Annotated in this window: 60 protein-coding genes and 1 riboswitch (1 of these 61 running past the window's edge); of the genes, 26 read left to right on the forward strand and 34 right to left on the reverse strand. The window is 54.1% G+C overall.

Annotated features, from left to right (window positions below):
• Positions 1-132 precede the first annotated feature (132 nt).
• Positions 133-495: an RNA polymerase-binding protein DksA gene (dksA, locus tag JRI89_04205; GenBank protein MBW2070437.1), complete on the forward strand. Its 363-nt coding sequence runs from the start codon at positions 133-135 to the stop codon at positions 493-495.
• A complete protein-coding gene (locus tag JRI89_04210) occupies positions 485-709 on the forward strand; it encodes a hypothetical protein (GenBank protein ID MBW2070438.1) in 225 nt (74 codons plus the stop codon). Before dksA ends, JRI89_04210 begins: the two co-directional genes overlap by 11 nt.
• A gap of 223 nt (positions 710-932) precedes the next feature.
• On the opposite strand, the gene JRI89_04215 is transcribed toward JRI89_04210, so the two are convergent.
• Positions 933-1,358 carry a DUF3842 family protein gene (locus JRI89_04215; GenBank protein MBW2070439.1) on the reverse strand — a complete coding sequence of 142 codons (426 nt, stop codon included), beginning with the start codon at positions 1,356-1,358 and terminating at the stop codon, positions 933-935.
• Positions 1,359-1,915: 557 nt separating this feature from the next.
• Between JRI89_04215 and JRI89_04220 the strand changes: the two genes are divergently transcribed.
• Entirely contained in the window at positions 1,916-2,347 is a 432-nt protein-coding gene (locus JRI89_04220; GenBank protein MBW2070440.1) for a hypothetical protein, read from the forward strand.
• 146 nt (positions 2,348-2,493) lie between these two features.
• Here JRI89_04220 and JRI89_04225 read toward each other — a convergent pair whose 3' ends face one another.
• Positions 2,494-2,778, reverse strand: a complete 285-nt coding sequence (locus JRI89_04225) for a hypothetical protein (protein ID MBW2070441.1) — start codon at positions 2,776-2,778, stop codon at positions 2,494-2,496.
• Positions 2,779-2,795: 17 nt separating this feature from the next.
• Positions 2,796-3,221 carry a hypothetical protein gene (locus JRI89_04230; protein ID MBW2070442.1) on the reverse strand — a complete coding sequence of 142 codons (426 nt, stop codon included), beginning with the start codon at positions 3,219-3,221 and terminating at the stop codon, positions 2,796-2,798.
• A gap of 437 nt (positions 3,222-3,658) precedes the next feature.
• Between JRI89_04230 and JRI89_04235 the strand changes: the two genes are divergently transcribed.
• The 3 genes from JRI89_04235 (at position 3,659) to plsY (ending at position 6,287) form a co-directional block, all read left to right on the forward strand.
• Positions 3,659-4,774, forward strand: coding sequence for an NADH:flavin oxidoreductase (locus JRI89_04235; GenBank protein MBW2070443.1), 1,116 nt, complete (start codon positions 3,659-3,661; stop codon positions 4,772-4,774).
• A gap of 115 nt (positions 4,775-4,889) precedes the next feature.
• Positions 4,890-5,480 carry a class I SAM-dependent methyltransferase gene (locus tag JRI89_04240; GenBank protein MBW2070444.1) on the forward strand — a complete coding sequence of 197 codons (591 nt, stop codon included), beginning with the start codon at positions 4,890-4,892 and terminating at the stop codon, positions 5,478-5,480.
• A gap of 207 nt (positions 5,481-5,687) precedes the next feature.
• On the forward strand, positions 5,688-6,287 hold the full coding sequence (gene plsY, locus JRI89_04245; GenBank protein MBW2070445.1) for a glycerol-3-phosphate 1-O-acyltransferase PlsY: 600 nt from the start codon (positions 5,688-5,690) through the stop codon (positions 6,285-6,287).
• Positions 6,288-6,530: 243 nt separating this feature from the next.
• On the opposite strand, the gene JRI89_04250 is transcribed toward plsY, so the two are convergent.
• From JRI89_04250 to JRI89_04295, 10 genes are all read right to left on the reverse strand, one after another.
• On the reverse strand, positions 6,531-6,980 hold the full coding sequence (locus JRI89_04250; GenBank protein ID MBW2070446.1) for a universal stress protein: 450 nt from the start codon (positions 6,978-6,980) through the stop codon (positions 6,531-6,533).
• 247 nt (positions 6,981-7,227) lie between these two features.
• The gene (locus tag JRI89_04255; GenBank protein MBW2070447.1) at positions 7,228-7,752 is read right to left on the reverse strand and encodes an NYN domain-containing protein; all 525 of its coding nucleotides are present in this window, start codon (positions 7,750-7,752) and stop codon (positions 7,228-7,230) included.
• Positions 7,753-7,954: 202 nt separating this feature from the next.
• A complete protein-coding gene (locus tag JRI89_04260) occupies positions 7,955-8,698 on the reverse strand; it encodes a VacJ family lipoprotein (GenBank protein MBW2070448.1) in 744 nt (247 codons plus the stop codon).
• Positions 8,699-8,730: 32 nt separating this feature from the next.
• Entirely contained in the window at positions 8,731-10,017 is a 1,287-nt protein-coding gene (locus tag JRI89_04265; protein ID MBW2070449.1) for an alpha/beta fold hydrolase, read from the reverse strand.
• Positions 10,018-10,190: 173 nt separating this feature from the next.
• Positions 10,191-10,820 (reverse strand): membrane integrity-associated transporter subunit PqiC, encoded by a 630-nt coding sequence (locus JRI89_04270; GenBank protein ID MBW2070450.1) that lies wholly within the window; start codon positions 10,818-10,820, stop codon positions 10,191-10,193.
• Complete coding sequence (locus JRI89_04275) at positions 10,817-12,481, reverse strand: MCE family protein (GenBank protein MBW2070451.1); 1,665 nt, start codon at positions 12,479-12,481, stop codon at positions 10,817-10,819. Before JRI89_04275 ends, JRI89_04270 begins: the two co-directional genes overlap by 4 nt.
• Positions 12,474-13,109 (reverse strand): paraquat-inducible protein A, encoded by a 636-nt coding sequence (locus JRI89_04280; protein ID MBW2070452.1) that lies wholly within the window; start codon positions 13,107-13,109, stop codon positions 12,474-12,476. Before JRI89_04280 ends, JRI89_04275 begins: the two co-directional genes overlap by 8 nt.
• Positions 13,106-13,714, reverse strand: a complete 609-nt coding sequence (locus JRI89_04285; GenBank protein MBW2070453.1) for a paraquat-inducible protein A — start codon at positions 13,712-13,714, stop codon at positions 13,106-13,108. The genes JRI89_04280 and JRI89_04285 overlap by 4 nt, the downstream gene beginning before the upstream one ends.
• A gap of 56 nt (positions 13,715-13,770) precedes the next feature.
• Positions 13,771-14,646 carry a ParB/RepB/Spo0J family partition protein gene (locus JRI89_04290; protein MBW2070454.1) on the reverse strand — a complete coding sequence of 292 codons (876 nt, stop codon included), beginning with the start codon at positions 14,644-14,646 and terminating at the stop codon, positions 13,771-13,773.
• A gap of 602 nt (positions 14,647-15,248) precedes the next feature.
• Positions 15,249-16,073, reverse strand: a complete 825-nt coding sequence (locus JRI89_04295; GenBank protein MBW2070455.1) for a ParA family protein — start codon at positions 16,071-16,073, stop codon at positions 15,249-15,251.
• Between the two features lie 864 nt (positions 16,074-16,937).
• Here JRI89_04295 and JRI89_04300 point away from each other — a divergent pair.
• Complete coding sequence (locus JRI89_04300) at positions 16,938-17,765, forward strand: MipA/OmpV family protein (GenBank protein MBW2070456.1); 828 nt, start codon at positions 16,938-16,940, stop codon at positions 17,763-17,765.
• Positions 17,766-17,773: 8 nt separating this feature from the next.
• Positions 17,774-19,009, forward strand: coding sequence for an LL-diaminopimelate aminotransferase (locus JRI89_04305; GenBank protein MBW2070457.1), 1,236 nt, complete (start codon positions 17,774-17,776; stop codon positions 19,007-19,009).
• Between the two features lie 56 nt (positions 19,010-19,065).
• On the opposite strand, the gene JRI89_04310 is transcribed toward JRI89_04305, so the two are convergent.
• Entirely contained in the window at positions 19,066-19,323 is a 258-nt protein-coding gene (locus tag JRI89_04310) for a hypothetical protein (GenBank protein MBW2070458.1), read from the reverse strand.
• Between the two features lie 16 nt (positions 19,324-19,339).
• Entirely contained in the window at positions 19,340-20,041 is a 702-nt protein-coding gene (locus tag JRI89_04315) for an arginine N-succinyltransferase (protein MBW2070459.1), read from the reverse strand.
• 253 nt (positions 20,042-20,294) lie between these two features.
• On the opposite strand from JRI89_04315, the gene JRI89_04320 reads away from it, so the two are divergent.
• A complete protein-coding gene (locus tag JRI89_04320) occupies positions 20,295-21,113 on the forward strand; it encodes a DUF2279 domain-containing protein (protein MBW2070460.1) in 819 nt (272 codons plus the stop codon).
• Between the two features lie 51 nt (positions 21,114-21,164).
• Here the strand turns inward: JRI89_04320 and JRI89_04325 are convergent, their stop codons facing one another.
• Positions 21,165-22,946, reverse strand: a complete 1,782-nt coding sequence (locus JRI89_04325) for a DUF89 family protein (protein MBW2070461.1) — start codon at positions 22,944-22,946, stop codon at positions 21,165-21,167.
• 504 nt (positions 22,947-23,450) lie between these two features.
• Between JRI89_04325 and JRI89_04330 the strand changes: the two genes are divergently transcribed.
• The 8 genes from JRI89_04330 to JRI89_04365 all read left to right on the forward strand — a co-directional run bounded on the left by JRI89_04330 (position 23,451) and on the right by JRI89_04365 (position 30,204).
• Complete coding sequence (locus tag JRI89_04330) at positions 23,451-23,972, forward strand: cysteine hydrolase (protein MBW2070462.1); 522 nt, start codon at positions 23,451-23,453, stop codon at positions 23,970-23,972.
• A gap of 90 nt (positions 23,973-24,062) precedes the next feature.
• Entirely contained in the window at positions 24,063-25,421 is a 1,359-nt protein-coding gene (locus JRI89_04335) for a nicotinate phosphoribosyltransferase (protein MBW2070463.1), read from the forward strand.
• 54 nt (positions 25,422-25,475) lie between these two features.
• Positions 25,476-26,762: an AMP-binding protein gene (locus tag JRI89_04340; GenBank protein ID MBW2070464.1), complete on the forward strand. Its 1,287-nt coding sequence runs from the start codon at positions 25,476-25,478 to the stop codon at positions 26,760-26,762.
• Positions 26,763-26,784: 22 nt separating this feature from the next.
• Positions 26,785-27,078 carry a GYD domain-containing protein gene (locus JRI89_04345; protein ID MBW2070465.1) on the forward strand — a complete coding sequence of 98 codons (294 nt, stop codon included), beginning with the start codon at positions 26,785-26,787 and terminating at the stop codon, positions 27,076-27,078.
• A gap of 202 nt (positions 27,079-27,280) precedes the next feature.
• Positions 27,281-28,474, forward strand: coding sequence for an MFS transporter (locus JRI89_04350; protein ID MBW2070466.1), 1,194 nt, complete (start codon positions 27,281-27,283; stop codon positions 28,472-28,474).
• 130 nt (positions 28,475-28,604) lie between these two features.
• Complete coding sequence (locus JRI89_04355) at positions 28,605-29,111, forward strand: GNAT family N-acetyltransferase (protein MBW2070467.1); 507 nt, start codon at positions 28,605-28,607, stop codon at positions 29,109-29,111.
• Positions 29,112-29,244: 133 nt separating this feature from the next.
• Entirely contained in the window at positions 29,245-29,751 is a 507-nt protein-coding gene (locus JRI89_04360; protein ID MBW2070468.1) for a hypothetical protein, read from the forward strand.
• Between the two features lie 18 nt (positions 29,752-29,769).
• Positions 29,770-30,204 (forward strand): hypothetical protein, encoded by a 435-nt coding sequence (locus JRI89_04365; GenBank protein ID MBW2070469.1) that lies wholly within the window; start codon positions 29,770-29,772, stop codon positions 30,202-30,204.
• A gap of 202 nt (positions 30,205-30,406) precedes the next feature.
• On the opposite strand, the gene thiE is transcribed toward JRI89_04365, so the two are convergent.
• Genes thiE through thiW form a run of 3 tightly spaced genes read right to left on the reverse strand, consistent with a single transcriptional unit; the run spans position 30,407 to position 33,785 of the window.
• Positions 30,407-31,063 carry a thiamine phosphate synthase gene (gene thiE / locus JRI89_04370; protein MBW2070470.1) on the reverse strand — a complete coding sequence of 219 codons (657 nt, stop codon included), beginning with the start codon at positions 31,061-31,063 and terminating at the stop codon, positions 30,407-30,409.
• 26 nt (positions 31,064-31,089) lie between these two features.
• Positions 31,090-33,306 carry an ATP-binding cassette domain-containing protein gene (locus JRI89_04375; protein MBW2070471.1) on the reverse strand — a complete coding sequence of 739 codons (2,217 nt, stop codon included), beginning with the start codon at positions 33,304-33,306 and terminating at the stop codon, positions 31,090-31,092.
• A complete protein-coding gene (gene thiW, locus JRI89_04380) occupies positions 33,303-33,785 on the reverse strand; it encodes an energy coupling factor transporter S component ThiW (GenBank protein MBW2070472.1) in 483 nt (160 codons plus the stop codon). Before thiW ends, JRI89_04375 begins: the two co-directional genes overlap by 4 nt.
• Before the next feature lie 159 nt (positions 33,786-33,944).
• Here thiW and JRI89_04385 point away from each other — a divergent pair, with 159 nt between their 5' ends.
• A complete protein-coding gene (locus JRI89_04385; GenBank protein MBW2070473.1) occupies positions 33,945-34,862 on the forward strand; it encodes a deoxyribonuclease IV in 918 nt (305 codons plus the stop codon).
• Positions 34,852-34,943: riboswitch (TPP riboswitch) on the reverse strand. Its footprint overlaps the gene before it by 11 nt.
• 221 nt (positions 34,944-35,164) lie before the next feature.
• Positions 35,165-36,265 carry a hypothetical protein gene (locus tag JRI89_04390; GenBank protein ID MBW2070474.1) on the forward strand — a complete coding sequence of 367 codons (1,101 nt, stop codon included), beginning with the start codon at positions 35,165-35,167 and terminating at the stop codon, positions 36,263-36,265.
• A gap of 44 nt (positions 36,266-36,309) precedes the next feature.
• Here JRI89_04390 and JRI89_04395 read toward each other — a convergent pair whose 3' ends face one another.
• Entirely contained in the window at positions 36,310-36,669 is a 360-nt protein-coding gene (locus JRI89_04395; GenBank protein ID MBW2070475.1) for a hypothetical protein, read from the reverse strand.
• Between the two features lie 301 nt (positions 36,670-36,970).
• Here JRI89_04395 and JRI89_04400 point away from each other — a divergent pair, with 301 nt between their 5' ends.
• From JRI89_04400 to JRI89_04425, 6 genes are all read left to right on the forward strand, one after another.
• Positions 36,971-37,543, forward strand: coding sequence for a thioredoxin family protein (locus JRI89_04400; protein MBW2070476.1), 573 nt, complete (start codon positions 36,971-36,973; stop codon positions 37,541-37,543).
• A 147-nt stretch (positions 37,544-37,690) separates the two neighbouring features.
• Entirely contained in the window at positions 37,691-38,635 is a 945-nt protein-coding gene (locus JRI89_04405; GenBank protein ID MBW2070477.1) for a patatin-like phospholipase family protein, read from the forward strand.
• 140 nt (positions 38,636-38,775) lie between these two features.
• Complete coding sequence (locus JRI89_04410) at positions 38,776-39,933, forward strand: Re/Si-specific NAD(P)(+) transhydrogenase subunit alpha (GenBank protein MBW2070478.1); 1,158 nt, start codon at positions 38,776-38,778, stop codon at positions 39,931-39,933.
• A gap of 4 nt (positions 39,934-39,937) precedes the next feature.
• Positions 39,938-40,222: an NAD(P) transhydrogenase subunit alpha gene (locus JRI89_04415; protein ID MBW2070479.1), complete on the forward strand. Its 285-nt coding sequence runs from the start codon at positions 39,938-39,940 to the stop codon at positions 40,220-40,222.
• 2 nt (positions 40,223-40,224) lie between these two features.
• Positions 40,225-41,613: an NAD(P)(+) transhydrogenase (Re/Si-specific) subunit beta gene (locus JRI89_04420; protein ID MBW2070480.1), complete on the forward strand. Its 1,389-nt coding sequence runs from the start codon at positions 40,225-40,227 to the stop codon at positions 41,611-41,613.
• Positions 41,614-41,851: 238 nt separating this feature from the next.
• On the forward strand, positions 41,852-43,030 hold the full coding sequence (locus JRI89_04425; GenBank protein ID MBW2070481.1) for an acyl-CoA dehydrogenase family protein: 1,179 nt from the start codon (positions 41,852-41,854) through the stop codon (positions 43,028-43,030).
• A gap of 11 nt (positions 43,031-43,041) precedes the next feature.
• Here JRI89_04425 and JRI89_04430 read toward each other — a convergent pair whose 3' ends face one another.
• The 12 genes from JRI89_04430 to JRI89_04485 form a co-directional block, all read right to left on the reverse strand.
• On the reverse strand, positions 43,042-43,692 hold the full coding sequence (locus JRI89_04430; protein ID MBW2070482.1) for an OmpA family protein: 651 nt from the start codon (positions 43,690-43,692) through the stop codon (positions 43,042-43,044).
• Between the two features lie 132 nt (positions 43,693-43,824).
• The gene (locus JRI89_04435; protein ID MBW2070483.1) at positions 43,825-44,373 is read right to left on the reverse strand and encodes a DUF3106 domain-containing protein; all 549 of its coding nucleotides are present in this window, start codon (positions 44,371-44,373) and stop codon (positions 43,825-43,827) included.
• A 71-nt stretch (positions 44,374-44,444) separates the two neighbouring features.
• Positions 44,445-44,960 (reverse strand): hypothetical protein, encoded by a 516-nt coding sequence (locus tag JRI89_04440; protein ID MBW2070484.1) that lies wholly within the window; start codon positions 44,958-44,960, stop codon positions 44,445-44,447.
• 4 nt (positions 44,961-44,964) lie between these two features.
• The gene (locus JRI89_04445; GenBank protein ID MBW2070485.1) at positions 44,965-45,636 is read right to left on the reverse strand and encodes a sigma-70 family RNA polymerase sigma factor; all 672 of its coding nucleotides are present in this window, start codon (positions 45,634-45,636) and stop codon (positions 44,965-44,967) included.
• Between the two features lie 216 nt (positions 45,637-45,852).
• Positions 45,853-46,368, reverse strand: coding sequence for a hypothetical protein (locus JRI89_04450; GenBank protein MBW2070486.1), 516 nt, complete (start codon positions 46,366-46,368; stop codon positions 45,853-45,855).
• A gap of 121 nt (positions 46,369-46,489) precedes the next feature.
• Positions 46,490-47,791 carry a 2-oxoacid:acceptor oxidoreductase family protein gene (locus tag JRI89_04455; protein ID MBW2070487.1) on the reverse strand — a complete coding sequence of 434 codons (1,302 nt, stop codon included), beginning with the start codon at positions 47,789-47,791 and terminating at the stop codon, positions 46,490-46,492.
• Positions 47,766-48,902 carry a pyruvate flavodoxin/ferredoxin oxidoreductase gene (locus tag JRI89_04460; protein ID MBW2070488.1) on the reverse strand — a complete coding sequence of 379 codons (1,137 nt, stop codon included), beginning with the start codon at positions 48,900-48,902 and terminating at the stop codon, positions 47,766-47,768. Before JRI89_04460 ends, JRI89_04455 begins: the two co-directional genes overlap by 26 nt.
• Before the next feature lie 73 nt (positions 48,903-48,975).
• Positions 48,976-50,511, reverse strand: a complete 1,536-nt coding sequence (locus JRI89_04465; GenBank protein ID MBW2070489.1) for an aldehyde dehydrogenase family protein — start codon at positions 50,509-50,511, stop codon at positions 48,976-48,978.
• Positions 50,512-50,597: 86 nt separating this feature from the next.
• Positions 50,598-51,923: an acetyl ornithine aminotransferase family protein gene (locus JRI89_04470; GenBank protein ID MBW2070490.1), complete on the reverse strand. Its 1,326-nt coding sequence runs from the start codon at positions 51,921-51,923 to the stop codon at positions 50,598-50,600.
• A 302-nt stretch (positions 51,924-52,225) separates the two neighbouring features.
• Positions 52,226-52,561, reverse strand: coding sequence for a ferredoxin:thioredoxin reductase (locus JRI89_04475; protein MBW2070491.1), 336 nt, complete (start codon positions 52,559-52,561; stop codon positions 52,226-52,228).
• Entirely contained in the window at positions 52,558-52,824 is a 267-nt protein-coding gene (locus tag JRI89_04480; GenBank protein ID MBW2070492.1) for a glutaredoxin family protein, read from the reverse strand. Before JRI89_04480 ends, JRI89_04475 begins: the two co-directional genes overlap by 4 nt.
• Before the next feature lie 187 nt (positions 52,825-53,011).
• Positions 53,012-53,731, reverse strand: a complete 720-nt coding sequence (locus JRI89_04485) for a HEAT repeat domain-containing protein (GenBank protein ID MBW2070493.1) — start codon at positions 53,729-53,731, stop codon at positions 53,012-53,014.
• 249 nt (positions 53,732-53,980) lie between these two features.
• Here JRI89_04485 and JRI89_04490 point away from each other — a divergent pair, with 249 nt between their 5' ends.
• The gene (locus JRI89_04490) at positions 53,981-54,493 is read left to right on the forward strand and encodes a hypothetical protein (protein MBW2070494.1); all 513 of its coding nucleotides are present in this window, start codon (positions 53,981-53,983) and stop codon (positions 54,491-54,493) included.
• Between the two features lie 347 nt (positions 54,494-54,840).
• On the opposite strand, the gene JRI89_04495 is transcribed toward JRI89_04490, so the two are convergent.
• Complete coding sequence (locus JRI89_04495; protein ID MBW2070495.1) at positions 54,841-56,052, reverse strand: SufD family Fe-S cluster assembly protein; 1,212 nt, start codon at positions 56,050-56,052, stop codon at positions 54,841-54,843.
• A protein-coding gene (locus JRI89_04500) for an ABC transporter ATP-binding protein (protein ID MBW2070496.1) crosses the window boundary here: on the reverse strand, positions 56,040-56,378 show its end. The gene runs 420 nt beyond the window's last position; only the last 339 of its 759 coding nucleotides appear in the window; the start codon falls outside the window, past its right edge — the gene reads right to left on this strand; the stop codon is at positions 56,040-56,042. The genes JRI89_04495 and JRI89_04500 overlap by 13 nt, the downstream gene beginning before the upstream one ends.

Here is a 56,378-nt window from a genome sequence, read left to right on the forward strand (position 1 = left end):
TGGAAAAGCGTGGTGGCAAGAGCGGCCACTACCGCAGAGATGCTACATGAATTGCTCCACTTTTGTTCTTTACTTGTGGCAGAAGGTGTGTTAAACGTACGTTTTCCAAATAGACGTGGGAGACAAGGCTAGATGGATCAAGAAAAGCTCGACTACTTTCGGCAGATACTCACAGAAAGAATGCAAGAACTTCTTGCAGAAGCCGAGAAAACGGTTACTGGCATGACCTCGAGTGGTGAAAATTATCCTGATCCTACTGATCGAGCCTCTCTTGAGTCAGACCGGAATTTCATGCTGAGAATACGCGACCGGGAGCGCAAGCTTCTCTCGAAGATTACCAGTGCTCTCGAGCGTATTGATTCAGGGGAGTTCGGTATCTGCGAGATGTGTGGCGATGACATAGGTGAAGAGCGTCTGAAGGCGAGGCCCGTGACCACCCTTTGCATCAACTGCAAGAAAAAGCAGGAAGCCCTCGAGAAAGCTCGTGGATTATAACTGCTGGCCGCATTCTTATCTGGAGTATCCGTACTGTGCCGCCCCCACCATGGGGACGCTGCCTGCTGGACGCACCCGGGCGCTTTCTGGGGAGAACAACCTCGCTGCCATGCCGCCCTCAGCCATCATTCAACCCGCGGTGAGTACTCATAGCCATAAGTCTCTGGAAATGCTTCATGCCCTGGCCATGTTTCACGTGAAACAATCCAGGTAATCAGCAAGTTCACCTCGACAAATTCCCCCGGACTCTTGCTTTGTCAAGATCTTCTCTAAGAGCAGTCAAACAACAAGACAACATTATACCCCGTGCTACCTGCCGGGCCAGCCAGGTCCTGCGATTTAAATGACGAACTCATTTACCCGGGACCTGGTGCTGAGTGAATAATTGCTTCCTGGTAAATTACCAGAATGCGTCACTGTATTTGCGAATCGAAGCACTAGGCCTGTTCTTTTTCTACGAGACTTCGCAGCCGCTTCTCCACGAGATGCTCCACTAGGTGCGGCAGAGGTTCCGGTGAGACGCCAATCACCTCCACGTTTTCCTGGGTCAAAGGCAGCAGAAACTTGGCAGCCGCACTGCTGGCCACAGCAGCTGCCATGGCCGCAGTTAGTTCTCCCATCATTGAGTTTGCCAGCACAATAGAAATTGGCCCCACTATTACATCCACATGGGGTACTGTAACCACCACGGCATTCTCACCTGTTGCCCCTCTATTGGCCCTCGCTTTCATCATCTGGGCCGTGGCAATAGCATTGGTCCCCAGGGCAATCACTTCCACCCGTTCTTCGAATGCTTCCTTGATTTTCTTGATCAAGGCGGACCCTATTCCCCCACCCTGCCCATCAATAACACAAATTCTCATCACGAAACTCCCTGCTCCAGAAAGGGCAGCCAGCAAGGTGCACATCTGGCAGCTTTGAGGAGCGATATCCCACCTAACGAGTCATCTCCCTTTTTCCCAGGGCCTTACCTGCGACCTTTTTTGCCGGCTACACGAAAATACTACAAGTACCCATTGAGAACAAGGGGCGCTTCTTGGTGATCGCTGTCTGTTGTCTGTATGTTCCTGCCCGCTCGCAGCGAAGAGCAAACCAGGAGATTACTGTGAGGGTACCTTGTGGCTGCTGACTTTCGCCGTCCTCCGGGCATTTCTTGGCATCCAGACAGGTCAAGCTCTTGACTGCAGATCTGAGGGAGCGGTAGGATTGACAGGTGAGTGCGGCGACGACAGCTGATAAAATTTGTTACTGCCCCTCTTACCATACTGGCAAACAGCAATGGTCGAGCACTGCCCACACATGAGGGCCTGCCTGGTGATGCCGCCAGATTTTTCGAGCAGCTCAGGATGATGTGCAGGAAATTGTCACAACCTTGCCAGCAGAATCGCCGTAGGGCAAAATAATTGTAATGGGGTGCTACATGAGATTGAGCAGAGCACAATTGTGGATCAGCCATCTCCTCCTTGTCCTGTTGTTGCTTGTCTCAGCATGCGCTGAAAAGCGCCCGGTTCTCTATCCCAATGAACTGTTCAAGAAGGTTGGCAAGACAGTGGCCCAGAAAGACATTGATGAATGTCTGCAGAAAGCGAAACTTTCTGGTCTCAATTACGGTGGGGGGGAACGGGTGCTCAAACGAGCTGCCGGAAGCGCTGCAATTGGCGCTGCAGCCGGAGCAGCCACCGGGGCTGTGCTGGGCAATGCTGGCAGGGGTGCTGCTGTGGGTGCTGCCGGAGGAGCAGCAACCGGGGCAACGCGCGGCGTGCTCAGTTCCGCTGAACCTGACCCTCTTTTCCGCAATTTCGTTGACAAGTGCCTCCGCGACAAGGGATACGAACCAATAGGCTGGCGCTAAGCCAGCCAACTCCAATGCTGGCAGCATCGACAGACTGTTTTTCTCGGACAGGCCGATATGGCTGGCTCGCACAGGCTGGCAGTGCTCCTGACAGGCTTACTGAGGCTGCCCAAGTGAGCAGAGTCTAACTCGCCGCCAGGACATGTTCAATATTCCAGCCCGTCTCTGAATGCGTACCAGTCAATAAGCATGTCAGCCATGGCCCTGAACACCCGGGTGGTCTGCGGATGGCCACACCCCAGGTCATTTCCCAGCTCCCTTACAAGCCGGCGGGCACGCTCTTCTAGGGCCCTGATCTTTTCGTCTGCCTCGCCTACCTGTTCCAGGATGTCAGATCCCTCAGCGAGCATTTCTCTGAACTGCTCCGGCCAGGCCCTGGCATCTGTCAGCTCTTCCAGCAGGCCGTCTATCGCCTCTCGCCTTGAAGCCATGTCTGCACCCCTCAGCTCTACAGAGTCTCCATGATACCCTTGAGATGCTCGACGAGGACCTTGTTTTTGGGATCTAGATAATCTGGCAGCTCTGCGGGTATCTTGCCATATCTCGCCAGTCTGCCGCTTTCCAGTTCTACCAGACTTGTCCAGAGAATCAAGCATTGTCCCCGGATGCTGTCGGCTACACTCTGGACATGTGGTTCCAGCTGGAGATCCTCCCTGATATGGAGAAGCTTCTCTTGCATACTGCTCACCGTTGCCAGTATATTTTCTCTCTGTGTTGCCGTGAGCCGATTGCTTTCCTGATAAAAGACAGAGCGCACTTCTCGACCTTCCGCCCACTGGCACACTCCGCAGAGAGCTTGGTCTAGCAGTCTGAGAGTGGTTGTGATGCCGCGCCTGTGATTTTCTGTCAGCCCAAGAGCACGAATGTTTGCCATACCGTTCCTTCCGAGAGCCTAGACCGAGCAAGAGCAAAACGTCCTTCGAATCTTCGTCCACATACAAAGGTAACACAGAACTCATTGGTTTCTGTCAATTTCCCTCTCCATTCCAGCATTCCATCCAAGCTTCCCAGCCAGGCCTGGAGATTCCAAAAAATTTGTAGCCTCAAGATTTATGATGTATCATATCCTACACGCAATGCTCAACATCCGGGCTACTCCACATCGGCACATCGTTCTTTTGACTGCTTCGACAGTGGCATGTTAATAGAGGAAACTCCATGGGCTCAACCGGGCGACAGGCCCCCTGTTTGGGACTATAGCGGAGCCACCAGCTCATAGTGCGATACTGGCCAGGTTCGAGTTCGTCTTTACCGTGTGAGCATCCAACTTTGAAAGCATAACAAGGTTTTCATAACTACAAGGAGGGTCTCATGTACGAGCAGCTTTTTTCACCATTGACCGTGGGCGGCTTGCGCTTCAAGAATCGCCTGACCATGGCGCCTCTCTATCTAGGTTACGCCAGCGAAGGCGGCAGCGTGAGCAGACTTCTCCTGGAGCACTATAGTCTCATGGCCCAGAGCGGCGTTGCCCTCGTGGTGGTGGAAAACGCTACCATTGACCACCCTGCTGGCAGCGGCAGCAACCGCACTCTTCGCGTGGACACCGACGACAATTTGTCAGGCCTGGCGCAGCTGGCCAAGACCATAAACAGGCAAGGCGCCCTGTCCTGCCTGCAAATCAACCACGCAGGACGGTTTGCAGGTGCTGACGCGCAGCCGCTGGCCCCTTCGGCAGTGGAGACTTTTGGCCGCAGGCCCAGAGCCCTCAGCAAAGAGGAAATCGAGGATATTGTAGCCCGGTATGCGCAGGCCGCCGTCAGGGTGAAGAAGGCTGGCTTCCACATGGTGGAACTGCACGGCGGCACTGGCTACCTCCTCGCCCAGTTTCTTTCACCCAGAACCAACAAGAGAGACGATGAATATGGCGGCACCCTGGAAAACCGCTTGAGATTTCCACTTGCTGTAGTGGCTGCAGTGAAACAAGCAGTGGGCGATTTTCCTGTTGGCTATCGCTTTCTTGCCGACGAATGGCTTCCCGACGGCCTCGGTCTGGAAGAGTCGAGGCAAATAGCCGGAGAGCTTGCCAATGCCGGGGTGGCCTACCTCTCTGTCATGGGCGGCACCTATGAGTCTTTCTTTCTGCCAGAGATAGTCGAGAAATCGAAGAAGGAGGGCTATATGGTTGATCTGGCTGCAGCCGTCAAGAGCCAGGTCAACATTCCGGTGATTACTGCAGGCAGAATAGCCTCTGGAGCTCTCGCTGAAAAGATCATTGCCCAGCAGCAGGCAGACCTCATCGGTCTGGCGCGGGTACTCTGGACTGACCCCCAATGGCCGGACAAGGTCAGAGAGGGAAGAGAGAGCGACATACTCCACTGCGACCCGGAGTGCGACACCTGCATGCAGCTGGTCATGAGAGGAAAGCCAGCATTTTGCGTCCAGTGGCCGCACAGCAAGATGCAGCTCTGGAAGGAAAAGTACGAGTGAAGCCATGCCAGCCTGGCAAAGTTCTATCCGCAAAAAAGCCATGACCTAATTGCAAAATATCTGTAAACTCGCTTGCTGACAACAACGCTTCAACCCTGGGAAAATCGGAGTCTCAATGCCGCCACAACCACCCCTGGGAGCTGGGCGAAGCAGCTTCAATCTACTGGATTCTGACAAGCTGTTTACCTCACTCCCGCTCTTCGAACGGCAGGAAGTACTCGATATTGGCTGCGGTCGCGGCGAGTATGCCCTGGCTCTGGCTGCAATCGTTGGTGACAGGGGACGGGTGCACGCCCTGGACCTCTGGCAAGAAGGAATCCGCTCGCTCCGCGAGCAGGCTGCTGCCAGAAACCTCCGCAACCTCGACACCTATGTGGCTGATGTGGGGAAGAGAATCCCGCTTGCAGACAACAGCATTGATCTTTGCTTTATGGCCACGGTATTTCACGACCTGGTGACGGAAAACGTTGCCACTGCTGCCATCTCCGAAATCACCAGGGTGCTCAAAGCAGAGGGATGGCTTGCCATAGTTGAGTTCAAGAAGATCGAAGGGGGACCCGGACCACCCGCAGCTGTCAGACTTGCACCCGAGCAGGTCGTTGAGATCATCAGCCCCTTTGGCTTCCGCCAGGAACAACTTGTCAATGTTGGCCCCTATAACTACCTCCTCACTTTGCGGCGCACTCGATTGGAGTCCAGCAGATGAGCAAACCTGTTGAAGTAAATGAGCTGCCACCCAGGTACTCTTGCTTCTCGAGGCAAGTGCAGCAGAGCGCCACTGCCCAGATAGCCCAGTAACAGGGCCATGTCTGTGCGGCTCGTGCTGCCGCCCTCACTCATCTGCTGAAAAAATGTCTCATCTTCACCGAGATGTTCTAACCTGAGCCGCTGAGGGTTCTGGAGAGGCATTATAATGGCCTGGCAAAAAGGCATACTCGTTGTGGCCGCCTATATTATAGGCTCCATTCCCACGGGCTATCTTATCTGCCGCTGGAGGGCTGGTCTTGATCTCAGGCAAAGCGGCAGCGGCAACATTGGTGCCACCAATGTTGCCCGCACCCTGGGTGTCCGCTGGGGTGTGCTGGTTCTTCTGCTCGATATGGCCAAAGGTGCCCTGCCCGTGAGTCTGGCACTGCTTCTTGGGTACGCTCAACCAGAATCCAGGGCTACCTGGGCAGCACTTGCAGGCTCTGCTGCGTTCCTGGGCCATATTTATTCTCTGTTCTTGCACTTTCGGGGAGGCAAAGGCGTAGCCACTGCCTTTGGGGTCTCTCTGCTGCTGATGCCGCAGGCAGCTCTTGCTGCCCTGGCTATCTTCTCATTCGTGTGCTGGAAGTGGCGCTATGTGTCCCTGGCATCTTTGCTGGCATCTCTGTCTCTGGTTTTCTGGGCAGCTTTGTTCAACTATCCTCGAGCCTTTCTTGCCCTGACTATTCTCTTCGCCCTGCTCATTACCATAAGACACAGAGAAAACCTCAGCCGCCTGCGACAGGGCAGAGAACACAGGTGGTGACGGCCACCTGTGCCGGAAATTGCCAGCAAGACATGCCCCATGCCCAGGAGTGAACCGCCGTATCAGAGGCACCTCCGCCAGAATCAGCCTTACTGAAGGCAGACCTGCATTGGCCTGGAGGCTGCAGAGGGCAACAGGCTGCAAACCATGCTCACCGCCCCTGACACCTGGAGTCAGCAGCACAAAAAAGCCACCATATTCCTGGTGGCAACTGTCAGTTCGAAACTCAGGCGGCTTGCAGTCCTAGACCGCCTCAGTCATTGTCGGCTTTGCTTGTCGAGGTCGAAAGAGGAGAACCGGCTTCTCACTGTGCCGGACTATCTTTTCAGAAACGCTGCCCAGCAGCCACCTGCCCACACCGGTCCTGCCGTGAGTTGACATGGCAATGAGATCAATGTCATTGCGGATGCTGTGGTTGAGAATCTCCTGCGCCACATCGCCATAGCGCACGCTGCTTTCTACCTCAAAGCCTTCCGCCCACAGCTCTTCCTGAATCCTGGTTAGATAGGTCTGCGCGCCTCTCATTACCTCTACTTCTGCATCGGTTGAATCCTTCCCCGGAAAGACATGCGCTCTGCACACCCGCAGCAGCACAATACGCGCCCCTAAAGCCCTGGCCAGCTCCTTGATCTCCACCAATATCGCTTCTGCAAGCTTCGACCCGTCTAGAGGAACAAGAATCGTCCGATACATTGGAAATTAGCCTTTTTCTATGGCGCCACCCGGAGCAACCGTAGTCTTGAATTCCGTCTCCACGTCAGCAATGGCCAGTTGTCATCGCAACCACCTCTGCCAAAAGGCACTCTACCCGTTAATCATATCATCATCCACATGCAAATATATAGTCCTTATGCCTAAATAACATGCAACGGGCCAGCCACGCATGAAAAAAGCAGCAAAACAAAAAGGCTGTTTGTCCACTAGAATTTACTGCACCAGCCTACAATTTGCGCCATCTTTGTTGCCGCCGCCTTTCTTTTTTCGATCGACGCCTGGCAGGACCTTTCTTGCGTGTTCCTCGCTTCGGCTCCCACCTTTCCGGCTCCTCTTCTTCCCCTTTTTCTACCACCAGGAAAGCCATCTCCATTCTCGCCTCGAACTCTTCAGAATCTATGGCCACAGCATCGCAGGACTCAACGTAGCCAGCCAGGTCGCGGTCCGATGTTACCACCGTGAGTTTGGCCCTGTACTTGCGGCACATGCTCTTGATTACTTCATCTGCTGTCTCGCCTGGAGCTGAGTAAATGATGCTGATTCCTTTTTCCCGGCCCTGTTCTCTACCCAGATGCACCTTGTGGGCCCCATCAAAGACCACAGTAATTCTGCAGCCCTTCAGCTGCTTGTAGCGGCGCAAGCTTTCCAGCAAGGAATTTCGACCGAGCTCCAGGGCCAGCTCGTCCTGAGGACCAAAACGGGACGATCTTCTGATCAAGTTGTAACCGTCGATGAGGAGATGCAGTGCCATTGTGCTGTACTCAATGACCGTATCTGCATTGTGTTTCCAGGCAATCCCAAAGCAGCACATCTGCTCCAAGGGGCAGCAACTTTTCAGCAATGCAGCGGCACAGGCAGCCTCCCGGGCAATTACCCTTAAGACCCTTAAGCAGCCTCCGGTAGTAAACTCGCCGTCCTACACCGGATATTGCAGGTTATTTCGCCTTGTGCTGCTAGTGTTCTACTTCGAACTCCCTTTTTCGCAAATAGAGCATACGAATAAGTTCATATTCGAATGGTGTGCCTGTAGCATAGTAGCGGAAACTCTGCTGATGCCTGGTATCAATAGCATCGAGCACCGTGACGCCCAGCTGTATCTGCCAGTTGAGATCGGCTTCGTCCATGACAGCGCCGGTGATATAGCTGTAGCTTACCACGTCCACGGCCAGCCCCCCGGCGTCTCGCAAACTAGAGGGGCCAAACACGGGAAGGACCAGATAGGGCCCCGGACCCATGCCGTAGAAACCAAGTGTCTGGCCGAAATCTTCATTCTGTTTGCGGATCTCCAGGGCTGTGCTCACATCCAGGAGCCCTGCCGCTCCAATGGTGGTGTTCAGCAGTATTCGCGACAGGGTAATGCCGAACTTCTGCATTTTGAATTGCAGCAGAGAGTTGATCAGGGTGGTGATCTCGTGCACGTTGTTGTAAAAATTAGACACACCCTTCTGGGTAAAATCGGGTGTTATGAATTCGTAGCCTCTGACAATGGGCAAAAAGACATACTGGTCAAACAGGGCGTTGAATATGTAAATGCGCCGGTTCATCCCTTCCCAGGGATCATAGGCATCGATAGGATATTTGACCCCCTTCTTGACAAACTCGCTCACCGGCCGCTTCGGCGGAATCTCCGGTTCTTTCTGTACTGGTGTGGAGGCGCAACCATATCCGAGAAAACCAACCAGCAATACCATAAGCATTCCAGCAACGGCAGATCTGGGTACGCCATTGATCATTGCCCTGCCCCCCTTTCATTCCTGAAGAAGCCGACTATGTAATTGATGTTGTTCTTCTCGGCAATATTGCCGCAATGGCCGCCGTTGGGATAGATCTTTGCCCGGGCCCCGAATACCTTGACAAGATAGTCCAGCTCCCCGGGAGCCAGGATAATGTCGTCTTCATTGGTAACCAGGCCAATCTTTCTTGCTCTTTGCAAATACAGTTCAATGCTCTTCAAGCTCATACTCTCGATAAGAGCCTCTTTGCTGATCCCAGGATGTTGCGAGGCAAAATATGGGTAGAAGAGGCCGTCGAAATAGTCTTCGAAACTCGTCCTGGCTGCCACCTTGACGTAATCGGTAAGGGGATCTGTAGCTGACAACACCCGGTTCTTGGGAACAATAAAACCAGCATTGCTCATGACATCGGCAGCAAAGACCATGTTTTCTGAAGAGATCCGAAAGGAGATGCCGATAAGCGCGGCCAGAAACTCTTCTGAAGGAGGTCCCTTTTTCCGGTAGACATCATAGAGAAAGTTTTCGGTAAACTCTATGTAACCCATTAATTTGTATGTCTCAGACAAGCGCCGCATCATTTCTTCCCAGAACTCATAGAAATGATCCAACCCACCAGGTATATTGTCCTCCAGCATGCCATCCAATATTTTCACCGAGTTGTAGAGACTGACGGGCGGGTTGATCATCAAGACCTTGCGAAAATTGAATCTTCGCCTGTCTTCATCCAGCTTTGCCACAAAGGCAGCTTGCGCTGCTCCCAGGCTGTACCCGGTGAGATAGAACTCCGACACCTTGATTTTGTCTTTGACCTGCTCCCAGGCAAGCTGCATCACCCGGTAAAGATCGCGAGAATCCTCTATGAGATTGCCAGGCACACCACTTTTCGAGGCCGTAACGATGAAATTGAAATAGGTGGGAGAAGAAAGGCAAATCACGTGAAAACCGGCTTGATAGAAGGCTTTCTGCAGCACCCGCATTTTGGCAGAGTAAAAACTGGCCCCGGTGCCGGCAATTACAAAAATCAGGGGGGCTTCCCCTTTTTGCGAGGAGAACGAGTACCTGAACTTGTTCTGATACCAGAAAACCCCAGGGATCTTGCGTTCTGCGAACACAGTCAATTCCATCATCTTGCTGGGTATCTTTTCGGGCAGGGCTGCTCTATACAAACTCGGCGTTCCCAACACCGTGGCCTCGTAGCCATTGATGAAGGGATAGTCGTAAACACTCGCCCAAGCCGTGGAGGTCAACAACAGGATGAATAGCATCAAGAGCAATTTTCTCATCTTTCCCTCCCTGAAACATGTCGGTTGTTGTTCACCAACCCTCCTGAGGTGTTCTTGAACACCTATCCAGGTACGCAGCCGCCTGGCCAAAGCTGCCCTTTCCCAGCCCCCTGCAAGACCCACCCGGGTGGCAGCCTTCACCAGGATGCCGTTGTAACCAGTTGCCTGCTCAGTTATTGCGCCCTGGCAATCTCCAACTGTTTGATCTGTTCGACAACCTGTTGACTCAAGGCGGCGAGAGCTCTACTTTCGGCTGCAACCAGGGCTTCATAACTGCTGGCAGCCACCGGCTCTCTTACCACGGAATTCTTCACAGCCAGCACCCCTGTTGCCTCTCTGCCCCGCACTGTCCAGCTCACAGAGAGCACTACATTTCCTGCCAGTTCACCATCGAATCGCTGCACATCAAAGGCGACCCGGTAGTCGGGAGTAAAGTAGCTTTCCCACGGATAGACCGCCACCTTGCTAGTGCCGAGGAGCTGCGAGATATTTTCCCCAATTACTCGCAAGAAATCTTCCCGCAAAGATCCTCCCCATCGATGAGATTCAGACAGGTTCACCATGTTGGGACTGGTGCGGATCACAATCTGCGGCCTTTCCAGCAAAGCAGGCAATCGCACTGGCCCAACGCCTACGGCGACCTCTCTATTCGCTGCCGCCTGCAGAGAGCCTTTCTCCAATCCCTGCATAGCATCCAGGGTGTAAAACTTCACGGGAGCTTGAGTACTTCTGCACGCCGGCAAGCATATGGTTACAAGGGTAAAGGCGAAAGCCACTGCCAGAAACCATATCCTTTGCTTCATCTGCTTTCTCCTTTGCCAAAAATCAGAGAATCTGGATGGCGCTCCAGGTAATCGGCCAATATGCTGAGAGAATGGGCGGCTCTGGCCAGTTCTTTCAAGGCACGTTTGAGTTCATACTGTAAAGCAGAATCGGAATTGATCGCACTTTCCACCCCGGCCACAGCCTTTTCCGTCTGGTCCAGGATGGAGCTCACTTTGGGGGCGAGATCATTGTTGACATTCGCCGCCAACTGCTGCGTCTGCACAAGAGTCGCCTTCAGGGCCCGGACAGTTTCCAGCAGGTCAGGCGCGGTCATCAGCCGCCGCGTCCCCTGCACTGTATCACGCAAGTCGCTGCCTATCTGCTCAATTGGTACCTTTTCCAGTTTTGCAACTATATTTGTCAAACGACCAGTGATCTGCTCCAGAGGAGACGGCAGCGTGGGAATCTCTGGATAGCGGCCCTGCAGCTTGACCAGCTGCACAGGTGGGGTATCGGGATGCATGTCCAGGTCCACATAGAGCTCGCCGGTGAGCAGACTCCCGGTCTTCAACTGCGCCCTGAGCCCTTTCTCCACTAATTTCTTGAGCCGGCTGCCCGGATCCATGGTCTCTTCACCTATGAATCTTATCCTCTGGGGCTCTATCTGAATCAGCACGGGAATGTAAAAAGCCACATCCTGCTCCCGATATTCCAGACCTATGTCAACAACCTTTCCCACCTTGATGCCCCGAAATTCCACGGGTGCACCTCGTGAAAGGCCTCGAACCGAGCCCTTGAAATTCAGCAGGAAATAGCGCTTATCCTCATAGCTTTTTTCATAGATGCTGCGGCGATTCTTGTAAAGTTTGAATACATGACCTTCTTTTACAGGACCACCCGCTTCGAGATCCATGGGCGTATCAAAGGCAATGCCACCGATCATCATGCTCACAAAAGACTCGGTATCCAGCCGAATTCCATTGGCGTCCACGGTCAGATCTATACCGCCGGCATTCCAGAAGCGGGTATTGCTGTGGACGCGCTGGTCGTGAGGTGCGTGAACGAAAACCTCGATATGAACGCTCCTGCCATCCTCGTCAAGCTTGTAGCTCACTACCTCCCCCACTTTGATCTGCCTGAAATAAACGGGAGAACCAATGTCCAGTGAACCGAGCCGGTCCGCCCGCAAAAGGAAGCTGCGCCCGGGCTCGCCGCTGGTAACCACCGGCGGGATCTCCAATCCCTTGAAGCTGTACACTGGCTCTTCCCCTTTCACCGGCTCCATACCGATATAGGCCCCTGAAAAAAGCGTCCCCAGGCCTGTAACTTTACCGGCAGCCACCCGGGCCCGCACCACCCAGAAGCGGGTCTTTGCTGACAGGTATTTCTCCGCGCCCTTGACAAGTTCCGCAGTAACCACCACGTGAGAAAGGTCTTTGCTCAGAGTTATGTTTTCCACCGTGCCAACTTCAACCTCTTTGTATTTGATCTTGGTCTTGCCGGCCTCGAGCCCCTCGGCCGTCTTGAAGGTGATGGTAATTGTCGGACCCTTCTCTGTATAAGCCTTGTACGCCAGCCAACCTCCTATGAGAGCGGCCACCAGGGGGATCAGCCAGACAATGGAAAATGATCTCTTGCTGCTGACAACTGCCTCTGGCACATCCGCAGACACGGTCCCCTCTCTCGGTTCCTCATTCATCCTCTTTCTCCATTGCGTCCCAGATGAGCCTGGGATCAAAATTCATGGCGGCAAACATAGTGAGAACCACCACCGCCGCAAAGTATACTGCAGCCGGCCCGGCCTCGATACTTGCCAGAGCACCAAGTTTCACCAGGGCCACCAGAATGGTGACCACATAAATATCCACCATGGACCAGCGACCAACCGCTTCAGTAATGCGGTAGAGGCGCGTACGGTCTCGCGGCCGCCAGCGAGACTTCTTCTGAACAGAAATCAATAAATATGTGAGGATAATCAGCTTTAACACCGGCACAAAGATACTCGCAAAGAAAATCACCGCGGCTATTGGCCACATTCCGGTAGCAATGAAATAGAGTACACCGCTCAGAATGGTGTCGGCTTGTGTCTTCCCCAGGGAGGTAACAATGGTAATGGGAAGTACATTGGCTGGAATGTAAAAGATAAACGCCCCAATAACCAGGGCCCAGGTCCTTTGAATACTGTTCGGTTTTCGCTGATGGATTACTGAACCGCAGCGCGGGCAGATGTATTTGCCTCTGGTAGCCGGCCGGACCTTGCTGACCAGATGGCAGCTCTGGCAGCCGGCAAGGCAAGCCTTTTGTGCCGTCAAGGAAAAGCCGTTCATTTTTCTATTGCCACTCTCTCCCAAACAATATGAGGGTCCAGGGATGCAGCAGCAGCAGCCAACACAAAGATCAGAATGGCGAAAGAGTAAAGAGCAAGACCAGGGACAATACTCGCCATCTTGGCAAGCTTGACTACGGATACCAGGATGCCGAGCATGAATACTTCCATCATTCCCCAGGGTTGCATGCTGCGGACGCAGCGAAAAATTATGGCAAGCCCCGGGGGCGTCTTGTTGAACTTCAGCGGCCCCAGCACATAGACCATCCCCAGGAGCTGCAGCAGGGGAATCAGGATGGTAGTAACAAATACCAGCACAGCCAGCTCCGGCATACCCTGGGCAGAGAGCTCTCTGATACCGGTGAAAAGAGTGGTCTCCTGCACCAGGCTGCCGCTTTTCAATGCTAGAAATGGATAGGTGTTGGCCACTACAAAGAGAATTATCCCAGCAATAGTAAACGACAGGGTGCGGTCCAGGCTGTGGCGCTTGTGCTGAAGGAGGATCCCGCCGCAGCGACTGCATCTGGCCACCCCTCCTGGCGGCAATGGCCGCACTCGCTGCAGCAAGTCACATTCGTGGCAGGCAATTATTGTATCTGAATGCATCTCTTTCCCTGCAGCTTCAATTTACCCCAGGTGCGTGCTGCTGGGGCACTTGCATGCTATATTCCGGCTAACATAGATTGCTGACCAAGGAGGTCGAGAATCCGCTGCAGATCCTCATCCGAATAGAATTCGATCTCAATCTTCCCCCGTTTTCCTCGGCGGCTGATCTTCACCCGGGTGCCGAAGTAACGGATTAGTTGATCGGTAACCGCCCGAAAGTGGTCATCTTGCTGAGGTACGCTTTTCCGTTTCCTGCCCTTTTTCAACAACATTTGCACGAGTTTTTCAGTCTCCCGCACAGAGAGGCCGCGCTGGACTACCACATCGCGTGCCTGCAGCTGCAGGCTCTGTTCCCGCAGAGCCAGTAGACAACGAGCATGCCCCATACTCAAGGTACCTTCCAGTAAATCATTTCTTATTTTTTCGGGCAGCTTCAACAAGCGCATCATGTTGGCAACTGTAGAACGGTCCTTGCCGATCTTCTTTGCTATTTCCTCCTGGCTCAGGTTAAAGTCCTTGCTGAGTCGTTGATAGGCCTCAGCCTCCTCCACTGGATTCAAATCCTTGCGCTGGATGTTTTCGATCAGGGCAATTTCAACGGCTTCAGGTTCGGCACTCTCTCTGATGATCACTGGGACCCTCTGCAAGCCGGCAATCTGTGCAGCCCGCCAGCGTCTCTCTCCTGCAAGCAGCTGGTAGCCTTGCTTACTCCGCCGAACAAGCAGAGGCTGCAAGATGCCTTTCTCTCGAATGGAATTGACCAGTTCATCCAGGGCCTTGTCGCGCACATGTTGCCTTGGTTGATAGGGATTGGGAGAAATTTCTTCGATCTCACAGAAGAAAAACTGGTCTCCTCCCCTGGAAAGCACATCCGCATCGGGTATGAGTGCACCCAACCCCTTGCCTAATCCTTTTTTCTTAGCAGCAGCCATGTTGCCCCCAGAATTTCGTGATTAATTCTCATGAAGCCAGGCTCTTCCTCTCACTCCCTATTGATAGAGACGCACTCTAGACAGCAGGCAGCACCATTCTGCCCACTGACCATCAGCAATACAGCCACAAGGTGAGGCCTCAGCAGCAACTCTCTGCTCAATGCACTGCGAAGAACTGTTTGCCATCCTGATTGGCTTCATGCCTGAAACGGCACCGCCGCCGCAAACAGTGGGGAACTGGTTCTCTGGAATATGAGGCCAAAGTTGCCAGATGCTTCCTCAGGAAACAGCGCGAGCAGTTGAATGATGTACTTTTCTGTGGACTACGACATTCTTGCTGGCTAGAACAGAAGGAAACCGAGACCTTGTTCTTCTCCTGCTGGCCTCCTCAAGCACGAAGGACAAGGAGAATTTCGCAATCTCCTGAAAGTCCCCCCAGATTCCTTTCTTTCTGAGCTGGACCTTCCGGCACCCTCTTCTCTACTATTCTTCCCGGGTACTCTAGAGTCCGATAAGTGCTTCATTCAATCTCCAATTTTGAAACTGTCGCCATTTCAAGTCATCACCAGGAAACAACTTTCCTTAGAACACTCTGTTTTCACTCAGCTCGGCAGCCCGCGGGGCGCAGCGCGCTCACCTCCCGTGCGCCGCGGCTCACCGTCACTTCCTTCTCGCTGCATCAGCTCCTTGGCCAGTTCCAGGTAAGAGCGGGCACCCTTGCAATTGATATCATAAAGGAGCGCTGGCTCCCCATGGCTGGGACTCTCACTCAGCCTGACATTCCTTGGTACCACCGTGTTGAACACCCTGTCCTTGAAGTGCTTTCGCACCTCCCCGGCCACCTGATGACACAGGTTGTTGCGCACATCGAACATGGTGAGCAGGATGCCTTCAATGGACAGCCTGGGGTTCAGAGTGGTCTTGATGAGTTGGATGGTCTTCAGCAGCTGGCTCAAGCCCTCCATGGCATAGTATTCACATTGCAGCGGAATAATCACACTGTCTGCAGCAGTAAGGGCGTTCACAGTGAGCAATCCCAGGGATGGCGGACAGTCCAGTATAATGTAATCGTAAAGGCTGACAAGGGGGCGCACCTGTTCCCCCAGCACTTTTTCCCGCCCGGGCATTTCCTGAAGTTCGATCTCGGCTCCTATGAGCTCCATGTGGGCCGGAATAATGTGCAGGTAACTGAGGGCAGTACTGTAGACGGTCTCGGATGGTTCCGTTTCATTGATCAGCAGTTGGTAAAGATTCTTGCGGATGTGCTCCCGCATCAATCCCAGGCCGCTGGAAGCATTTCCCTGCGGATCACAATCAATCAAAAGGGTCCGCCGTTCCGCCACTGCCAGCGATGCCGAAATGTTCACCGCAGTGGTGGTCTTGCCCACGCCGCCCTTTTGATTGGCTACTGCTACGATCTTGGCCATTGCAGCCCTCGACTAAATCAATCGCCGTTCCCTCCAACTGTCACGGCAATAGATATTACAACATATTGTGTATCCTATTAAAATGGCACGCCTTAATGGCCAGCATATTCGCCTGGCCGTCCCCAAAATAACACACCGACTCTGTTTTTGAAAGAGGAATACCACCCTATTTTTTCTCTCACCCGCGGCCAGCTGTACATCGCATCTGCAGACAGTCCCCTGCCAAAATGTTTCACGTGGAACACTTTTCTCATCCATGTGCACCACTATCAAACGACTCACGGCTAGCATCATGCAGAGAGTTGCCAAATCCGCCTGGACAGGCATCAGACAGATTGCGCCAGCGCTGAGCACTGCAGAGCCATCCTAGAGGACCACTGGAACCATCCCTCCATCCTCAACCACAGTCATCCTGAGGCTCGCTTCATGAAAAACCCGGATCAAGATACTTGTATTTTTAAACAAAAAGATCTAAGCTGCCAGCAATGACAGAAAATGTCTTGAAGCCTTTACATTTGCTTGTTCGTTGTGATAGCATGCATTCCTGTTTTTTCCTTGCGGAGAGCCTGTCGAGCCATCCCTCTAGGGGCATGGGTCTATATTATATGCTACAAAACATGATCGAAGCGCACCTAGCATTTGCTACAATCTCCTGCTACAGTAGCCTTGCTCTGGAGGTCTTGCCCCTCGGTGAAGTCAGCTCACTGGAGCATGGGGCGCCTCTACCGCCAGTTTCAGCAGCAGATAACAAGCAGTTCCCATATGTGTCTGTTATTTCAGCGATATCAGACGATCTCTTCAGAAACTCCTGCAGAGTTGGCTATAAAGCAAAGAACCATCATTTGATCAAGAGGAGGACTACTCATGAAAACCAGCAAGACACTGTCGTTACTTATCCTTAGCCTATTTGCCACAGCTGCCTTGGCCTTCACACCCCCGGCTGCCCTGGCAGCAGACGTCTCCATAGGCGCAGGTGCAGGAGTGGTACCTGATTACGAGGGCTCAGATGACTACGAAGTGGTGCCTGTGCCATATTTGACGGTAAAGTGGGACAACAATATGTCTCTAGATCTGCTCGGCAACAAAGCAAAGGCAAATCTTCTTCCTTCTCCGACCTGGAAACTCGGACCGATTTTCCAGTACATAAAACAGCGGGATAATGTGGACGATAACAAAGTGGATAAAATGAAAAACGTCGGCACATCCCTGATGGCCGGCGGTTTTCTCGGTTTTCACTATGAGAACTGGAGAGCCGGCATAGAAGCGATGACGGATGTCAACAACGGCAATGATGGCTCGATTGTCAGACTCAATGGCGGCTACAGCATCCCCTTTGCCCCCGTGTGGAACCTTTCTATTGGTGTCTATACCACCTGGGCTGACGACGACTATATGAGCAGCTATTTCGGGGTAGATAGAAAAGATGCCGAGCGCAGCGGTCTGAAGAGATACAATGCCGACTCTGGCTTCAAGGATGTGGGTACCACCTTCACCCTGTCGTACAGTCCCTGGCAGCGTGTGAGCCTTCTTGGAATAGCAGGTTACAAGAGGCTGCTGGGAGATGCAGCAGACAGCCCGGTTACAGACGATCGGGGTGATGAGAACCAGTTTGTCGCCGCCATAGTGGCAGTCTACCATTTCAATATTGGCTCAACCGAACAGTCAGAGGTGGGCTCTGGGGCATGGTATTGAGGCTCGATATGGCACTGGCAAACAGGCATTACCTCAAACTCACATCCGGCTACCTCTTTCCTGAAATCGCCCGCAGAGTACAGGCTTTTTCCCAGGCAAACCCCCGGGTTGCCATCATTCGTCTCGGCATAGGCGATGTCACCCTCCCTCTGCCACCAGCAGTAATCGAGGCCATGCACCAGGCCGTGGAGGAGATGGGCCGGGCCGAAACCTTCCGTGGCTACGGCCCTGAGCAGGGCTACAATTTTCTCATAGAAAAAATCATCAGCCATGATTACCAGGCCCGGGGTATTTCTCTGCAGCCTGACGAGGTGTTTGTCAGCGACGGCTCAAAGTGCGACTGTGGCAACATCCAGGAAATATTCGCTCTGGAGAACAAGGTTGCGGTGGCCGACCCGGTATACCCGGTGTACGTGGATACCAATGTCATGGCCGGCCGTACAGGAGAAGCAGACGACCTGGGGCGCTACCAGGGACTCTACTACATGCCCTGTACTGCAGAGACCGGTTTTCTGCCGGAGCTGCCCACAACCCGGGTGGATCTCATATATCTCTGTTTTCCCAATAACCCTACCGGGGCAGTGGCCGACCGTCACTTTCTGCGGAGATGGATCGATTATGCCAGAGAACACCAGGCAATAATTCTCTTCGACGGCGCCTATGAAGCATACATCACCGAAGAGCACATCCCCCGCTCCATTTACGAACTGGAGGGCGCCAAGGAGTGCGCCATCGAATTCAGGAGCTTTTCCAAGACAGCTGGCTTCACCGGCACTCGCTGTGCATACACAGTGGTGCCTAGAGAGCTCAGCGCCCGCACTGCAGATGGAAGTACGGTCAGCCTCAACAGGCTCTGGCATCGGCGCCAGAGCACGAAATTCAATGGGGTATCCTATCCTGTGCAGGTTGCAGCTGCAGCAGTCTACAGCGACGCCGGCAAGAAACAGGTAAAAGAGACCATTGCCTACTATATGGAAAATGCCAGGATTATAAGAAATGCTTTGACCAAGGCGGGCTTTACGGTTTACGGCGGGATAAACGCTCCCTATATCTGGCTGAAAACCCCAGGCAGCATGACCTCCTGGGAGTTCTTCGACCTGCTTCTTGGCGAGACTCACGTAGTGGGTACACCTGGCTCCGGCTTTGGACCTTCGGGAGAGGGCTATTTCCGCCTGAGCGCCTTTGGCCAGAGGCAGCAAGTAGAAGAAGCCGTGCGTCGTATTCAGGACCGCTTCGCCTCGTAGCTGCCAGCGATTCAGATCAGCAGGTTTTCACAGCGGCGAATTGGCTTGCTGCTCAGTCATTGCACCTTCACCGGCGGGATTCGAACGGCCCAGGCATCAAAGAGGGAATTGTAGCGAAGCAAGAAGATCCTGCCTTCTGTTGTCTTCACCTTGAAATAATCCAGGATCGGCGTACCCGCCCTTATGCCTCCTTCATACCAGCGATCGAGTATCTCGGTTATTTCCCAGCGCCGCTCTCTATGGGTAAAAGCCAGGGGCCGTTCATTGGAGCGGTAGCCGCTGTAGCACTCTACCGCAACCCTTTCATAGGGCATGCAATCATTCCTCCGCTCATTCTTTCAGTCTGATCTGCAAGTGACCCTGACGAACCTTTATGTATTCCACTCCTCTGGAAAACAACTGCCAGAAGCCGCCCTCCCCGCTGAATTCTTCCACCAGATTCTTGTTCTTGATATCACCCCACCAGGCGCCTGGCAGAGGAATGCCTCCCAGACTCACACCGCGCACAGCTACCACTGGCCGCCCCTTGTTATAGCCCAGAGTGAGGCCAAGGCTGAGACGCAATGTCTTGCCGCCCAGGATCGGAAAACCATCGTCAATGGGCAGCAGCAGCTTCACACTTACCAGGTCATTGGCCAGGTCGATGGCCATCCGTCTGGCGATTTCTGGATCATTGGCCACCAGGGCATTCAGTTCCTTTTCAGACAGGTTGATCACCCGGCTGGCATCATCCTCTCTGTATGGTTCCGGCTCGAGTGGCACAGGATAACGCAGCTTCTTTTTCCTCTCCGGAGAAGACTTGCTGCCGGCTGCTGACTGCTCCAGCCTGGCAAGCTTCTGGGCGAGTACTTGCTGCTCCTTTTCATTGAGGCGGGTGGGCTGAAATTCCGAGGCATAGATGTTCCGTTTGACCCACCAGGCCAGAGCAATAGTACATGCCAGGGTGGCGATCAAAATAGTCAGCACTACATGAGGCCTCTTCAAGCGGGCCTTCTTCACCGAATCCTGGTCCTGCTTTGCGAACATATCCATAAAGTTTCCTCGAATATTTCTCCAGGCCAATGTGATGCATAGCCTATAATGGCCGCCTTTCACCTCGCAGAGTTTGGCCCTGCCAACAGATGCTTACCTTTTGCCTGCAACCCTCCCTGGGGCCGCACAATAACTCTTCAGGCCCGAGTGGAGCGGTTAGCCATCCTCGTACTGGACATTTTTCAGCATGTTATCATATCATGCTTTTTCGTGCTGCCGGTAATTCTGATTCTTACCTTGCGGAAGGGAACAGTTGAGGCCCGCAATCCTTTTTTTCATAATCGCTTTTCTCCTGCACGTACCTGCAGCGTGCGCCTTTGACCTCGATGTCGGCAAAGATCTTACCAGGCAAGAAAAGGCAATTGCGCTCAATGCAGGTGCAGCTCTTTTTATGACCGCCTGGGGCGTCATCTTCTGGGACTACTTTCAGACCAAGCCAAAATTTGGCTCGGAGGATTGGTTTGGCCAGAACACCAGCAACGGAGGCGCAGACAAGCTAGGACATTTCTACAGTGCCTATGTTCTTTCGCATTCCTTCTCATATGTCTATGAAAAATTGGGATATCCATATGATGAGGCCGCGTTGTACGGTTCGCTCTCCTCTTTCGGATTGTTGGGACTCGTGGAATTAGGGGATGCCTTCAGCAGCACCTATGGTCTTTCCTATGAAGACTTTATTATGAACACTCTGGGGAATTGCGTCGGCTTTCTCACAAAAAGATATCCTGAAGTTTCCCGAAAAATTGATCTGCGGCTGGAGTATCGCCCCAATACGCAGGAATCAGACATCTTTACAGACTATGATCACATGAAATTTCTCCTGGCAGTAAAACTGGATGGCTTCGATTTTATAAAAAATAATTACCTGAAGTACCTGGAGCTGCACTTTGGCTATTACGTGGATGGCTACTCAAAAGCTCCAAAATACAGGAGCCGCAATATCTATGTGGCCCTGGGCCTGAATCTATCAAAAATTGCCTCGCAGTTTTCTTTCAAGAAGCTGTCAACTTTCTTCCGCTACTATCAAACCCCCTATACCTATGTGAGCACTAGTAAAAGACTGAAACGCTGACACCGGTGTCAGCAGATCCATTTAAAACTGCTTTCAGCCAGGTTTTCCCGCTTACGGCAGACTGATGTCATGGAGACTCCGATCGTAGAGCTTGCCTATGCCATATTCAGATCTTCGCAGGAACCGTTCTTTGCTCGGCCCGATGATCTGCATTTCCGGATGTGTTTTCTGGACATCAAGAGCGATGTTCATCTCTTTGGTACAGCCGGTGCTGTAGGTCGCATCCTTGCCAAGCCACTCTGGAGGCACTGCCTGATCCAGAATCCGGAAACTTGTTTCGATATCTTCCACTGTCTGGAATCGCCATATGTCAATCAAACCACTTCTCTGGACTCTCTCCCACATGTACATCAGGTCGTCGGCGTCCATGCCCGGTACAAAGTGCTCGGCCGGGTTGATGATAAAACTTTTGCGATAGCTCTGCCGCAGATGATCAACAAATACTTTGAGTATCCTTATAGCAGTTTCCATCTGCCCGGGAATGCTACCAACAATGGCGCTGTAGAATATGACCTTCTCACCGCGTCTCCTGGCAGCCTTCATCTGCCTGATGATTTCATCAGCCTTGTCATTGAGATCCTGTTCGCTGAAGGTAACCGCCTCGGGGTGTCTTGGTTTGAAGTCCACTATCACTCTGCTGCCATCCTCTGAAAGCCTCACATTGAATATATCTCTGGTAAACTGATAGGGTGTGGCAAGCAGTCGGCGCCACTTTTTTTCTCCTTTGGCTATTACCAGATCAGCTTCCTTGAACATGCGGGCAAAGGTGGTGGAGGTGAGCATAAGATTGAGCCGCTCCCGGGTACCGTCAGATATGATGAACAATTGTCTATCTGTCTTGAGATTTTCAAGCAGTTTCTTTTTGGAGATAACCGGATCCTTGATAAAGAGTGCGTCTCTCAGTTCCTCTGTAAGCACAGGATCATTTTCCACGTCATGGCGGCTGATCTTATTCAGGTAGAAACCATCTTTGACCACCAGGATGACCTTGTGCCCCCAGCCGAGGAGAAAGCGAATGATCTTCAGGTCCACAACGATTTCTCCTGCTTCGTTGCTGAGCCAGAGAATCTTCAAAGGAGGCCTGCTGCAGCTCCCCGGCGCCTCCTGCGGTCGTTGCAGCTGCTGTTGCAGCGGTTCAACACCATCGCCAGTGAGAGGCCTGTTGAGAATGGTTCGGTAGCTGACATGAGACTCTTCCTTTTCCTCCGCCCTGTCCTCCCACAGTTCTTTAGCCACGCAGAGCTTGAGCAAACGCAACAACTGCAGCCTGGCAGCAGCTCCCTTCAGGTCCTCAAGGCTTTCAAAGCTGAGAATGGTCTGCTCGTCAATCCAGTTGAAGGCACGCCAGAAGCCGGGATCTGCCAGCAATTCCGCCACACGCCGGTTCTTCTCCACCTTCTTGTGGTAGTACGGGGCGTCAATCTTGCTCTTATCAATGAAGATCTTGCACAACCTCTTCTTCAATCTGGAAGGCAACAGGATGCCATCGTGGGTGTCGTGATTGAATTTCAGGCGGAGCAGTTCAAGAAGAAACTGCCTCTTTTCATCATCTGGGATGTGATCTTTTACCAGTTTTTCCACAATGGACCATACCTCCTGGTAGCGACGGAGCAAGTATGGTGTTTTCTCTTTGCTGGCAACGGCTTCGAACAGCTCGAGAGAACAGGGGACATAGATGCCATTTTCCTCCAGATGAACCATAAACCTGATCTGTTCAGGCGAGGCAACATCTTCCGGCGTAGTTTCAAAGTCGAGGTGATTTTCAGTAAAAAAGTGAGTGAGCCAGGCATGGGCCACCGGATCATTGCTGACAATTGGGATTGGTTCACTCATTGTTGATACCCCCCATCTGTTTTGCCGCACATTCCATGACTAACTTCTTCTGCATCCCCAGGGGGAACGAACCCCATATGAGCAAGTCATCATCCCCATGGCAACGCTTATTCCCTTCCATGGTAAACTCTCGATGGCTGCCCCCATTCGCTATCACAGGGCACGAAGCGAAGCTTTACTATACACGATTTTAACGATATCCACACCACTGTTCCTTGACAGCGCGTCTTTAGCTCAACTCATCCGCCATCAATGATCTGTCACTTTTCCGCCGACCGCCAGCGCCAGTGACACATAAAGAAGAAGATCCAGGAGTGTAAGTAGATCAGGCAAAATAAGGTCTGCTCTTTTGAGGTTTCAGAAAGGCGCCTTTTTACCCTGACTTTGTGAATTAGATAATTATCTTGAACCCTTGTCCCCTTTCTGCTAAACAGGGTAAAATATTTAACTAAAGCAAATTATATCCAGAAATCATGGCTGGCCTGGGTAGATGAGGAGGTTGGCATGGCAAGGAAGGCCCTCATCGTGGTGGATATGCTCAACGATTTCGTAGATCCCAAGGGCGCTTTATACTGCGGTGAGCCAGCACGCCGCATCATCCCTTTCATCGCCAAGCTGATTGACTCTCACCGTTCACGGGGGGACGTGGTAATATACTTGCAAGACACGCACTCGGAAGATGACAAGGAATTTGAAATCTTCCCTCCCCACTCAATCGACGGTAGTTGGGGCCATGAAATCATCCCGGAACTAGCTCCTCGACCGGGAGATATCGTGGTGCAGAAGCGGAGATATAGTGGTTTCTTTCAAACACCACTGGAAGATATCCTCGAGGACCACCATATCACTGAAGTAGTGGTCACAGGAGTATGCACATCCATCTGTGTGATGGACACGGTAGGGGGGTTGCGAAATCGTGATTATCCGGTAAAGGTGTTTCGAGATGGCGTGGCCGATTTCGACGAGAGAATGCACCAGTTTTCCCTAGAGCGAATGGCAAAGATTTATAAGGCAGAGGTCCTCTGAGTACCTCACAGCCTTCTCTGGGGCGTCAAATTTTCTTCCAGTCCAATCCTTATACCATTATTTGGGAGTGCTTCTATGGGCCCGGATGAAATGCGCGGCCGGGCAATCATGACTGATCTCTACGAGCTCACCATGGCCGCCAGTTACTTTGCCCAAGACATGTTCGCCCCGGCAACCTTCAGCCTCTATGTGCGCAGCTATCCGCCGAACCGCTCTTACTTCGTCTGCGCCGGGCTTCACGAACTCCTAGATTATCTCGAGTCTTTTTATTTCCATGAGGATGATCTGGAGTATCTCGAGCAGACCTCTCTTTTCCGCAGCGATTTCTTGCAGTACCTGGAAAAGCTGCGCTTCACTGGCGAAGTGAGAGCAATACCGGAAGGAAGAATCTTTTTTTGCAACGAACCATTGTTGGAAATTACCGCACCTGTTATTCAGGCCCAGCTAGTAGAGACCTACGTGATCAATACCATGAATTTTGCCTCTCTCATCGCCACCAAGGCTTCCCGCTGCGTCCACGCTGCAGACGATAGGAGACTGGTAGACTTCTCCCTGCGAAGAACCCAGGGTATGGACGCCGGCCTCAAAGCAGCAAGATCGAGCTACATCGGCGGCTTCCTCGGCACCAGCAACGTCCAGGCCGGCAAAATTTACGACCTGCCCATCTATGGAACCATGGCCCACTCTTATGTTGAAAGTTTCGACCGAGAAATCGATGCCTTTCGCGCTTTTGCCAAATCTTTCCCAGACAACACTATCCTGCTCATTGACACCTATGATACACTGGCCGGAGCTCGCAAAGCAGTGAAGGTGGCTGAAGAGATGCGTGCTGCTGGCAAGGCCCTCAGGGCCGTCCGTCTAGACAGCGGCGACATGGTGCAACTCAGCCGCCAGGTCAGGAAGATTCTAGACGATGCTGGCTTTCCCGAAGTAAAGATCTTCGCCAGTGGGGGCTTTGACGAGTTCAAGATCCAGGAGATACTTGCGGCAGGTGCCTGTATCGACGCCTTTGGCGTGGGCACCAAACTGGGCGTTTCGGCGGACGCACCCTATCTGGATGCTGCCTACAAGATGGTCCAGTACAACGGCCGTCCGGTCCTCAAACTGAGCAGCGGCAAGGTTTCGCTGGCTGGACCCAAGCAGGTGTTCCGCCAGTATGATGAGCATGGCATGTTCCGCAGTGATCTTATCGGCTTGCGGGATGAAGACGTTGCTGACGCCGATGCTCTGCTGGTAGTGGCCATGCAGCAAGGAAAACGGCTGCTGCCAAATGAACCGACGAACCAGATTCAACAGAGATTCCGCCAGGAATTTGCTCAACTGCCGGACATTTACAAGAGCCTCCAGGGCACTCGCAACTACCCCGTGGGCATCACTGCAAAGTTGCAGGCGCTCCAGGATCAGGTCCAGTTGAAGATTCACCAGCAAGAACTGGCCAAACCCTTATGATGGTCATATCTTGCTAGTGCTTGATGCTCACCCCTCAATCACAGGACTGAACCCATGACCAGACCAGAACGTGCCGTTTCTTTTTACGACGAACACCTCGAGACCATGCCATGGGAAGAAAAAGAACAACTCTTGCAACAACAACTTCAAAAGATGGTGCGCTTTGCCTATGAACGCTCCGAGGCCATGAGGCAAAAGTTCCTTGCCGCTGGAATCGAGCCCACAGAGGTGCAGAACATTGAGGATCTCCAGAAGCTGGCAATTACCTCGAAGGCAAAAATGCGCCAACTGCAGCAGGCGACTCCACCTTTTGGCGGCTTTCTCGCTGTGGATCCTGGAGAACTCAGGAGGATCTATACTTCGCCAGGGCCAATCTTTGATCCTGAGGGACGGCAGCCGGATTACTGGCGGCTGCAGTCGTGTTTTTACAACTGCGGCTTTCGCGCTGGCGATCGGGTGATGAACACCTTCTCCTACCACCTGACGCCCGGAGGCCTCATGTGCGACGAGGCCCTCACCGGCATAGGCTGCACAGTGATCCCGGGCGGCGTGGGCAATACAGAAACCCAGCTGCAATTGCTGCAAGAACTGCGCATCAATGGCTATATCGGCGTGCCCAGCTTCTTGCAGACTCTGATCGAACGCGCCGAGCAGAGTGGCAAAGACTTTCGCCGGGAGTTTCACCTGCAAACGGCGGTCACTGCCGGAGAAATGCTCAGCAGCAGCGCCCGGACAACCCTGCAGCATCATTATGGCATTACGGTGCGACAGTTTTATGCCACAGCAGACGTGGGAGCCATTGCCTATGAGTGCCAGGCACAAAACGGCATGCACTTTGCCGAACACCGCCTCATTGAGGTTGTGGACCCGGATACCGGGGCCCAGCTTGGCCCTGGTGAAGTTGGCGAGGTGGTGGTCACCCTTCTGGACAACGAGGTCTATCCTCTCATTCGCTTCGGCACCGGCGACCTTTCATATTACGAAGATACACCCTGTGACTGTGGCCGTTCTTCGCCCCGCCTGATGAAACTGGTGGGCAGAGTGGACCAGCTCACCAAAGTTCGGGGCATGTTCATTCACCCCTCCCAGATAGATGAACTGACAGCTGCTTTCCCAGAAATCAACCTTGCCCAGGCCGTGGTCAATCGGTCGGCCAACCAGGACACCCTTACTCTGCAGGTTGTCCTGCGCCAGGAGCCGTCTTCCCGTGAGGATTTTGCCGGCAAATTGCAGGACAGGGCTCGCAGTGTGCTGAAACTGAGGGCTGATGTGGCCTTTGTCCAGGAAGATGAAATAAGTGAACCCGAAAAACGTATAATTGATCTCAGGAAATGGGACTAACCAGAACCGAAGGAGGAGGACCATGCCTAGGTATGTCATACTGGCAAAATTGACTGACGATGCCATCAGAGCGGTGAAAATTGCCCCTAAACGCATTGACAAGGCCATCAAGAACCTGGAGGATATGGGAGGGAAGCTGATTTCCTTTTACGCAACCATGGGAGAATATGACTACGTGGCCATCGGGGAAGCTCCCAACGATGAAGTTGCCATGGCTTTCCTTCTCAGACTGGGCGCCAGCGGAGATGTGCGGACAACCACTTTGCGTGCCTTCAGCAGAGATGAGCTGGCAGAGCTGGTGAAAAAGCTGCCATAGGGCTGAAAACATCCAGAGTTCGTGCTTTACCATCTATATCATTGCTGCCTGGCCTGGATATCTTCATTGATGTCCAGGTAAAAGGAATTTTTGCGGCCTGTTGCAACACGGCCATGACAGGTTTCACTGTCAAAATGATTCAAGGAAGCTGAAGAAGTTGCAAGATATTCCCAGCACCCCCGAGGCAAACACTCCTCAACAATTGCAGCCCCAGTCTCTCCGTTCACATCTGAGTGCTATTCTATTATTGGCGGCGATCTTTTTTCTCAACTTCCTTGCCAGGATTACCCTTGCCCCTTTGCTGCCCACCATTGAACAGGATCTGCACATAGGCCACACCATGGCAGGCTCACTTTTCTTTTTCATATCTGTTGGCTATTTTCTCTCTCTGCTGGCATCCGGCTTTGTGGCTTCTCGTCTCACTCACAGGACAACCATCATTATTTCTGCCACTGCTGTTGGTGCCGCCCTTCTGGCTGTGTCGCGCAGCAGCAACCTCCTGGAGGTGCGCTTGGGGTTGTTTCTCCTTGGCCTGGCTGCCGGACTCTATCTACCCTCGGGCATCTCGACTCTCACTTCTCTGGTCAGCCCGGAAAAATGGGGCAAGGCCCTGGCTATCCATGAAATTGCCCCTAATCTGGCAGCTGTGGCAGCGCCGCTAATAGCCGAGGTTCTGCTGCACTGGTTTTTCTGGAGAACGGTGCTGGCCCTGTTGGGTGGAGCCTCTCTTGTGGTGGGTCTGATCTACTTCTGCTTCGGCAGAGGTGGACAGTTCCTCGGCAGAGCGCCCCAGATGGCCTTTGTCAAGTCACTGCTTGCCCGACCTGCCTTCTGGATCACCACTCTGCTCTTCGGGCTGGCAATTGGAGCCAGCCTGGGAGTCTACGCCATGCTTCCCCTCTATCTGGTTACCGAAAGAGGCTTTGACCGCTCCTGGGCCAACACCCTCGTGGGACTTTCCCGCATCTCCGGGCTGCTGATGGCCTTTGTGGCTGGCTGGGCAACAGACCGCTTTGGCGCCAAGCGCACCATTTCGGGCGTCTTTCTTCTTACAGCTGTTTCCACAGTGCTCCTGGGCGCAGTGCCGAGCAGAGGTATCGTGATCATTGTTTTCATCCAGCCATTGCTGGCCGTCTCCTTTTTTCCAGCCGGACTTGCGGCCCTGTCGTGCCTCGAACCACCTAGCTCACGTAATGTAGCGATTTCACTAACAATCCCCTTTGCTTTCGTCCTGGGGGCAGGTGCCATCCCCACAGGCATCGGCATCATGGCAGATCGGGGCTCTTTTGCAGGAGGATTTATTGTAGTGGGCCTTTTGATACTCTCAGGCTTCGTCCTGTCGCTCTCCTTGAAATTGCCAGCGCCCCATGAGTGCCCCGCGTCTTCGCCGAGATGAAACATGCCAACTTCAGAGCCGGCTACTATGAAACGAGGATAATCGGCACAAACCTTTTAAAGGAAAGGAGAACACCATTCTTACCAGCAAGAGATTCCACAAGCGGCTAGCCAGGAAGTTCGGTGAAGATGTGCGTCTGTTGGACAATGAGGCCGACATCCTTGCTATTGTACTTCCCATGGTGCCAGAGTTTCTCGCTGCCATGGGGTATGAGAACATGCTCCCTGAAGTGGTCGGCCTTCTTCGGGATATTGACAACATCCACACCTTTGTCCTTCTCTCAAATGACGAACCTGCTGGTTTTGCCACTTTCATGGCATCCTTCATGCCGCGAAACCCCACCCTCCACCTCTGGCACATCTTTGTCAGGCCGCAGTACCGAAACCACAGCTACTTGCTTTATGACCTCACAAAATTTCTCATGGACGAACTCTCCCTGGACAATCTTTCTTTTACCAGTGTCAACCATAAGATAGCCGAGCACATGGCAAGGCAATATCAACAGCGCGGCATTCAGGTGAAACTGACCGGCTACTTCTATCGCAGTTTTCATAATACAGAGAAAAGGTACTACCAGTCTTTGCTCAAAGAACTCAGCAGATTGTCTACGGAAATGAAGAAAATGGCGCAAAAATAACCCAAACTCATTGTCAGCCGGCAGCGATAATGCTATCGTTCCATTTCTTGTACTGCCTATGGAAAAATGATAAAAGTTACTGGAAATCGCTTGACCTCATCCAGCAAACAACACAACAGGAAGGAGTTTTGAGATGAGAAAGACAGTGGGCCTGCTGGCTGCAGTGGCTGCGATCATGTTTCTTGCCGGCCAAGTCCTGGCTCAAGATTTCATGGTTTACCCTGCCAAGGGACAGAGCCAGCAGCAGATGGAGAAGGACAAGTTTGAGTGCTACAACTGGGCCAAAGGCCAGACTGGCTTCGATCCCATGCAAACCCCTCGGGCCACCTCGGCCCCGCCTCCCAAGTATGAGGGCAGCACCGCAGGCGGAGCCGTAAGAGGCGGTGTGGGCGGCGGCCTGCTGGGAGCAGGAATTGGAGCCATAGCCGGCGGCAAGAAAGGCGCCAAGAAGGGAGCCCTGATAGGTGGGCTCGGCGGCGCTACCATAGGTGGCGTGAGGAGCCACAGGCAGAAACAGGAACAGGAGCGAGCACGACAACAATGGGCCGAACAGCAGGCGGCACAGTACGCCCACAAACGCAATGCTTACAATCGCGCCTACAAGGCATGCCTCGAAGGCAAAGGCTATTCAGTACAGTAAGAAATTTTGGAGGAAATTATGAGCAAGTGGACTGTAATTGGTCTGATCTTTCTGGGGATCTGCTTTATCACCACCTCGGCCACAGCCGGCGACTTTGACGGCTCCAAACCGTTGCTCTTTTCTGCAATCAAGGTCTTCGAGTGCAGCCCTCAGGGGAGCTGTGACGAGGTAACGGCGGAGAGCATTTCTTTGCCGCAGTTTCTCAAAATCGATTTCAAAGCCAAGAAAGTGACCCCTGCACGGAAAACCGCAGGCAAGAAAGGCAGCGACATTCAGAGCATGAAGGTGGTTGACGGTAAACTCATGCTCCAGGGAGCAGAAGATGGTGTGGAGGGCGTCAGAGACGGCATCGGCTGGACCATGGCCATTTCTGAAGAAACAGGCAAAGCTATACTTACAGCTTCGGGCGAAGAGGTGGCCTTTGTTGTGTTTGGTGCCTGCACACCACTGTAAGACCTCCAGACAGCTATAATTTTTGTCAACTCTTGAAGTTATTCAAGAGAGTCTGCCTAAATTCAGAAAAATTACCCGGGCAGGTTCCTTGTGTGTCTTTTCCTGACGAGGGCTGCCGCCCATGGAAGCCCTCACTTTATTCTGCCACCAGCAGCCCGGCCAGCTTTTGTCGCCCTTGCGCCAGCGGCCGCAGCCATCCCAGTCAAGGAGCACTCTGCCTCAGAATTCTTTCCCGCAACAGCCTTACAGTGGCAGCGATGTCTTTTGCCCGGGTAATGGCGCTGATCATTGCCACCCGCCGAGCTCCCCTGCGCAGCACCTCATCCAGATTGGCCTCATTTATGCCGCCCATAACCGTAAAAGGCACATCCAGTCGAGAACCGATTGTTTCAATAGCATCAGGCCCCAGGAAAGATTTCAGCCCTTTCTTGGTGCCGGTGGGGAATATGGGGCCGATATTGACATAGTCGGCGCCCTCCTGTTGAGCTTGCAGTGCCTGTTCCAGGGAATGGCTGGAAGCACCGATGAGCAGCTCAGGTGCCAGCTTTCTGGCAACTGCCACCGGAAGATCATCCTGGCCAAGATGAACACCATCGGCTTCCACGGCCAGAGCTATGTCAAGATGGTCATTGATTATGAACAGAACACCTTCACTGGCGGTCCGTCTTCTGAAGTGAATCGCCATCTCATACAGGGCGCGCCTGGAGTACTCCTTCTCTCTAAGCTGGACAATGCGAGCGCCACCTTTGAGTATCTCCTCCAGCACCTCCATGTTGGATCTGCCGCCAGAGAGATGTTCGCAGGTTACCGGATAGATATCCACCCTGGCAAACATTTGCCGTCTGATTTCTCTGTTCATGTCCTGTGTCTATTCCTCTGTCAGTTTCAGCCTCTTTCCCCCCAGTAGAACACTGCCAGCAGCGCCACAGCAGCGAGCATAACGCCGTATTCCCACAGGCAGAGATGGAGTTCCCTCCAGGAGCTGCGCTCCTTCCTGCTGAAGCCGCGGGATTCCATGGCCAGAGCCAGCTCGTCAGCCAGAACGAATGTCTGCACCAGAAGCGGCATGAGCAGGGCAGCAAGATTTCTGGCATTTCTCAACCGCAGCTTGAGATCGATGCCCCTGGACCGCTGTGCCTCCATAATATTTTTCATTTTCCTCTTGATGAGGGGCACATAGCGCATGGCGGTAGTCAGAATAAAAGTGATCTCGAAAGGCAAGCGCAGCTTGCCGAGTGCCTGTCCCATCTCATCGGTGCTAATGGAGCTAAAGAGGATAAAGGACACATTCAACAGATTGACGAGCCTCACAGTGAGCAGAACAGCCGGCTGCAGACCAAAGGCAACAAGGCCGATGGCAAATACCAGCCCTGCTACAGGGGCCATCATTTTGAGAGAAGCAAGCCACTTCCTGCCAGAGCCGAGAGCAGCCACAACAGCCAGTATTGCGCCAAGTTCCAGGAAGAGAGTCGTTGGTCTCGTGGCAATGAACACCGCCACAATACCCAGCAGCCCCAGGGCAAGCCTGGTCCTGGGATCGAGCAGCTCGGCCCTTTCTTTTCTCAGCAGATTATGCCGTTGGTGCCCCTCAACAGGACGCTCAACCCCTGTGTCATTGGCTGCAGCCTTGCCAACAGCACTCTTTTCCTGACATTCCAGCGCCCCTGCCCGGACGAGTCCCTCATCGGCACACAGTTCTTCCGGGGGACCATCAGCCACCAACCTACCATCGTGGAGAACAAGCCAGCGCGAAGCCACTGCTCTGGCAAAATCGAGATCGTGAGTCACCACTACCACGCTCATGCCGTTTTTTTCAGAAGCTCTAAGCTTGTGGGCGAGAGTCTCGCGAAAACGACCATCCTGCCCTGCTGTGGGCTCATCGAGCACTAGAACTCTTGGAGCCAGCGCTAGGATGGAAGCGATGGCCACCCGCTTCTTTTCTCCTTCGCTCAGTTTGTAAGGCGAACGGTCAAGCAGTGCTTCCAATTCGAGAATATGGCAGATTGAAGAAAAAAGCTCCCTGTCTTCCCTGGCCAGCATTTCAGGGCCCACCATGATCTCATCTCTAACTCGATACTTGAAAAACTGGTCGTTGGCATTCTGAAAGCAAAGTCCCACAAGAGCTGCCATCTCTTCAGCAGATTTCTCAGCCACTCTTTCTCCGAGAAATCTGACTTCCCCACCGGCAGGAGTGAGAAGTCCGTTCAAGTGTTTGATCAATGTTGTCTTGCCGGAGCCATTGCGGCCCACAATGGCAATTGTCTCTCCTGCCCTCAGATCAAAAGATATATCCTCTAGAATCATTCTGTTGTCAAAACGGCAGCAAAGATCGCGCACCTCCAGTATGGTGTCGCTGCTGGCAACCCCTTTTTTCTCCTCGGGATACCGGGGCAACAGGTGCAGATCACGCAATACTTCCCGGGCAAACTCCGGCCGCTCCACCAGGAGCACTTCTCCCCCTTCCATGATAAGGCAGCGATCAACATCATCCAGAAAAGGACCAACTGTCTGTTCAATGACAATTACGGTAGTCCCCTGCTGGCGAATTGACCGCAAGGCCGCTCTGACCCGCGTCATAGAGAGCCAGTCCAGGTCTCCATAGGGTTCGTCCACCACAATCACTGCTGGCTCGAGACACAACACCGAAGCAATTGCCACCAGTCGCTTTTCTCCACCTGAAAGCTGCGCGGTATCGCGCTCTAGCAAGGATGTTATTCCCAGGGTCTGGCAAACTTTCTCTATGCGCTGCTCAATTTCAGCCCCGGAACACCCCAGACTTTCCAGACCAAAGGCAAGTTCGTTTTGCACTGTGCTGTTAAAAAGCTGTGCTTCACAGTTCTGCAGCACCAGCCCCACCCGGGGAAAAAGCTCAGCTACGCTTTTCTCAGTGGTGCTGCAGCCCTCTATCTGCACCGAGCCCTGTAAAGTGCCTCCAAAAAAGTGCGGAATAAGACCATTGCAGAGATATGCCAGGCTGGATTTACCGGAACCACTGGCCCCGCAGACCAGCAGGTATTCGCCTGGAGAAACCGTCAGCTCGAGCCCTTTGAGAACCCATTCAGAGTCTGGATAGCTGTACCATACGCCTGTGAATTCGATCACGGTTCCCAGACCTTTCCTTTGCGCAGCAAATGCAGAGCAACGATCCCTATGATGGTGCCGCCGATGGTACTGATACTGAAGGCAATCATCAGGCTCGCCGCAGCCATGGTCCTGCCCATGAACACCGGAGCAATTATCCAAACGCTGGCCAGCGAGCCCAGCAAACCAGTGCCCACAATCTCTCCCAGACCAGCTAGATAGATGTTTTTCGACCATCGGTAGGCCAGTCCTGCCAGCAAAGCGCCGATCATGCCGCCCGGGAAAGCAAGGATGGTCCCCAGCCCTAGAATATTTCGAATAACAGCAGCAATACCGGCGATGCACACGGCATACCAGGGGCCGAGCAGCACAGCACTCAAGACATTCACCATATGCTGCGCCGGGAAGCATTTGGAGATGCCAACCGGAATGAAAAATGGTGACAGTGCCACAGCAATCGCCACCAGCACTACTGCTCGGGCCACATCTTTCGACTTCACGACACCTCTCCCCTCGCTCTACACCGTTGGCAGCATTCTGCTGCCTCCGGGCAAGCCAATTCCAATCGTTTGCCGAGCCGCCACTGTAAGGCAGCCCTTTACAGCCACACCTATCCAGGCTATTTTTTCCTCCAACAACGCTCGCCAGGGAGGAACCTCATGCCCTTGTTCGGTGCTCACATGTCCATTGCGGGCGGCCTTCATCTCGCCTTTCAGCGAATCCAGGAAGTACAGGGCGATACTCTGCAGATCTTCACCAGAAACCAGAGGCAGTGGCGCAGCCCGCCTCTCTCAACTGAGGAAATCCAAAAATTCCAGCAGTACCGGCGGCAGATGCACCCTATGCCGGTGGCAGCTCACGACTCCTATCTCACCAACCTTGCTGCTCCACCAGGAGAACTGCTCGACAAGTCCATGCTCTCCTTCGCAGGAGAACTGCAGCGCCTGGAAGCTCTCCAGATTCCATTTCTCATTACTCACCCTGGCTCTCATCTAGGGCAGGGCAGAGAAGCCGGTCTCAAACGATATGTCCGCAACCTCGACCAGGCCATCTCTGCCGCCGCTGTGAGCCAGGTGACCATACTTATTGAAACAACAGCAGGCCAGGGCACCAACCTCGGGTCAAGCTTCGAAGAGATAGCTTACATCCTGGAGAACAGCCGCTACAGCCACATGCTCGGCGTCTGCCTGGACACCTGTCATATCTTTGCTGCCGGCTATGATTTTCGCAGCCGCAAGGCCTACGAGGCAACCTTCTCCGCTTTTGACAAAATTGTGGGCTTGCAGCAGCTCAAATTTATCCACCTCAACGACTCCAGGCGCCCCCTGGGCTCCCGGGTGGACAGGCATCAGCATATCGGTGCTGGCCACATCGGCCTGGCTGGCTTCCAGCTGCTCGTCAACGACCCCCGCTTTCAGACACATCCCATGGTGCTGGAAACACCAAAGGGGCAGACCCTGCTCGAGGACCGCAAGAATCTCGACACCCTTCGCTCGCTCCATGCTGACAGCCCGGCCACCTTCCAGCAAAAAAGGCTGCTCGCCAGCAGAGCAGCCTCAGGTAACGCATCCATGTAGTGCCGATTCCTCCGCCGGTATTGTCCGGATCAGGTTCCAGGGGTTTGATCTCAGCCCTTGTGGGCACCCCCTCGGCTGCAGTAGTAATTATGCTCTGCAATTAGCCGGATGTCAAACTTTCAGAATTATAAGATTTCACTTTTTTCGAAACAGAGTTAGTATAAATTGTCCTTGCTGGGACATCTTATTGGCAAGTCCGTCTCTCGCCACAGAGCTCTGGACGGAGCAGCCATTCCACATAGTAATCAGGGTCCTACAACACTGTTGAACCAGACTGTGGCGCCGGGAGGATCTTCATCAGCATGGACTCTCTTTCTATTCAGCAAAAGGTGCAGCGGGCGAGACTCCTCTGCCAGGTATGGTCGAAAAGACTCTTGCAGGAAAACTCCATAAGAACTTTGCTGGAGACACTGCAGCAGAACCTGCATGCCAGCCGGCAGACCATGCGGCAGGTGGGATTGGTGGAAATCTGCAAGAGATGTGAAGAACTGGAAGGAGGTAGCTGTTGCGGCAAGGGCATCGAGAACAGATACAATGAAATTCTCCTGCTGATAAATCTTCTTCTCGGCTGCCAGCTGTCAGACGAACAGCACCGTGCTGACAGCTGCTTCTTTCTCGGCCCCAGGGGCTGCACCCTATTGGCTCGCCATGTGCTCTGCGTCAACTATCTCTGTCAAGCGGCACGTCAGGAGCTTTCAGCGCAGGCCCTGCACAGTCTCCAGCACTCTGCTGGAGTGGAACTGGAGACCACTTTTTTGCTCCATGAGAAGATCAAAGAATACATCAGGAGGAGCCAGCTGGCTCAGACTATCGCCACGATCACAGATTTCTACAATGCCCGCAAGTATGGCTATGAAGGCTTTGAAGGCTATCGCAAATCCACTGACCTGACAAAACTCACAAGCTGTGTCAGGGCACTGCAGTCGCAGGGGTTGCTGGAGGCGCAGCGCACTGTCTTCCTTGACCTGGGATGCGCCGATGGCAGGGTTAACATTCTCCTGAGTTATTTCGTCAAATATTCTCTGGGGATCGAAATTGACGGGGAGATCCTGGCCGAAGCAGATGGTCGCCTGGCCAAGCTGCAAGCCCGCCTCGAGGATGCCTTTCTTTTGCCTGTGCCGGGGAATGTTACCCTACTCTCGGGCGACTCCCTGCAAAGTGAGCCGTATGTCGAGTTCAAGAAGAAGCTTGGAGTGCACTTCTCAGACGTTGACGTCTTTTACACCTACATTACTCTCCACGATCTTTTTGCTGCAAAGATCGCCAGAGAAGCAAAAGCTGGCGCTCTGTATCTGGTATACGGCTTCAACAAGGTTCTGCCGCAGTATGAAGGCCTGCAGCTGATCGATCCAGATCTGGCCGGCCAGGGCATCGTGGCCCTTTACCGCAAGAGGCTCTCCTAGGTCGGCAGTATTATGAAAAGTCTGCTGGTGGGGAATTCAGGCCATCAATCAATCTTATCAAGAATAATGGCATTATCCCTTCTCGATATGGCAAAGGTATCTCCCTCTTTGAAGCCAAGCTCATCCAGCAGCAGCGATCTGGTCAGGGTAATGGTGCCGCTGGCGCCAATTGCTCTGCGGCAAGAGGTTGTGATAACGTTTGCCTGTCTGCGGCGACCCCTTGGCTCTACGGTTGGAATTTCTTGCAGCAGACTCAGTCCCTTGCTGTAGAGATCAAGAAGCTGACTCCTCATCTTGATGCCATATTTCTTCTGTACCCGATCAAACGAGGCGCCGTTGAGAATTTCCTGAGCGATATCCTTGGGATCTGGAGGCTCCCCTCGCGAACGCATTTCAACCTGCATGTCTATTCCTCCCTCCTGAGAGCAGTGTGATCCTAGTTGTTTATGTCCCGGTCAATCGGTGCAGAAAACTCCTGGAAAGACTTTTTAAATCAAGGACTTCTCCTGTTGAGATCCAGCCCTGCCAGCCATCCCTGAACTGCACAAGAGTTGCCTGTCATTCCCAGATAACAAGCACAGCCCCTGGCCGCCTTGCTGCCTGGTCAACACAGCCGGCCCAGAAAGGGTACTGCTCAACCCCTTGCCATTTTTTGCCGTTTCGATTATTGTTCGCTTCGACTGAAATAAAGACAGGCTGACTTCTATGGTATTTTTCTATCGATTACGCGCTCTGGCTCTTGTGGTCTTTATTTTTCTCTGTATCTCCTGCGGCAGGGAGCCTTCGAATGAGAAGCAGAGATCTACATCTCTGACCGAAGGGGCGGCAATGGCAACCCCTGGCCGAGTACAGGTGAAATGGCTGGACTTCGACGACGGCCTCGCCAAAGCTCAGAGCAACAACAAACCTCTGTTCATTCATTTTTACACTGAATGGTGCCTCTACTGCAAGAAGTTTAACCACGATACTTTGCAAAACCGTAAGGTGGCAAGAATGCTGGCGGAAAATTTCGTCTCTGTGCGCCTGGAGGCAGACAGCAACAGCCACCGTCTTCGCTACCAGGGAAAGACTTTCTCCAATGCCGATTTCAGCCGCTACTTCGGGGTAACAGCCTTTCCCACCCAGGTGTTCCTCGACGCCAGTGGCCAACCGATCACCATGATCCCCGGGTACATGCCTGCTTCTCAGTTTCTCACCGTTCTCAGCTACATTCAGAAAAAATGCTATCTGACCAAGATATCATTCCACGAGTTTGCCAGGAGCGGCACGTGCAATTGAGACGCCCGAACCGATATGCCCCTTCAGCACCGGCAGCCCATATGACCTCCAGTGCTTCCCAGGCCAGAGCCCCTTCGGAGCTCCTTTTCTCAATACATCAACTTTCCCACTTTGTCTACACCCTGCACCACAGCAGCCCCAGGCTGAATGTTCTTAGAGATGACAACCAGGCCTAGCATAGGTCTCGCCCTCGGCAGCGGTTCGGCCCGTGGCTGGGCCCACATCGGCGTGCTGCGAGGTCTGCAAAGGGAGAACATCGCCGTGCACATCATAAGTGGAACCTCGATAGGAGCTGTGGTGGGCGCCGCTTTTGCAGCTGGAGCACTGGATTCGCTGGAGTCCTGGGCCAGAAAGTTGGACTGGTCGGATATCTTGAAGTTTGTGGATATTACTATTCCCAGGTCCGGCCTCATTGAAGGTGAAAAGATGGCCGCTTTCTTTACAGAACAAATCGGCTACCGGGCCATAGAAGAACTGCCCCTTCCCTTCGGGGCAGTTTCCACAGACCTGCTGTCAGGCGAAGAAGTCTGGCTGACGCAGGGCCCACTCTTTGAGGCTCTGCGGGCGAGCATCGCAATGCCGGGCATATTTACCCCCACTTTGCTGAAAGGTCGTTGGCTGGTGGATGGCGGCCTGGTAAACCCCATCCCCGTGAGTCTTTGTCGGGCCATGGGGGCGCAGGTGGTAATCGCCGTGAATCTCAACACTGGCCTGGTCAGCCGCAGCCAGGTGCAGAAAGAGCGTCGAGCCAGAAAACGTAAAACCAGGCAGGGCGCGCCCAGATTGGGCCATCTCATCTCCTCTTCACTCAACCATGGTTTGCGCCGGGGGAAATCACTTTTCTTTGAACGCCTTGGCAGTGATTCTGCCGAACGCGGACCCTCCCTTTTCCATGTTCTGGTCACCTCTCTTCACATCATGCAGGATTGCATCACCAACCACCGCCTGACCATTGACCCCCCTGATATCCTCATTTCGCCTCCTCTAGCCCACGTGGGCCTGCTCGAATTTCATCGGGCCCAGGAAGTTATCGCTGCCGGAGAGGCAGCCCTGGAGCAGGTGCTGCCCCGCATACGAAAGCTGCTGGGCTGAAACGCTGCCGAGAGATTTCCTCGATTGCACCCTGGCTTCAAGAATGTTGTAGGGCTCCTCAGAGATGGACACTTGACGTCCAGCAAAAACCCTACTATATTTCCCTGGATATTTATCTTTTTCTTCTTCGCAGGATAGACATGATTGCTGCCGTACCAAAAGAAACATACCCTGGAGAACGACGAGTAGCCCTCATCCCTCAATCCATCTCTGCCCTGAAAAAAGCCGGTCTGGAGGTGGCAGTGGAAGCCGGTGCGGGCGAACAGGCCGGCCATGCTGACTCTGCCTACCAATCCCAGGGCGCCCGCATAGTGCCAGAGCGCCGGACATTGCTTTCGGAGGCGGACGTGGTACTGATGGTCCGGGGGCCCGGCGCCCACCGCGACTTTCCGGAGACAGATCTCGACTGCCTCCGCAAGGGCACTATCCTCATTGCCTTCCTCGAGCCCCTTGCCGAGCCGGAAATGATGCAAATCCTGGCGGAGCGTGGACTCACTGTCTTCTCAATGGAGCTCATGCCTCGCACTACCCGGGCCCAGAGCATGGACGCCCTGAGCTCCATGGCCACCATTGCGGGCTACAAAGCAGTGCTCCTGGCTGCAAACGTGCTGCCCAAAATTTTTCCCATGTTCATGACTGCCGCAGGCACCATTACCCCTTCCCGGGTCTTCGTCCTTGGTGCCGGTGTCGCCGGCCTGCAGGCCATTGCTGCAGCCCGCCGCCTGGGCGCTGTAGTAGAAGGCTACGACATCCGGCCGGAAGTCAGAGAACAGGTGGAAAGCCTCGGCGCCAAATTCGTCCAGCTGGACCTGGAGACCGAGGCTGCTGAAGGCACTGGGGGCTATGCAGCGGCCCAATCCGAAGAATTTTATCGCCGCCAGCAGGAACTCATGGCCCAGCGCATTCAGGCAGCCGACGTGGTGATTACCACTGCAGCGGTACCTGGCAAGAAGGCGCCTGTCCTCATCAGCCGCCAGGTGGTAGAGGGCATGCAGCCCGGCTCTGTCATCGTTGATCTGGCTGCGGAGAAGGGCGGCAACTGCGAGGTCACCGAGCCTGGAAAAACAGTGATCTACAAGAGAATAACCGTGCTGGGCCCCTTGAACCTGCCGGCAGAGATACCTGTCCATGCCAGTCAGATGTATGCCAAGAACATCTCTACTTTTCTCCTGCATTTATTGAAAGAAGGTAAAGTTGACATCGACCCTGAGGATGAGATCACGGCAGGCACCCTGGTGACGCACGAGGGCAAGATCGTTCACCAAGCCGTAATCACAGCTCTGGGCAAAGGAGATTGAGCTCATGGATATGTTCATCACCTCTGTGACGGTCTTCCTGCTTGCCATTTTTGTTGGTTTCGAGGTGATCACCAAGGTTCCTCCCACACTGCACACTCCCCTCATGTCCGGCTCCAACGCCATCTCAGGCATTACGGTGGTGGGAGCCATCGTGGCTGCTGGCTCTAAAGAACCTCTGGTTGCCGCGGTTCTCGGCGTGGTGGCTGTAATATTCGCCACCATCAATGTGGTGGGCGGTTTTCTGGTGACGAATCGCATGTTGTTGATGTTCAAGAGGAAGAAGAACTGAACATGGGAACACAGCTGATCAATATTGTCTATCTCATCGCTTCTATCTGTTTCATCCTCGGCCTCAAAGGACTGACCTCACCGCGCACTGCCCCGCAAGGGAATCTGCTCGGGGCCTCGGGCATGCTACTGGCGGTGCTGGCCACTCTGCTCGACCAGCACATCCTCACCTATCAACTCATTATCGTTGGTCTGGTTGTCGGCGGAGCAATCGGCGCCTATCTCGCTCTCACCGTACAAATGACTGCCATGCCCCAGATGGTGGCAGCCTTCAACGGCTTCGGCGGCGGTGCCTCCGCCCTGGTCGCGGCCACAGCTCTTATTGCCCCGGGAGATTTGACCAGTGTGCCACCCATACAACTCTATGTTGCCAGCACGGCCAGCGGCCTCATTGGAGCAGCCACTTTTACCGGCAGCATGGTGGCCTGGGCCAAATTACAGGGAACCCTTCTTTGGCAGCCGAAGAGTGATGTACTTCAAAAAATCATCAATGGAGGGCTTTTTTCTCTCTGCCTACTTCTTGCTGCCTTTGTGGTAGTCAATCCTACCGGGCTCTGGGCCTACTGGCTTCTGGTTGCAGCAGCAGCTGTACTGGGTGTCATGCTCACCGTACCCATAGGTGGCGCAGACATGCCTGTGGTTATTGCTCTGCTCAACTCATATTCTGGCCTGGCTGCCGCTGCCACCGGCTTTGTGCTCGGCAACAACGTGCTCATTATCAGCGGTTCCCTGGTGGGAGCCTCCGGCATTATCCTCACCAACATCATGTGCAAGGCCATGAATCGCTCTCTGGTGCATGTCCTCTTTGGAACTCTTGGACCCACCGCGGAAACTGCCACAGCCGATGAAGTGTACGGCGGCAAAGTCAAGAGCGCCAGCCCTGAAGAAGCCGCCATGATTTTCGATACTGCCAGACTGGTGATCATAGTGCCCGGCTACGGCATGGCTGTAGCCCAGGCGCAGCATGCAGTGCGCGATCTGGCCAATCTCCTGGAACAGCGCGGCGCAGAGGTGCGTTATGCCATTCATCCAGTAGCCGGCCGCATGCCTGGGCACATGAACGTGCTGTTGGCAGAAGCGGATGTGCCTTATGAACAGCTCTATGCCCTGGAACAGATCAATGACAGTTTCCCGGAAGCTGACGTTGCTCTGGTAATCGGCGCCAACGATGTGGTCAACCCCACGGCTCGCGAGGACAGCAGCAGCCCCATTTACGGCATGCCCATACTCGATGTGGACAAAGCGCGCACCGTGATGATCATCAAAAGGAGCCTTAGTCCAGGGTTTGCTGGCATCCCCAACCCGCTGTTTGCGGCGCCCAATGCTCTCATGCTTTTCGGAGACGGCAAAGACATGGTCCGTGAGCTCATAGCAGCCTTGAAAGAGCAGTGAATCACCCGGCTCTCCATGATTGCCCTCTGCCGGCTGCATGACGGCCACAGTGAGCCTCAGGGCCTAAGGGTGGGCGGCACATCCTCAGTACCTCGATTCGCAAATACAGTGAGGTATTTTGCGATGATTTACCTCGAAGCAATTGCCCAGGCAGAACCGAGCCCTGAGTATAGAACTTCTTGATTCAACTTATGAATCGCAGGACTTGGCATAGCCACGAGCACAGAAAGAGAAGAAAATGAAACCGTTTCAAGGGGTAGATTATTATCGCCGCGACGACCTGTTCACTGAAGAAGAGCGGACTGTGCGCAACACTGTCCGCCGCTGGGTAGACCAGTACTACATGCCAAGAGTTCAGGACTATTTTGCGGAAGGCATCTTCGATGTGGAACTGATACCCCAGCTCGCCGAACTGGGCTTGCTCGGCATCAAGCTCCAGGGCTACGGTTGTCACGGCATGAACAATGTGACCTATGGGGTGGTGTGCCAGGAAATCGAACGCGGCGACAGCGGCCTGCGCTCGTTCGTCTCAGTGCAAAATTCCCTGGTGATGTATCCAATTCATACCTTTGGTACAGAAGAGCAGAAAAATCGTTGGCTGCCTGCCATGGCTCGCGGCGAGAAAGTGGGCTGCTTCGGCCTCACCGAGCACGATATCGGCTCGAACCCGGCCGGACTGCGCACCAGAGCTGTAAAAAGAGGAGGCGATTATGTCATCCACGGCAACAAACTGTGGATAACCAACGGCGAGCTGGCAGACGTTGCCATAATCTGGGCCAAATTGGATGGCACCATCCGCGGCTTTCTCGTTGAGAAAGGCACCCCCGGCTTTGAAGCATATCCCATCCCTCACAAATATTCGCACCGGGCATCTGTCACTTCAGGACTCGTGCTCGATGAGGTCCGAGTGCCTGCTGACAGCCTGCTGCCGGGCACTGCTGGACTCAAATCGGCCCTCATGTGTCTGAATGAAGCCCGCTACGGCATTGCCTGGGGTGCTGTGGGGGCAGCCATGGCCTGCTATGAAATTGCCCTCGACTACGCCAACAGCCGCCTGCAGTTCGAAGTGCCCATCTCCTCCTTTCAACTCGTGCAGCGCAAGCTGGTCAAGATGCTTTCTGAGATCACCAAGGCGCAGCTCTTGAGTCTGCAGCTCGGCCGGCTAAAGGATGAAGGCAAAGCCCGGCACACCCAGATTTCCCTGGCCAAGATGAACAACGTGGCCGAAGCATTAAAGATAGCTCGCACTGCCCGCGATATTCTGGGCGCCAACGGGGTCGCCCTGGACTACCACGTGATTCGCCACATGCTGAACCTGGAAGCAGTCTACACTTACGAGGGAACTCACGATATCCACACCCTCATTGTGGGACGCGACATCACTGGCCAGGACGCCTTTTCGGCCAGGCAGCCATAAGGAGCCCGCTGCTAGCTCGACTCGATGGGTATAATTACTATGTTGACCCTCCGGTTGAGGGCCGCCACCGATGACACTGGCATGGACTCGCCAAAACCCACGGCATGGATTCTTGCTGGATTCACCCCCCGCTGCACCAGGGCATTCTTTACAGCCTGGGCCCGCTTTTCCGAAAGCTGTTGATTGTATGCCTCCGAGCCGCTGGCGTCAGTGTGTCCTTCAACCCTGACAGCAGTCTCTGGAAAGTCGTTGAGCACCTTGGCCACTCGATCCAGCTCCGCGTAGGCCCCAGGTTTGATCACGGCTGAATCAAAGTCGAACAGCACATCACCTCTGAAGGTGGCTGTCAGGACATCCCGGGTGCGCGATACGGTCATGGCCTCTGACTGGGCTGCCATCTGTCTCAATTCCTCTTCCTGCCGATCCATATAGGAGGCAATTTCGTGCCCGGCTATGCCGCCTACCACAGCACCAATGGCTGCACCCCAGAGGGTAGAGGCAGTGTTGCGGCCAATGGCCTGGCCAAGGGCTGCTCCTGCTGCCGCACCAACCGCGACTCCAGTAGCCGTACCTTTCTCCTTCCTGGTCTGCAAGGTGGAGCAAGACGCCGCCATTAGCAAAATGATTACCAGCCCTGTAGCCACTACAGCGTTTTTCTTCATTGTTTCCCCCTCGGCAGAATGATCATCCTCTGATATCAAGTCTGTCTTGCCTGCAAGATCCTTACATTAATGTCATCCAGAACTACTTTCAACCCATAAGGTAAAAACCATATCAGATGAATGACTTCAGTTCTAATAACCGCGAAATTTTCTTCTAATTCTTTCCTGCTCCTGAGGAGACAGCTCATCCCAGTGCCGCAGTTTCTGCCGTATCCTCTGACGCTCCTCAGGAGAAAGTGCCTGCCACTGTTGGTACCTTTTCCTGAGCAGGTCCCGCTCCTCAGGGGGCAGTTTCTTCCATCTCTCCATTCTTCTCTTCAGCATCTGCCGCTCTCGAGGAGACATTCTTTTCCACTTTTCATACCGCTGCTCCAGTCTTGCCTTCTCCTCGGGAGAAATACCATTATAATCACCACCCACCCTGTGATCATATCCACCACCCGGAGAAGGGTTTCTCCCCTTCCCTCTGGCAACAAAGAACCTTTGGTGGTATTTTCCCCTCTGTTCAGCTGCCTGCCAGCCAATCATCTTCTCCCCTGCGCCTGTGGCCACGGCCAGCTCTCTCTGAACAGATCCGGCCCAGGCGGGTTCTGCCGCCAGAACTGCCGCGGCCACAATGAAACCCCAGATGCGAAACCGGCGCCTGAGACAGTATGACAGCAAGGGCAAGCAAAATTTCATAACCGCATTTCTCCCCTCATGCCGGCAGGCTTTCATGAAACTCCAGATTCTCATTCGAGAGCCAATCTGAACTAGAGTGCCACATTTCTCCGGTCCACCACCCTGACAATGCCTTCTATATCTTCAATATTTTCCAAAAGATCCAGGTTTTCAATGACTTCAAGATCCTCAGCAGCGACTGTTTTGCCGGCCAGCAGCTCACCTTTGCTGCCGCCGTGAAATATCTGCTCGATGCCTGCCTGATTAATCAGGGCTGCCGTCAGCACCACCACACCGAGGGCAATCAGGGCATGAACAGGCCGCAGAGGAATACCCCAGAACCGTAGAGTGTTTGGCCTTTTCTCTGCGGGGCTACCCAGAACTTCTCTAACAATGAATTGTTTGAGTCTGGCAGCCTGCTGTCTCGAGAGCTCAGGCGCCCCCCCTGTCTCCTTCACCTTGACAAGCATATGCTTTAGCCGCTGCCGCTCACTGCGGCAACTGCTGCACTTCAGCAAGTGATCCTGCCATTGTTGTTGCTCCTCAGCAGGCAACTCATCGTAGACATCCAGCAAAAGCGTCTTTCTGAACTCGGCACAACCTTCCATTTGTTCACCTCGCCTCTGGCTGCGCCCACTCTTTCAGAGCTGTGCGAAGAACCTGTGTTGCTCTGAAGAGGTGACTCTTTACGGTGCCCTCAGCATTTTGCATGATCTCGGCAATTTCTCTGATCCGCAGTCCATGGAATACCTTCAGTTGGAAAACCAGCCTTTGTTTTTCGGGCAGTTGCAGAAGCGCTTCTTCTATATCCTGGCTCAGCTGTTTACTCCTCAACACGGTTTGAGGATTGGCGCAGGTGCGCTCGTCCGGTTGTTCCTCGATCCTTTTGTCTGTGCGGCGTCCCTTATCTGCTGTCGGTCTGCTGCGGGAGAAAATTCTCCTCCACCTGCGATGGCGTCGCCTCTGATCAATGCAGGTATGAATGAGGATACGGTAAAACCAGGTGTAAAATACCGCGTCTCCACGGAAGCTGTCCAAACTGCGAAAGGCACGCAAAAAAGCTTCCTGGGTGGCATCTTCAGCGTCGTCCCTTCCGCCGAGGTAGTGGTAGGCAATAGCATAGGCCTTCTGCTGATGGCGCTCCACAAGTTCTTCAGCGGCTCGTCTGTCTCCCTGACGAATGTTAATTATCAATTCTTCGTCCGTGAGCACCTCTGCCACAGCCCTGTCAGCTTCATTCTGTCCAGCTCCGAAACAAAGTTGTTGCTTGAGGTTAACGCTCACGAACCTGTCCAATCGCTGTTTCTGTTGCCAAGACCGGATCCCTTGCAGAATTGGCAAGCTTGTTTCAGCCCATCGTCAGCATTATTACAAGTCGATCTCCAGGTATCATCCCGCCCGCCGGCGCCTCAGAACGGCAAAATATATGGCCCGGCCATCTCAGGGAAAGTAACTATTCTCCTAGCAAGAGCCGGGCCGTTCAGATTCGGGCAAATTTACCTAGTAACCACCCGCCGACCAGGCCACCAGCCGGTCTGGCTGCGCCATGACCCCGCTGAAAAAGAAGCCGTACCCGTACCATGGATAGCAGTAACCCCGGTAATGGTAATGTACCCGGCATACACTACAATATGTCGGTCTATACCGACGATAGTGCTGGGGGTGATAACGAGTTCTGTAAGGCGCTCTATAGCCATAGTACGCTCTGCCGTTGTTTTTCATACGATAGATATGCCGACTGGCTCGATTCTGCGCCCATTCCAGGTAACACCTCTCAGGTCTGCTCAGGTAGCCATCTGCCCAGGCGCGTCTCTTGGTCGCCTGGATATGGTGCTGTTCTCTTTCCAACCTCAAAAACTCTCTGTCAGTGATCGTTCCATTTCTGACGCCGTGGACTATCCTCCTCTGCTGTCTCAGCTGGCGCTGCGCCATCCTGCCGCCTGCCCACGAGAAAGTCGCCAAAAGGAGCGTCAGAACTGCTGCCACGGCAATAACCATTAGAATTCGTGCTTTCATTTGACGTCCTCCTTTGTCTGGAGTTTTGTCAAAGTTAGACGTCTCAGTGGCAAAATGGTTTACCTGGCATGCCAATCAGCCATGTTTGGCGCGCCCTTTCCTGCCCCATGAAATATGCCCCTCAGCCTGGCATCTTTGCAGCCCGTGCCACAATCTCCATTGCCCTCGCCAGCTTGGCCCCTTTGAATGTGCGGTTTATTGCATCTTCCAACATCTCCAGGCTAATCACCTTTCGCTGTCTGGCCAGAAAACTGAGTGCAGCAAGTGCTGCTTCCTTCCTGCGGATGCCTGCGGATTTGAAGTCCAGTTGCTGCACCTCTGCAGCAGTGGCTGGTATGTCCACTCCCTTTGCCAGCAGAACCTGACCTTCCGAGTCGAGACGTGCAAAGAACGGTCTGCCTCTGGCGACCCCCTCAGGTGACAGAGCCACCACAATATCCGGCTGTTCAACCCCGGTGAAGTCAATAGGCTCGGGAGAGAGGATGAGTTCGCTGACCGAGGGCCCCCGCATGACTGTCACGTTGTAGTCATTTTTTTGAGTCACATGCATGCCGCTGGAAATGGCAGCCCGGGCCAGCAGCAGACCGGCGGAAATCACCCGGCCGCCGGCACTGCCGAGCAAAACTATTTCCCTTCTCGCCTGCAGCAGAGGCGCAAAATCACTCTGGTATTCCGGCCATGGTTCTCTGCGCCTCTTCGCCCGCATTTGCTGCTGATACCTGCCACCGTATTCAGGGCGCTGGTTGGCCGCAACCGCACCAGTAAAAGGCGGCAGCTCGTCCATGAGAGTCTGCATCTGCCTGGGTGACATCCTGTTCCACCTGAGATAGCGGCCCGGGCACAGCCCCCAGACATCCACCACGGCAAAACCTTCAAAGGAAATGGCCTCTGCCAGAATGGCAGCAAGATCTTTGTGGTACACTGAACAGCGTCTCACGTAGGGTGCGCCCGCAGCTGCAGCAACGCTGCAGATGTCCATTGGCTTTTCCAGGGTGTTCAGGAGTCCAGAGGCCACAGCAGCCTCTGCTGGCGTGGTACAGGAAAACTGGCCGCCCGTCATGCCAAAATTGAAATTGTTGAGCACCAGCAAGGTCACATTCAGATTGCGGCGGCAGGCCGCCAGCAGGTGGGCCCCGCCAATGCCCATGCCGCCGTCTCCCATGGTTGCCACCACGGTGAGGTCGGGACGGGCCAGCTTGAGGCCAGCCGCATAGGTAAGGGCCCGGCCGTGCAGGCCGTGCAGGGCATGAGTAGCAAAAAAGGTGTCAAAGAGCCCGCAGCAGCCTATGTCGCTCACAATGGCCACTTCACTGCCGCTGAGGCCCAGATGCTGCAAGGCGCGGTCCAGGCTGTGCAGGCTTCTGTCGTGCGAACAGCCAGGGCAGAAAACCGGCGGCCTATGGGGATTGAGCAGACTCGCCATCAAGCACCTCTCTGACGATTTCCTCGGGGCTGATGAGCTTGCCCGACATCTTGCCCAGAAAGTCCACCCGCTGCTTCCCAAGAACTCGCCTCACTTCGAGGACATACTGGCCCAGGTTCATTTCCACCACCAGCACACGCTGCACTCCAGCAGCAGCACAACGAAGCACCTCGGCCGGCACAGGCCAGAGGGTCTTGACGGTCAGGTGCGACACCGGCACGCCCTGGTGCCGGAGGCGAATTCTAGCAGCGCCAGCTGCTCTGGAAGTTACCCCATAGGTTATGAGCAGGGTGCGAGCTTCCGCCTCCTGGTGGAGTTCGTAGAAGCAGAAGGAGTCTTGCTGCGCTTCGATCTTCCTCTGCAGCCTTTCGACCGCTCGCTGAATCTCCTCTGGATCAGTGGTAATATAGCCGTCAGCACCGTGGCTTGAAGAAGTCTGCCGCACTGGAATCGAGGCCCCAATCGGCAGAAAGTCGGGCACATCCTGGCCAGGCCTGCTGGCGAAAGGTAAGAACGTCCCCGAACTGTGCAGCCGCCGCTCTACCACTGGCAGCTCTTCCAGGGCATCTCTGTCCAGGGTCTCACGGGTCATGCCCACTTCTTTATTGGAGGCAATGAACACAGGGCAGCGAAATTTCTCGGCCAGGTTGAAGGCGTGTACAGTCAGGTGATAGCAGTCTCTCACATCAGCAGGAGCCAGGACGATCACGGGCAGCCCACCGCTGCATCCCCACCTGAGAAACTGCACGTCGCCGTCTGCCCCCTTGGTAGCGGAACCGGTGGAGGGCCCCTGACGCATGACATCCACAATTACAATGGGAATTTCTCCGGCAATGGCAAAAGAGATGTTCTCGCTGTAGAGGCTGATGCCGGGCCCGGATGTGGCGGTCATAACCTTCAGGCCCGCCATGGAAGCGCCCAGGCAGTAGCCGATGGAGGCTATTTCGTCTTCTCCCTGAATCACAATGCCGCCTGCAGGCGGCAAGAGCTCCAGCATAGCCGCAAGAAGCGTGCTCGCCGGTGTGATGGGATAGGATGCGAAGAAGCGGCAGCCTGCATAGAGGGCTGCCATTGCCACCGCCTGATTGCCGTCTACAAAAAGCACTGCCATGGCTGCGCACCTCTGCTGCAATCCTGGATCTTCCTGTACCAGACCATAATCTCCCGCCCAGCTCAGACAGCTGTCAGCTTTCCACGTCGAATTCTATGCCCTGCGCCAGGGGCAGCTCCCTGGACCAGTTGATGGTGACCGTCTGGCGGCGCATATAGGCTTTCCAGGCATCAGAGCCAGCTTCACGCCCGCCGCCCGTGTCTTTCTCACCTCCAAAAGCACCGCCGATCTCCGCACCTGAAGTACCAATGTTCACATTGGCAATGCCGCAGTCGCTGCCCTCACAGCTCAAGAACAATTCGCTCTCGCCCAGCTCACTGGTAAATATGGCTGAACTGAGGCCCTGGGGCACATCGTTCTGATAATGAATCGCCTCTTGCAGGTCATCATATGGAATGACATAGAGGATTGGCGCGAAGGTCTCCTGCTTGACAATGTCAAAGTCATTGCTGGCCTCACATATGCACGGCCGCACATAGGTGCCCGCATCATAAAGGCCGCCGCTCAGCACCTCGCCGCCGTAGAGTATCCTGCCGCCCTCGTCCTGCAGCTTCTCCAGGGCTTCTTGCATGCGAGCCACGGCCTGGCCGTCAATCAGGGGGCCCATGAGGACGCCGTCTTCCAGGGGATTGCCGACTACCACCTGGCGGTAGGCACCGATGAGGCTCTCTGTAAAAGAGGCAAAGATCTCCCGGTGGACAATCGCCCGCCTGATGGTGGTGCACCTCTGGCCAGCAGTACCCACCGCCCCGAAAAGTATGGCCCGCACCGCAAGCTGCAGATCAGCGCTGGGCGTGACTATTACCGCGTTGTTGCCCCCCAGCTCCAGCAAAGTTCTACCCAGTCTGGAGCTCACTTTCCTGGCCACCTCCCGGCCCATGGCAACGCTGCCAGTGGCTGAAACGAGCGGCAGTCCCCTGTCCTGCACCAGGGCTTCTCCCACCTGATGGCGGCCGCCGATTATAACGTTGAGCACTCCTTCGGGCACCCTGTTTTCCGCGAGCACCGGTGCAATGATCTTCATGAGGGCCAGGGCTGTGAGGCATGCCTTGCTGGACGGCTTCCACACCACCGGATCTCCAGCCACCAGGGCAATCATCGCATTCCAGGACCACACAGCCACCGGAAAGTTGAAGGCAGTGATAACCCCTATGGGGCCGAGGGGCAGCCACTGTTCATACATCCGGTGTCTCGGCCGTTCACTGTGCATGCTGAGGCCGTAGAGCATGCGGGACTGGCCCACAGCAAAATCACAGATATCAATCATTTCCTGCACTTCGCCCTCTGCCTCCACGCGGATCTTGCCAACTTCCAGGCTCACCAGCGCCCCCAGTTCTCTCTTGTGAGCTCTGACAGCGTTGCCAATCTGGCGCACTATTTCTCCTCTCCTGGGAGCGGGTACCGTCCGCCATTGCAAGAACGCCTCTCTGGCTGTTGCCGCCAGTCGAGCATAATCCTCTGCTGTGGCCTGCTGCACCGCGGCTATCAACTGATTGTCTATGGGTGAGCGGCAGGCCACTTCCTCGCCACCGCACTTCAGCCAGCTGCTGCCCGTGCAAGCACCAGCCATTGTCTCAGTCAATCCCAGGGCTGCGGCAATGTCATGCATATCTATCTCCTTGCTAAGCTATACTACAAACCTCCATGAAAGGTGAAAGACAACAGACAGCCATGCCTCTTCCGCAGGAAAAATCGCTACCCGAAAAGCTCCTTCAAGGATTCCTCGAGGATGGAGAGACAGACCGAGATTTCTTCCTCACTCACAGTGAGTGCCGGGCACAAGCGAATACTGTTCTCGCCGCAGCCGAGCAGGAGCAATCCTTTTCGAAAGGCATTGTCGATCACCTGGTTGCGCCACTCTCCTGCCCGCTCTTTGCTGTGCCGGTCCTTGACCAGCTCTATGCCGATCATCAAGCCTTTGCCCCGCACATCACCGATGCACTCAAATGATTTCTGCAGCTCCTGCAGGCCTGCCCTGAAGCGGCGCCCCTGTTCAGCAGCGTTGTCCATGAGTTCCTTTTCCAGGAGATCTATGGTGGCCAGAGCAGCTTCGCAGGAAAGGGGATTGCCGCCAAAGGTGGAGGCGTGCGAGCCAGCCTCCCAATCCATGATTTCGGCCCGGGCTATCATGGCCCCCAGTGGCAGGCCGGAGGCGATGCCCTTGGCCACGGTCATAATGTCGGGTGACACCCTGAAATGTTCCATGGCAAACATCTTGCCGGTTCGCCCCATGCCGGACTGCACCTCGTCGGCAATATAGAGTATGTCATACTTGCGAGCTATCTTGAAAAGTTCCTGGTGAAACTCTACCGGAGGCACAATGTAGCCTCCTTCGCCCTGGATGGGCTCCACAAAAATGGCAGCCACCTCTTCCGGGGGTATAGTTGTGCGAAAGAGGGTCTCCTCGATCCACTGGACGCAGGCAATGGCGCAGCCGGGGTAGCTGAGGTGATACGGGCACCGATAGCAGTAAGCATACGGAATGTGAGTAATGCCGGGCACCAGGGGGTTGTAGTGCTTTTTCTGAATGGCCTTGCTGGCAGTCAGAGACAGGGCGCCCATTGTCCTGCCATGAAAGGCGCCGAAAAAAGCCAGGTTCAGTTCGCGGCGGGTGTGCCAGCGGGCCAGTTTGAAGGCAGCCTCCACTGCTTCGGCTCCCGAGTTGCCGAAATATACCTTGCTGCCGCTGCTGCCCGCTGCCAGGCTGGCAAGCTTGCGCGCCAGCAGGATTTGCGGCGTGTAGTAAAAGTCGGTTCCCGACATGTGGAGAAGACGCTCACTCTGCTTCTTGATTGCCCTGACCACAACGGGATGGCAGTGGCCGGTGGCACAAACTGCTATGCCGGCAGTAAAATCAAGAAACTCATTGCCGTCCGGATCTTTGACCCACAGGCCCCGGGCAGACTGCACCACCAGGGGATAGATTCTGGTGTAGGAGGGTGAGACGAACTGGTTGTCTACTTCAATTAGCCTTTTGGCCTTTGGCCCTGGCAGGGACGTCTTTATTCGCGGGTATTTCATAGCTCTAGCGCATCAGCTGACGGCCAGTTGCCTCTGCTGCAGTATGCAAGTCAACGCCTGCAGAATGTTGCCTCAGTAGTTGAGCCATAAACCGGCTCTATTTTGCCTGCGCGCAAACCCTCATTACAGATGTAGCAGCAACAAGGCGATCCAGGAGTTCACCTGGCAGACAACTTGTTGTTCTGGCTTATAGAAAGAGAAAATCCCACAGATGGGACCGATTGTGCCTTCTTGCACCCTGGAATTCACTGTTTGCTGCTGGAGGGGCGCTGCGGTTCAGCCGCAGCACTCTCTCCTCACAGTTAGAACCTTATTTTTTCAGGTGGTCTTCGTTCGGGAACATAGGTGTGGGGGATCTTCCCCTCGTTCCACTCCCTGGACACGTAGAGGTTGCAGTAGCAGCTGCCGTACTCCTTCACATCGGGCTCGCGGTAGACGCAGGGACAGATTATATCCTTGTCCCATTCCCGATCGCCATTCGCCAATCTGCAGGGACAGGCCATGTAGCCATAGCGCTGCTTGTTCTGTAGGAGCCCCTCCAGGAGCTCCATGGTGCGTTCCCTGTCCGCATTGAAATAGTAGCCTTTCGGCTCCTGTACCTTCCGCAATACCTCGTAGAGCTTCTCAGCATCCATCATGCCAGTCCCAAAGCCTCCCTGATCTCCTGCTCCCGGTAGCCCACAATGACTTTGTCGCCGATAATCACCGTAGGAAACGAGCAATTAGGGTTGAACTTTTTCACATCTTCTAGAATTGCACGCCGTTCCTTCCCTTTGAGAAGATCGACGTCAGTAACCTCGTACTGAATCGTGCACTCGTCCAGCAGTTTTTTGGTGGCTTTGCAGTGACTGCAGGTGCTGAGAGAATAAAGCTTCACTGCGTTGTCATTCGGTTCTGCCATTGACCTTCCTCCCGTAAAGAATCTCCACGGACCAACGAATATCTACCCGGAATTGTGACATATGCTTTCTGCAAAAGCAACAACCATGAAGGCGGACATATATTTCCTCGATAATGCGCCGAGCTGACTGCCGCCCACCTCATCCTGGCCTCAAACAGGCGCCGTGGAAAAACTGGATTTCGGCTCTTCACCCCTGTTCCCCGGCCCGGCGAGCAGCAATCGCTGTCAGTGCTTCCTGGGCCAACTCCTTAACCCTGAACAATTTCTGGCGGCCCTCCTGGTAGAGAAAGATCTCAGAGTCGTCGCCCAGCAAGCCTTGCAGGGAGGCCAGGCTTTCTTCGGCGCCAAGAATGCCCAAGAGCCAGGCGCTGAGCCCCCTCAGAGATGCATCCTCACTGCTCAGGAATGCAGCCGCATCATGCGCTGCTGCCTGGAGGCACTGGGGCCGCCTCTGGGCAACTCTGGCCAGGCCCCAGATCACTCCGCGCTGCAGGGGTATATGCTCCAGGAAATTGCCATGCTCCTGCATATAGGAGACAAGCATATGACAGTATTCCCTGGCAAGCCCCTGCTGGCGAGCCATTATCTCTCCCATGGCCTCTGGTATACCCCAGCCGATGCCGCCTGATTCATCATTCAGCTGCCAGATCATCCTGCGCATGATCACTCTGGCAGACTCCATGTCTTTACGGGCCAGCTCGGCCACTACCACGCCCATGGCCGTGACTGCCCGCCATTTGACCAGGGAGTCGCCATGACAGAGAAAAGAAAAAAGTGGATTCACCACCTGCCGGGCGGGCAAACTCCGCAATGTTTCGAGACCGGCAGCAAAGTCTTCTTGCTGCAGGAGCTCCAGAACCTTGCGCTTCAGCCGGCGACCGCTCCATCTATGAGCCTCACTGTTCATAGCTACTCCCGAGTATGCCTGTTCGCCCCGCCTCCTGTGCAGCTGCGGTGGCTATCTCCCCCATATAATCACCCCCTTTACTCCATGCAAGCAACCGCTACTGGGCCCAGATGCTACTCGAAGGCAGCCCAGCCCTTTTCTGTTGGCACTCTCAGGAGGTGCACTCTGCGTCAAACTGTTCGTTGCACCGCTGCTGGCAATGCGCTATACTTGTGCCGCTTTGATCATTTCAGGCAGAGAAGGGAGCAGATGATGACAGCCAATGAAAACCTCATCAAAGTCTACGAGTATGCTCTGAACCAGGAACAGACCGGCATGAGTTTTTTCCAGACCTCGCTGCAGCGCCTTGGCATAGGAGCGGCAGTGAACGCTTTCAAGCGTCTGATCGAGGAGGAGGAAAAACATATCGTTTTCATCAGCACTATCATTGAGAATCTGAAACAGGGAAGGGATCTGGATCTGGATAAGGTGAAAGAAGTTGTCCTGGAGCCGACCAATTACTTTGATGACCGGGCAAAATCCGAATTCTTGCAGCAGTGTGTGGAGGGGTCCATGGTGCCTGATGTAACCGTGTTCAACACTGCCTGGCTCATCGAAAAAGATCTCAGTGAATTCTATGCTGCTGCCGCCAGAAACACAGAAGGAAGAGCCAGCGAAGCCTTTGCCATGCTTTCCCGCTGGGAAAAGGCCCACGAAAAGTTCTTCAAGGAATACCGGGACAAGATTGCCGCAGTGTACGCCACCATGCCCTGGGGTGGATGAAGGTCCTTCCACCATGCCCTGGGGTGGATGAAGGTCCTTCGTTGGTTATCACACATCCCATAGGCCTAACGTCGGTGAATGCTGGGATATTGTCGAAGCGGCGTATATTCGTCCCGCCTCCCCTTGCTTTTGTTACTATCACTATCTCTTTTTCCAAGGAAGGCGGGGCAATATCCGCAGCGAGGGCTGTCACAAGCTATCATTCAGGGGAGCAGGTTCGCTACCGGAGCAGCCCGAGCGTAAGCGATGACAATGTCCCAGCATTCACCCTGTGGCCCGTCATTGTTACTCCTCATAAGACAAAAAAACTTAGCGGACTCCGATTGCATCTCCTCTAGTTTCATCAATTACATCATATCCTTATCACTTTCTTCCACGGCCCGATCGATCTCCGCCTTCAACTGCGGCGGCAGTCCAGGTATATCCACGCTCAAAAACCCCCTCACTATGGTGGCAGTAGCCTCGTCTTCGGAAAGTCCCCGCGACATGAGATAGAGTATTTCTTCCTGGGCAATCTTGCCCACAGCAGCTTCATGAGACATCTCCACTCCGTCCACCTTGCCCTGCAGCTCGGGAATGGCATGAATACTGCCGCCATTGAGGATTAGCCCCCGACACTCCAGATGAGCCTTGACCCCGGGGACCTCACCCACCAGGTCTCCCCGGGCAATTATGTGCCCGCCATTGCTGATGGTCCGCGCAATAATTTCGGCCCGGGTCTCCGCTTCCTGCAGAATAATCCGGCCGCCCACATCCATAGTCGAACCTGGACTTCCCACGAGCAGGCTGTAGAAGCGCGCCACAGCCCCCCTGCCCACCAGATGTGTGGTGGGATACATTTGCAGCGATTTCACCGGCTTCATGCAGATGTAGTTGTTCAGGAAAAGCCCCCCTTCTTCCACCACGCCCACTGATCTGGGCCGCACTGCCATCTCCTCTGCCCAGTTGTGAATCATGGTAAAGCTGAGAGTGGCATTCTTCTTGATGAAGAATTCAGAGATGCCCACATGGAGGCCGCGGCGCAGATGGGCAGCAGTGGCGCAGCCAGTGATCACATGCAATTCAGAGCCCTCTTCGGCAATAATCAGATTGTGCACATTCTGACTCGAGCCTTCCCTGTCAATATAAAGGCAGGCCTGCACCGGATAGATCACCTTGCTGCCTGGCAGGGCCCTGATCACATAGCCGTCTTGCAGATTCAACTGGGCGCTGGCGGTATACTTGTCTGTGTCGACCTGGACGAGCTTCCAGTAGTAGTCTTTGACCCAGTCATACTGCTCCAGGGCCTGCCTTATTGGTATCACCTCCAGGCCATCCTGTTTCGAGTGGCAGTGTATCACTGAGGCGCCCTTCTGCACGTAAGTGCCGGCCCGGTCTCTTTCCTGCACGTCGACTCCTGCCAGCAGCAGCCTGGACTGGTCTTCTGCCGGCAGGCTTCTCAGGTCTTCAATGTAGTCCTCCTGGCCAGGTTCAACCGTGTAGGCGTCAAGATCAATATCTTCACCAATGGCAGCCTTCTTGTCCCTGGCTCGCTCAGCCCTCTCATTTAAATCAAGCATCGTACACACTCCTCGTAGCCGACCTCACCTATACATTCCAGAATCTCCTGGGGATTGCTCTTGCAGCTGAGTACACCGTTGTAGAGCACCTGGGCCTTGTCCGCTGTAACATAATCCAGGATGAAGCCTGTGTGGGTGATGATGAGGCCCATCTTGGTCCGCTCCTGGCGCAGCTGCAACCTGGTTTTTTTGTCCGGGTGCGGCGGTAGTTCACGCTGAAGCAGTTCGCTGATGGTCATGCCTATGAGCGAGATATTCTCCAGATCCACGCCAGACTCGGGCTCATCGAAGAGAATGAGGTCCGGGTCCTGCGCCATGAGCTGCAG

Source organism: Deltaproteobacteria bacterium (assembly GCA_019309045.1).
GTDB lineage: Bacteria > Desulfobacterota > Syntrophobacteria > BM002 > BM002 > JAFDGZ01.

Bases quoted from the DNA above. Each gene is read 5' to 3' on its own strand.
- dksA (MBW2070437.1), top strand. From the start codon at position 133: ATGGATCAAGAAAAGCTCGACTACTTTCGGCAGATACTCACAGAAAGA.
- JRI89_04215 (MBW2070439.1), bottom strand. From the start codon at position 1,358: ATGAGAATTTGTGTTATTGATGGGCAGGGTGGGGGAATAGGGTCCGCC.
- JRI89_04220 (MBW2070440.1), top strand. From the start codon at position 1,916: ATGAGATTGAGCAGAGCACAATTGTGGATCAGCCATCTCCTCCTTGTC.
- JRI89_04225 (MBW2070441.1), bottom strand. From the start codon at position 2,778: ATGGCTTCAAGGCGAGAGGCGATAGACGGCCTGCTGGAAGAGCTGACA.
- JRI89_04230 (MBW2070442.1), bottom strand. From the start codon at position 3,221: ATGGCAAACATTCGTGCTCTTGGGCTGACAGAAAATCACAGGCGCGGC.
- JRI89_04235 (MBW2070443.1), top strand. From the start codon at position 3,659: ATGTACGAGCAGCTTTTTTCACCATTGACCGTGGGCGGCTTGCGCTTC.
- JRI89_04240 (MBW2070444.1), top strand. From the start codon at position 4,890: ATGCCGCCACAACCACCCCTGGGAGCTGGGCGAAGCAGCTTCAATCTA.
- plsY (MBW2070445.1), top strand. From the start codon at position 5,688: ATGGCCTGGCAAAAAGGCATACTCGTTGTGGCCGCCTATATTATAGGC.
- JRI89_04250 (MBW2070446.1), bottom strand. From the start codon at position 6,980: ATGTATCGGACGATTCTTGTTCCTCTAGACGGGTCGAAGCTTGCAGAA.
- JRI89_04255 (MBW2070447.1), bottom strand. From the start codon at position 7,752: ATGGCACTGCATCTCCTCATCGACGGTTACAACTTGATCAGAAGATCG.
- JRI89_04260 (MBW2070448.1), bottom strand. From the start codon at position 8,698: ATGCTTATGGTATTGCTGGTTGGTTTTCTCGGATATGGTTGCGCCTCC.
- JRI89_04265 (MBW2070449.1), bottom strand. From the start codon at position 10,017: ATGAGAAAATTGCTCTTGATGCTATTCATCCTGTTGTTGACCTCCACG.
- JRI89_04270 (MBW2070450.1), bottom strand. From the start codon at position 10,820: ATGAAGCAAAGGATATGGTTTCTGGCAGTGGCTTTCGCCTTTACCCTT.
- JRI89_04275 (MBW2070451.1), bottom strand. From the start codon at position 12,481: ATGAATGAGGAACCGAGAGAGGGGACCGTGTCTGCGGATGTGCCAGAG.
- JRI89_04280 (MBW2070452.1), bottom strand. From the start codon at position 13,109: ATGAACGGCTTTTCCTTGACGGCACAAAAGGCTTGCCTTGCCGGCTGC.
- JRI89_04285 (MBW2070453.1), bottom strand. From the start codon at position 13,714: ATGCATTCAGATACAATAATTGCCTGCCACGAATGTGACTTGCTGCAG.
- JRI89_04290 (MBW2070454.1), bottom strand. From the start codon at position 14,646: ATGGCTGCTGCTAAGAAAAAAGGATTAGGCAAGGGGTTGGGTGCACTC.
- JRI89_04295 (MBW2070455.1), bottom strand. From the start codon at position 16,073: ATGGCCAAGATCGTAGCAGTAGCCAATCAAAAGGGCGGCGTGGGCAAG.
- JRI89_04300 (MBW2070456.1), top strand. From the start codon at position 16,938: ATGAAAACCAGCAAGACACTGTCGTTACTTATCCTTAGCCTATTTGCC.
- JRI89_04305 (MBW2070457.1), top strand. From the start codon at position 17,774: ATGGCACTGGCAAACAGGCATTACCTCAAACTCACATCCGGCTACCTC.
- JRI89_04310 (MBW2070458.1), bottom strand. From the start codon at position 19,323: ATGCCCTATGAAAGGGTTGCGGTAGAGTGCTACAGCGGCTACCGCTCC.
- JRI89_04315 (MBW2070459.1), bottom strand. From the start codon at position 20,041: ATGGATATGTTCGCAAAGCAGGACCAGGATTCGGTGAAGAAGGCCCGC.
- JRI89_04325 (MBW2070461.1), bottom strand. From the start codon at position 22,946: ATGAGTGAACCAATCCCAATTGTCAGCAATGATCCGGTGGCCCATGCC.
- JRI89_04330 (MBW2070462.1), top strand. From the start codon at position 23,451: ATGGCAAGGAAGGCCCTCATCGTGGTGGATATGCTCAACGATTTCGTA.
- JRI89_04335 (MBW2070463.1), top strand. From the start codon at position 24,063: ATGCGCGGCCGGGCAATCATGACTGATCTCTACGAGCTCACCATGGCC.
- JRI89_04340 (MBW2070464.1), top strand. From the start codon at position 25,476: ATGACCAGACCAGAACGTGCCGTTTCTTTTTACGACGAACACCTCGAG.
- JRI89_04345 (MBW2070465.1), top strand. From the start codon at position 26,785: ATGCCTAGGTATGTCATACTGGCAAAATTGACTGACGATGCCATCAGA.
- JRI89_04360 (MBW2070468.1), top strand. From the start codon at position 29,245: ATGAGAAAGACAGTGGGCCTGCTGGCTGCAGTGGCTGCGATCATGTTT.
- JRI89_04365 (MBW2070469.1), top strand. From the start codon at position 29,770: ATGAGCAAGTGGACTGTAATTGGTCTGATCTTTCTGGGGATCTGCTTT.
- thiE (MBW2070470.1), bottom strand. From the start codon at position 31,063: ATGAACAGAGAAATCAGACGGCAAATGTTTGCCAGGGTGGATATCTAT.
- JRI89_04385 (MBW2070473.1), top strand. From the start codon at position 33,945: ATGCCCTTGTTCGGTGCTCACATGTCCATTGCGGGCGGCCTTCATCTC.
- JRI89_04390 (MBW2070474.1), top strand. From the start codon at position 35,165: ATGGACTCTCTTTCTATTCAGCAAAAGGTGCAGCGGGCGAGACTCCTC.
- JRI89_04395 (MBW2070475.1), bottom strand. From the start codon at position 36,669: ATGCAGGTTGAAATGCGTTCGCGAGGGGAGCCTCCAGATCCCAAGGAT.
- JRI89_04400 (MBW2070476.1), top strand. From the start codon at position 36,971: ATGGTATTTTTCTATCGATTACGCGCTCTGGCTCTTGTGGTCTTTATT.
- JRI89_04405 (MBW2070477.1), top strand. From the start codon at position 37,691: ATGTTCTTAGAGATGACAACCAGGCCTAGCATAGGTCTCGCCCTCGGC.
- JRI89_04410 (MBW2070478.1), top strand. From the start codon at position 38,776: ATGATTGCTGCCGTACCAAAAGAAACATACCCTGGAGAACGACGAGTA.
- JRI89_04415 (MBW2070479.1), top strand. From the start codon at position 39,938: ATGGATATGTTCATCACCTCTGTGACGGTCTTCCTGCTTGCCATTTTT.
- JRI89_04420 (MBW2070480.1), top strand. From the start codon at position 40,225: ATGGGAACACAGCTGATCAATATTGTCTATCTCATCGCTTCTATCTGT.
- JRI89_04425 (MBW2070481.1), top strand. From the start codon at position 41,852: ATGAAACCGTTTCAAGGGGTAGATTATTATCGCCGCGACGACCTGTTC.
- JRI89_04430 (MBW2070482.1), bottom strand. From the start codon at position 43,692: ATGAAGAAAAACGCTGTAGTGGCTACAGGGCTGGTAATCATTTTGCTA.
- JRI89_04435 (MBW2070483.1), bottom strand. From the start codon at position 44,373: ATGAAATTTTGCTTGCCCTTGCTGTCATACTGTCTCAGGCGCCGGTTT.
- JRI89_04440 (MBW2070484.1), bottom strand. From the start codon at position 44,960: ATGGAAGGTTGTGCCGAGTTCAGAAAGACGCTTTTGCTGGATGTCTAC.
- JRI89_04450 (MBW2070486.1), bottom strand. From the start codon at position 46,368: ATGAAAGCACGAATTCTAATGGTTATTGCCGTGGCAGCAGTTCTGACG.
- JRI89_04455 (MBW2070487.1), bottom strand. From the start codon at position 47,791: ATGGCGAGTCTGCTCAATCCCCATAGGCCGCCGGTTTTCTGCCCTGGC.
- JRI89_04460 (MBW2070488.1), bottom strand. From the start codon at position 48,902: ATGGCAGTGCTTTTTGTAGACGGCAATCAGGCGGTGGCAATGGCAGCC.
- JRI89_04465 (MBW2070489.1), bottom strand. From the start codon at position 50,511: ATGCATGACATTGCCGCAGCCCTGGGATTGACTGAGACAATGGCTGGT.
- JRI89_04470 (MBW2070490.1), bottom strand. From the start codon at position 51,923: ATGAAATACCCGCGAATAAAGACGTCCCTGCCAGGGCCAAAGGCCAAA.
- JRI89_04475 (MBW2070491.1), bottom strand. From the start codon at position 52,561: ATGATGGATGCTGAGAAGCTCTACGAGGTATTGCGGAAGGTACAGGAG.
- JRI89_04480 (MBW2070492.1), bottom strand. From the start codon at position 52,824: ATGGCAGAACCGAATGACAACGCAGTGAAGCTTTATTCTCTCAGCACC.
- JRI89_04485 (MBW2070493.1), bottom strand. From the start codon at position 53,731: ATGAACAGTGAGGCTCATAGATGGAGCGGTCGCCGGCTGAAGCGCAAG.
- JRI89_04490 (MBW2070494.1), top strand. From the start codon at position 53,981: ATGATGACAGCCAATGAAAACCTCATCAAAGTCTACGAGTATGCTCTG.
- JRI89_04495 (MBW2070495.1), bottom strand. From the start codon at position 56,052: ATGCTTGATTTAAATGAGAGGGCTGAGCGAGCCAGGGACAAGAAGGCT.